This window comes from Xanthomonas euroxanthea, from assembly GCF_900476395.1.
GTDB lineage: Bacteria > Pseudomonadota > Gammaproteobacteria > Xanthomonadales > Xanthomonadaceae > Xanthomonas > Xanthomonas euroxanthea.
This window is the reverse complement of sequence record NZ_UIHB01000001.1, coordinates 1,491,451-1,549,121: the sequence shown is the minus strand read 5'-3', so window position 1 is coordinate 1,549,121 and position 57,671 is coordinate 1,491,451. Positions and strand designations below refer to the sequence as shown.

Annotated in this window: 45 protein-coding genes (1 of these 45 running past the window's edge); 15 read left to right on the top strand and 30 right to left on the bottom strand. The window is 65.9% G+C overall.

Translation table 11 applies throughout. The annotated features are described in order from the left end of the window. The 3 genes from CPBF1521_RS06820 to CPBF1521_RS06810 all read right to left on the bottom strand — a co-directional run. On the bottom strand, positions 1-752 hold the 5' portion of the coding sequence (locus CPBF1521_RS06820) for a TonB-dependent receptor (protein WP_104650558.1). Its footprint begins 2,101 nt before the window's first position; 752 of the gene's 2,853 nt are visible here — the first part of the coding sequence; it begins with the start codon at positions 750-752; the stop codon falls past the left edge of the window. Between the two features lie 386 nt (positions 753-1,138). Beyond that, positions 1,139-2,722, bottom strand: a complete 1,584-nt coding sequence (locus tag CPBF1521_RS06815; RefSeq protein ID WP_115676411.1) for a tetratricopeptide repeat-containing sulfotransferase family protein — start codon at positions 2,720-2,722, stop codon at positions 1,139-1,141. A gap of 40 nt (positions 2,723-2,762) precedes the next feature. Beyond that, entirely contained in the window at positions 2,763-3,221 is a 459-nt protein-coding gene (locus tag CPBF1521_RS06810; protein WP_115676410.1) for a hypothetical protein, read from the bottom strand. 162 nt (positions 3,222-3,383) lie between these two features. On the opposite strand from CPBF1521_RS06810, the gene CPBF1521_RS06805 reads away from it, so the two are divergent. Continuing rightward, a complete protein-coding gene (locus tag CPBF1521_RS06805) occupies positions 3,384-4,886 on the top strand; it encodes a tetratricopeptide repeat-containing sulfotransferase family protein (RefSeq protein ID WP_115676409.1) in 1,503 nt (500 codons plus the stop codon). Between the two features lie 24 nt (positions 4,887-4,910). On the opposite strand, the gene CPBF1521_RS06800 is transcribed toward CPBF1521_RS06805, so the two are convergent. The 7 genes from CPBF1521_RS06800 to CPBF1521_RS06770 form a co-directional block, all read right to left on the bottom strand. Further along, positions 4,911-6,194: an aspartyl/asparaginyl beta-hydroxylase domain-containing protein gene (locus CPBF1521_RS06800; protein WP_115676408.1), complete on the bottom strand. Its 1,284-nt coding sequence runs from the start codon at positions 6,192-6,194 to the stop codon at positions 4,911-4,913. Positions 6,195-6,367: 173 nt separating this feature from the next. Continuing rightward, positions 6,368-7,333 carry a cation diffusion facilitator family transporter gene (locus tag CPBF1521_RS06795; protein WP_115676407.1) on the bottom strand — a complete coding sequence of 322 codons (966 nt, stop codon included), beginning with the start codon at positions 7,331-7,333 and terminating at the stop codon, positions 6,368-6,370. 974 nt (positions 7,334-8,307) lie between these two features. After that, on the bottom strand, positions 8,308-9,195 hold the full coding sequence (gene mmsB, locus CPBF1521_RS06790) for a 3-hydroxyisobutyrate dehydrogenase (RefSeq protein WP_115676406.1): 888 nt from the start codon (positions 9,193-9,195) through the stop codon (positions 8,308-8,310). 173 nt (positions 9,196-9,368) lie between these two features. Further along, the gene (locus CPBF1521_RS06785) at positions 9,369-10,556 is read right to left on the bottom strand and encodes an enoyl-CoA hydratase/isomerase family protein (RefSeq protein ID WP_370659366.1); all 1,188 of its coding nucleotides are present in this window, start codon (positions 10,554-10,556) and stop codon (positions 9,369-9,371) included. Continuing rightward, the gene (locus CPBF1521_RS06780) at positions 10,541-11,338 is read right to left on the bottom strand and encodes an enoyl-CoA hydratase (protein WP_115676405.1); all 798 of its coding nucleotides are present in this window, start codon (positions 11,336-11,338) and stop codon (positions 10,541-10,543) included. Before CPBF1521_RS06780 ends, CPBF1521_RS06785 begins: the two co-directional genes overlap by 16 nt. Further along, on the bottom strand, positions 11,335-12,516 hold the full coding sequence (locus CPBF1521_RS06775; RefSeq protein WP_115676404.1) for an acyl-CoA dehydrogenase family protein: 1,182 nt from the start codon (positions 12,514-12,516) through the stop codon (positions 11,335-11,337). Before CPBF1521_RS06775 ends, CPBF1521_RS06780 begins: the two co-directional genes overlap by 4 nt. Positions 12,517-12,526: 10 nt before the next feature. Beyond that, complete coding sequence (locus tag CPBF1521_RS06770; protein WP_104585518.1) at positions 12,527-14,032, bottom strand: CoA-acylating methylmalonate-semialdehyde dehydrogenase; 1,506 nt, start codon at positions 14,030-14,032, stop codon at positions 12,527-12,529. 123 nt (positions 14,033-14,155) lie between these two features. On the opposite strand from CPBF1521_RS06770, the gene CPBF1521_RS06765 reads away from it, so the two are divergent. The 4 genes from CPBF1521_RS06765 (at position 14,156) to galA (ending at position 22,528) form a co-directional block, all read left to right on the top strand. Beyond that, positions 14,156-15,541 carry a short-chain fatty acyl-CoA regulator family protein gene (locus tag CPBF1521_RS06765; protein ID WP_115676403.1) on the top strand — a complete coding sequence of 462 codons (1,386 nt, stop codon included), beginning with the start codon at positions 14,156-14,158 and terminating at the stop codon, positions 15,539-15,541. Between the two features lie 369 nt (positions 15,542-15,910). Then, a complete protein-coding gene (locus CPBF1521_RS06760) occupies positions 15,911-18,595 on the top strand; it encodes a TonB-dependent receptor (RefSeq protein WP_104650516.1) in 2,685 nt (894 codons plus the stop codon). A gap of 157 nt (positions 18,596-18,752) precedes the next feature. Beyond that, positions 18,753-19,964: a glycoside hydrolase family 53 protein gene (locus CPBF1521_RS06755; protein WP_115676402.1), complete on the top strand. Its 1,212-nt coding sequence runs from the start codon at positions 18,753-18,755 to the stop codon at positions 19,962-19,964. Then, positions 19,961-22,528: a beta-galactosidase GalA gene (gene galA / locus CPBF1521_RS06750; RefSeq protein WP_115676401.1), complete on the top strand. Its 2,568-nt coding sequence runs from the start codon at positions 19,961-19,963 to the stop codon at positions 22,526-22,528. Before CPBF1521_RS06755 ends, galA begins: the two co-directional genes overlap by 4 nt. A gap of 191 nt (positions 22,529-22,719) precedes the next feature. On the opposite strand, the gene CPBF1521_RS06745 is transcribed toward galA, so the two are convergent. The 4 genes from CPBF1521_RS06745 to poxB all read right to left on the bottom strand — a co-directional run bounded on the left by CPBF1521_RS06745 (position 22,720) and on the right by poxB (position 25,624). Further along, positions 22,720-23,025, bottom strand: coding sequence for a hypothetical protein (locus tag CPBF1521_RS06745; RefSeq protein ID WP_016903192.1), 306 nt, complete (start codon positions 23,023-23,025; stop codon positions 22,720-22,722). Positions 23,026-23,154: 129 nt separating this feature from the next. Next, complete coding sequence (locus CPBF1521_RS21465; RefSeq protein WP_181901115.1) at positions 23,155-23,322, bottom strand: hypothetical protein; 168 nt, start codon at positions 23,320-23,322, stop codon at positions 23,155-23,157. Between the two features lie 45 nt (positions 23,323-23,367). Continuing rightward, a complete protein-coding gene (locus CPBF1521_RS06740; RefSeq protein ID WP_181901114.1) occupies positions 23,368-23,904 on the bottom strand; it encodes an FUSC family protein in 537 nt (178 codons plus the stop codon). 7 nt (positions 23,905-23,911) lie between these two features. Further along, positions 23,912-25,624 carry a ubiquinone-dependent pyruvate dehydrogenase gene (gene poxB / locus CPBF1521_RS06735; RefSeq protein ID WP_201798620.1) on the bottom strand — a complete coding sequence of 571 codons (1,713 nt, stop codon included), beginning with the start codon at positions 25,622-25,624 and terminating at the stop codon, positions 23,912-23,914. Positions 25,625-25,720: 96 nt separating this feature from the next. Between poxB and CPBF1521_RS06730 the strand changes: the two genes are divergently transcribed. Continuing rightward, positions 25,721-26,638, top strand: coding sequence for a LysR family transcriptional regulator (locus tag CPBF1521_RS06730; protein WP_208415327.1), 918 nt, complete (start codon positions 25,721-25,723; stop codon positions 26,636-26,638). A gap of 78 nt (positions 26,639-26,716) precedes the next feature. On the opposite strand, the gene CPBF1521_RS06725 is transcribed toward CPBF1521_RS06730, so the two are convergent. The 3 genes from CPBF1521_RS06725 to CPBF1521_RS21630 all read right to left on the bottom strand — a co-directional run bounded on the left by CPBF1521_RS06725 (position 26,717) and on the right by CPBF1521_RS21630 (position 29,936). After that, the gene (locus tag CPBF1521_RS06725) at positions 26,717-28,066 is read right to left on the bottom strand and encodes an acyl-CoA thioesterase/bile acid-CoA:amino acid N-acyltransferase family protein (RefSeq protein WP_126943429.1); all 1,350 of its coding nucleotides are present in this window, start codon (positions 28,064-28,066) and stop codon (positions 26,717-26,719) included. 65 nt (positions 28,067-28,131) lie between these two features. Next, the gene (locus CPBF1521_RS06720) at positions 28,132-28,854 is read right to left on the bottom strand and encodes a LytR/AlgR family response regulator transcription factor (protein ID WP_235858404.1); all 723 of its coding nucleotides are present in this window, start codon (positions 28,852-28,854) and stop codon (positions 28,132-28,134) included. Beyond that, entirely contained in the window at positions 28,851-29,936 is a 1,086-nt protein-coding gene (locus tag CPBF1521_RS21630) for a sensor histidine kinase (protein ID WP_115676397.1), read from the bottom strand. The genes CPBF1521_RS06720 and CPBF1521_RS21630 overlap by 4 nt, the downstream gene beginning before the upstream one ends. 333 nt (positions 29,937-30,269) lie before the next feature. Between CPBF1521_RS21630 and CPBF1521_RS06710 the strand changes: the two genes are divergently transcribed. Then, a complete protein-coding gene (locus CPBF1521_RS06710; RefSeq protein ID WP_115676396.1) occupies positions 30,270-31,226 on the top strand; it encodes a GAF domain-containing protein in 957 nt (318 codons plus the stop codon). A gap of 215 nt (positions 31,227-31,441) precedes the next feature. Here the strand turns inward: CPBF1521_RS06710 and CPBF1521_RS21770 are convergent, their stop codons facing one another. Beyond that, entirely contained in the window at positions 31,442-31,975 is a 534-nt protein-coding gene (locus CPBF1521_RS21770; protein WP_321186582.1) for a hypothetical protein, read from the bottom strand. Between the two features lie 298 nt (positions 31,976-32,273). Between CPBF1521_RS21770 and CPBF1521_RS06700 the strand changes: the two genes are divergently transcribed. After that, on the top strand, positions 32,274-34,529 hold the full coding sequence (locus CPBF1521_RS06700; protein ID WP_115676395.1) for a methyl-accepting chemotaxis protein: 2,256 nt from the start codon (positions 32,274-32,276) through the stop codon (positions 34,527-34,529). A 214-nt stretch (positions 34,530-34,743) separates the two neighbouring features. Here CPBF1521_RS06700 and CPBF1521_RS06695 read toward each other — a convergent pair whose 3' ends face one another. Continuing rightward, positions 34,744-35,676 (bottom strand): oxidoreductase, encoded by a 933-nt coding sequence (locus CPBF1521_RS06695; RefSeq protein ID WP_115676394.1) that lies wholly within the window; start codon positions 35,674-35,676, stop codon positions 34,744-34,746. 48 nt (positions 35,677-35,724) lie between these two features. Next, the gene (locus tag CPBF1521_RS06690; protein WP_115676393.1) at positions 35,725-36,294 is read right to left on the bottom strand and encodes a TetR/AcrR family transcriptional regulator; all 570 of its coding nucleotides are present in this window, start codon (positions 36,292-36,294) and stop codon (positions 35,725-35,727) included. Between the two features lie 739 nt (positions 36,295-37,033). Between CPBF1521_RS06690 and mutS the strand changes: the two genes are divergently transcribed. From mutS to katG, 3 genes are all read left to right on the top strand, one after another. Next, complete coding sequence (mutS, locus tag CPBF1521_RS06685) at positions 37,034-39,589, top strand: DNA mismatch repair protein MutS (RefSeq protein WP_328589279.1); 2,556 nt, start codon at positions 37,034-37,036, stop codon at positions 39,587-39,589. A gap of 238 nt (positions 39,590-39,827) precedes the next feature. After that, positions 39,828-40,442, top strand: a complete 615-nt coding sequence (locus tag CPBF1521_RS06680; protein WP_115676391.1) for a DUF937 domain-containing protein — start codon at positions 39,828-39,830, stop codon at positions 40,440-40,442. 360 nt (positions 40,443-40,802) lie between these two features. Beyond that, positions 40,803-43,049 (top strand): catalase/peroxidase HPI, encoded by a 2,247-nt coding sequence (gene katG / locus CPBF1521_RS06675; RefSeq protein WP_115676390.1) that lies wholly within the window; start codon positions 40,803-40,805, stop codon positions 43,047-43,049. A gap of 567 nt (positions 43,050-43,616) precedes the next feature. Here katG and CPBF1521_RS06665 read toward each other — a convergent pair. Further along, positions 43,617-44,024 (bottom strand): RNA-binding S4 domain-containing protein, encoded by a 408-nt coding sequence (locus CPBF1521_RS06665; protein ID WP_104650531.1) that lies wholly within the window; start codon positions 44,022-44,024, stop codon positions 43,617-43,619. Between the two features lie 289 nt (positions 44,025-44,313). Between CPBF1521_RS06665 and CPBF1521_RS06660 the strand changes: the two genes are divergently transcribed. Then, complete coding sequence (locus CPBF1521_RS06660; protein WP_115676389.1) at positions 44,314-45,798, top strand: MATE family efflux transporter; 1,485 nt, start codon at positions 44,314-44,316, stop codon at positions 45,796-45,798. Between the two features lie 352 nt (positions 45,799-46,150). Here CPBF1521_RS06660 and rplS read toward each other — a convergent pair whose 3' ends face one another. From rplS to ffh, 7 genes are all read right to left on the bottom strand, one after another. Then, positions 46,151-46,558 (bottom strand): 50S ribosomal protein L19, encoded by a 408-nt coding sequence (rplS, locus tag CPBF1521_RS06650; RefSeq protein WP_005989873.1) that lies wholly within the window; start codon positions 46,556-46,558, stop codon positions 46,151-46,153. Positions 46,559-46,702: 144 nt separating this feature from the next. Further along, complete coding sequence (trmD, locus tag CPBF1521_RS06645) at positions 46,703-47,461, bottom strand: tRNA (guanosine(37)-N1)-methyltransferase TrmD (protein ID WP_104650533.1); 759 nt, start codon at positions 47,459-47,461, stop codon at positions 46,703-46,705. Between the two features lie 69 nt (positions 47,462-47,530). Further along, positions 47,531-48,043 carry a ribosome maturation factor RimM gene (rimM, locus tag CPBF1521_RS06640; RefSeq protein WP_104541368.1) on the bottom strand — a complete coding sequence of 171 codons (513 nt, stop codon included), beginning with the start codon at positions 48,041-48,043 and terminating at the stop codon, positions 47,531-47,533. A 43-nt stretch (positions 48,044-48,086) separates the two neighbouring features. After that, positions 48,087-48,347: a 30S ribosomal protein S16 gene (gene rpsP / locus CPBF1521_RS06635; RefSeq protein WP_011036396.1), complete on the bottom strand. Its 261-nt coding sequence runs from the start codon at positions 48,345-48,347 to the stop codon at positions 48,087-48,089. 98 nt (positions 48,348-48,445) lie between these two features. Next, positions 48,446-49,243, bottom strand: coding sequence for an aminotransferase class IV family protein (locus CPBF1521_RS06630; protein ID WP_115676387.1), 798 nt, complete (start codon positions 49,241-49,243; stop codon positions 48,446-48,448). Then, entirely contained in the window at positions 49,234-50,304 is a 1,071-nt protein-coding gene (locus tag CPBF1521_RS06625; RefSeq protein WP_115676386.1) for an NAD(P)H-dependent flavin oxidoreductase, read from the bottom strand. Before CPBF1521_RS06625 ends, CPBF1521_RS06630 begins: the two co-directional genes overlap by 10 nt. Before the next feature lie 170 nt (positions 50,305-50,474). Further along, the gene (gene ffh / locus CPBF1521_RS06620) at positions 50,475-51,851 is read right to left on the bottom strand and encodes a signal recognition particle protein (protein WP_046342053.1); all 1,377 of its coding nucleotides are present in this window, start codon (positions 51,849-51,851) and stop codon (positions 50,475-50,477) included. A 370-nt stretch (positions 51,852-52,221) separates the two neighbouring features. Between ffh and CPBF1521_RS06615 the strand changes: the two genes are divergently transcribed. Then, a complete protein-coding gene (locus CPBF1521_RS06615) occupies positions 52,222-53,013 on the top strand; it encodes a cytochrome C assembly family protein (RefSeq protein WP_104582471.1) in 792 nt (263 codons plus the stop codon). A 52-nt stretch (positions 53,014-53,065) separates the two neighbouring features. Here the strand turns inward: CPBF1521_RS06615 and CPBF1521_RS06610 are convergent, their stop codons facing one another. Then, the gene (locus CPBF1521_RS06610) at positions 53,066-54,115 is read right to left on the bottom strand and encodes an aldose epimerase family protein (protein ID WP_115676385.1); all 1,050 of its coding nucleotides are present in this window, start codon (positions 54,113-54,115) and stop codon (positions 53,066-53,068) included. A gap of 241 nt (positions 54,116-54,356) precedes the next feature. On the opposite strand from CPBF1521_RS06610, the gene CPBF1521_RS06605 reads away from it, so the two are divergent. Further along, complete coding sequence (locus tag CPBF1521_RS06605; RefSeq protein ID WP_181901113.1) at positions 54,357-55,940, top strand: alpha-N-arabinofuranosidase; 1,584 nt, start codon at positions 54,357-54,359, stop codon at positions 55,938-55,940. 170 nt (positions 55,941-56,110) lie between these two features. Here CPBF1521_RS06605 and CPBF1521_RS06600 read toward each other — a convergent pair whose 3' ends face one another. After that, a complete protein-coding gene (locus CPBF1521_RS06600) occupies positions 56,111-57,082 on the bottom strand; it encodes a LysR family transcriptional regulator (RefSeq protein WP_104650253.1) in 972 nt (323 codons plus the stop codon). Between the two features lie 135 nt (positions 57,083-57,217). Between CPBF1521_RS06600 and CPBF1521_RS06595 the strand changes: the two genes are divergently transcribed. Continuing rightward, the gene (locus CPBF1521_RS06595; protein WP_104582468.1) at positions 57,218-57,493 is read left to right on the top strand and encodes a DUF2798 domain-containing protein; all 276 of its coding nucleotides are present in this window, start codon (positions 57,218-57,220) and stop codon (positions 57,491-57,493) included. The last annotated feature ends 178 nt before the right edge of the window (positions 57,494-57,671 follow it).

Below are 57,671 nucleotides of genomic sequence, written 5' to 3'. Positions count from 1 at the left end.
TGGCCCTGCAGCAGGGGATCGTTCTCGCGCCAGGTGGCCCATGCGGTGGCATGCCCCGCTTCGCCGAAGCTGCCGCCGATGGCCAGGTCCACGTTGCGGGAGATGCCGTCGAAACCGGAGTTTCCGGTCGGGTAATCGTAACCGGCATCGTCCATCAGACCGCGCATCAACGTATTGCCGTTGTCATGCTGGTAGGCGTTGTAGCCCATGTCGACGCTGACCCCTTCGAACTCGTCGTCGAGCACGAAATTGACCACGCCGGCAACGGCATCCGAGCCATACACCGCCGAGGCGCCGCCGGTGAGGATGTCCACGCGACGCACCAGCGCGGCCGGGATGATGCTGATATCCGGACTCTCGCCGATGCCCTTGGGAATGCGCCTGCCGTTGACCAAGGTCAAGGTACGCTGCGCGCCCAGTCCGCGCAGGTCGACGGTCGCATACCCTTGCGAGCCATTGTTGGCGAAGTTGTCGAAGCTCGCCGAAAGCTGTGGATACTGATTGATCAGATCTTCGACCTTGGTCGAGCCGGTGTACTGGAATTCTTCCTTGTTGATCTCGGCCACCGGACTGGAGGCAGTCATCGTCTGGCTCTTGATGCGCGTACCGGTGACACTGACCGTGTCCAGGCTCTTGAGTTCGCTCGCGGGCTGCTCCTGCGCCATCACGGTTCCGGACAGGGCCAACGCCGCGGCGCCCGCGGTGAGCGATACCCGGATGGCGTCGCGCAGCTTGGTGGTCTTCAATCTCATCTCTCTCTCCGAGAAGTTCGAACGGGTAAGCGCAACGCACTGCGTCGGCATCTGATGCAATGCCGGCACGTGCTGCGACGTCATTGGCAAGCGCGTCAAACCGCGCTTCCACACTGGCTAACGGCCGGGCGAAAGAGCGCCCGAAAAAACGTTGCCAACCCGATGTTAAGACCACGTTGAAGAGAATTAAAGCGCCATTCAGAAATGCTCCGAATCGGTGCGGCGAAGCCCCAAAAGGGTGCGGGAATCACAAAAAAAAGAGCACTTTTGACGCGCGCCCCCCCTTCCCGAGGCACGATTTCGCCGCGTACGCTCGTTCGGTGTTCGCGCGCCGCCGGCTCATTCCGGTGAAATACCGAAACGCGTGGTCGGCCAGCGGGAAATCCTTACGCCACTTCGACGCCGGGCAAGACCACACCCGCTGCCCGAAGCCGCTTCAACAACGGCATGAGCCCGTCCAGGTGCCGCCGCGAGCTATGCACCGACCGTTGATGGACATCGCCGCGCACCTGCGCCGCACTCGCGGTCACGAATGACACATTCTCCAGCCCGGTGATGGTTTCACTGCTCGTCAGCCCGCACCAGCTCAACACCCGCGAGATCTGATGCTCGGTATCGCGTACCAGCTCTTCGTAATGCACGTCGAGAATGCCGCCGGGCAGTACCGCATGCCAGTGACGCATGGTCTGCTGATAGGCCAGGTAGTAATCAGCGAGCTCATCGAGCGCATACGAGAACGGATAGGCGTTGTAGAACAAGGTCTTGTACATCGCATAGCACGTGTCCAGCGGATCGCGCACCAGATGGATGATGCGTGCGCGTGGCAGCGCAGTGGCAATCATGCCGCAGTAGAGGTAATTGACCGGCATCTTGTCGATGACTACCGGGTGGTCGTGCACCAACTCACGGGCACCGCGCAGATACTCTTCGCCGAGCGCAGCAAAATCGATCTGCAGCGATGCCTGGGCGGCGGTCAATCCGGGATTGGTCGCCAGTACGCCGGATGTCGCACTGCCCAGCAGCGCACCGAAATCCATCAACTCCCCGGCCGAGCGCGCACCGCCGCGCTGGATCAGCAGGCGCTCCAGCAAGGTGGTGCCTGAGCGCGGCAAGCCGACGATGAAGACCGCACCCTCGCCCGCATCACCCGGCTGCAGTGCGCGCAAGGCATCCGGGGCGTACGCCTCCCGTACCTGGGCGATATGCGCACACTCGGCAGCAACGTCGTACTGCAGTGTCTTGCGCTTGCAGGCCGCTGCAGCGGTCAACGTCTCGAACGATTCCGCATGCCGGCCCAGATCCTCCAGCTCCTTGCTCAAGGCGTACAGGCCTGCCGCCCTGGCGGAAGGGTCCGATAGCGTGGTCAAGCGGTGACGCAGGTCGTCCAGATGATTGTGCTGCCCGGTCTGACGCCGGAGCGTGGCGCGCAGGTACAAGGCATCGCCGGTCTCGGGTGCCAGTTGCAGCAGCCGCTCCAGGGTGACCTCAGCGGCATCGAATTCACCGCCAAAGAACTGCATGGTGGCAAGGTCGTACAGCAGGCCCGGCTGTTCTCCCAGCCATGTCATCGCATGCCGATACGCGTCACGGGCGGCCGCCACCTCGTGGCAGCCGCTGTGCAACGCGCCGATCCGCCACCACGCCGCACCGTCGGCGCCGGCCAGTGCCTGCGCCTGACCGGCGACAAGCCGGGCCTCGCGGCGGCGACGCAGCTGCAGCAGCAAGCTGGCGTACTTGATCAAGAGCGGCACCGGTGACGCCGCAACCGCCGCCGCCCGTGCGATGCGGTCGACCGCGGCTTGCGGATCGCCATTGGCCAACCGGGCCTCGCTGGCAAGTTCCAGCAGATGCGCATTGTCAGGCTGGTCGGCGCAGGCGCGGTCGGCCAACACAACTGCCTGGCCATAACGTCCCTGACGCAGCAGGTGATACCCGTCGTGCAGCACTGCGCGCAGCTGTCCTTCAGTCATGCGTTCTCTTCTGTTGGTTGCGATGCCATCGGCGGCCCGGCTAGTCGATGCGGCGGGCGCGTAGCGCCACCCCGGCAGCGGTCACCAGCATGTAACTTCCCATCGCGGCCTTGCGAATCACCACGACTTCGCCTTCGGCCAACGGACCGCGGCTGGTGGCTTCTGTCAGTGCCCAGCGCTGACGACTGTCCAGCGACACGATGCGCGTACCGTCTGGCTGATACGCCACCGCGAGCACCTTGGCCGTGAGTTGCGCAGGCGATGATTGCTGCGCAGCTGCTGCAGCCGAGGCCTGTTGCGCGCTGCGGCCAAACGCTCTTGCTCCCCTGTCCGCCTCCGCCGCCCGTACGGCCTGGGTTGGCGGAAAACTGGCGTCATAACAGGCCAGCCGCGGCAATGGATCGAGGACTGCGGCGCAGCGATGCGTCGGCACGTCCTGCGCCGATGCCGCCCAAGCGCAGCCCAGGACTGCCAGACCCACCACCACCGGTTTGTGCATGTGCGTATCTCACTGCTCGACTGCAGCAGAGCATACAAGCCAACCGGCGGGCGCAGGAAAGGCCGACCCTCATTGTCTCGCCACCGGGCAGATTGAACGCACTGCCGGCGCCGCCTAAGCTGCAGGTCCCCCGACCCGCGGCAAGACTGCCTGGAAAACGCCTTGGACCTGTCCTTGCAGCACGCCGCACGCTTACTGCAACACGGTCATCTGCCGCAGGCGATCGCCGCCTATCGAGCCATCCTGCAGGCCCGGCCCGGCTGCGCCGATGCCTGGTACAACCTGGGATATCTGCTGCGCCGGACCGGCGAAGCATCCGCTGCGCTGGATGCGTATGCGCAGGCACTGCAGCACGGCGCTGCACTGCCGGAACAGATCCACCTCAATCGCGCCGCGCTGCTGAGCGACCATCTCCACCAGGATGCGGCCGCGCTGGAGGAGCTCGACCTGGCATTGCAGTGTCGGCCGGACTACGCCCCGGCCTTGCTCAATCTGGGCAACCTGCACGAAGAGCTGGGCGCACGCGACCAGGCGGTCGCCGCCTATCGCCGACTGCTCGCCAGTCCTCCCGGCGACGCCCGGACACGGACGCTGCAGTTGCAAGCCAGCGCACGTCTGCTGCATCTGGATCCTCCGACGCAGGCGCAGGACCCACGCCTGCTCGAACTCGAGCAGGCCAGCGAGGTCGCGGGGCGGGATCCTGCGCTGGCGGCCACGCTGCTGCATGCAGTGGCCCATGCCTACGATCGCCTCGGCCTGCACAGCCAGGCATTCGATGCGGCCAGTGCCGCCAACCGGCATGGCCACGCCCATGCAAGGCATTACGATCCGATCCGCACGCAACAGCATTTCGACAGCATTGCCGCGGTATTTGCCAACGCAAGGGACGCGCAACAGCCACCCCCCACGGCTGCTGGAGAAAACACGGTGCCGGCCCTGTTTATCTGCGGCATGTTCCGCTCCGGCTCCACCCTGCTCGAACAGGCCTTGTCGCGCCACCCGTGCATTGCCGCCGGCGGTGAACTGGATGCGCTGCCGCGACTGGTTGCGCAGTCGCTGTCGCCGTTCCCGAAGGCCACGCAGCAGCTGTCCCCACATACGCTGGCGCAGCTGGCCGCGGCATATCGTCAACATGTGGCGGCAGCCGTTCCCCAGCATGCGCAACTGCGCTACATCACCGACAAGCGCCCGGACAACTTTCAGCTGATCGGACTGATCAAACAGCTCTTTCCGGCTGCCAGGATCGTGCACACGCGCCGCCATCCGCTGGACAACGGGCTGTCGCTCTTCATGCAGCAGCTCAATCCACAACGGTTTGGCTACGCGGGCCGGCTGGAGGACATCGGGCATTTTCTTGCCGCCTACCAGCGACTGATGGCGCATTGGCTGTCGCTATATCCCGACAGCATCCACACCTTCGACTATGACGCCTTCGTCGCCGCGCCGGAGCCCACCTTGCGCGCATTGCTGGACTTCCTGCAGTTGCCATGGGAACCGGACTGCCTGGAGTTCCACAAGGCGCCTGGCGCCGTCAAGACAGCCAGCTACTGGCAGGTGCGCCAGCCCCTGCATGGCGATGCGTCCGGACGCTGGAAGCCCTACGCCGCTCAGCTCGCTCCCCTGCGCGCCACGCTTGCCCGGTTCGGCATCTCACCTGCGGACTGAACCGGCCGACGACCGGCACCCCCTTCATCCGGCACGGTGGCGGGCAATCGCCGTTTCCATGGCGTTGACCATCTGCCGCTCCTCCTGGCTCAGCAGCGGGTTCCAGACATCGAAGATCAGCACCGCGCGCAGCTGCGCGCTCTGGTTGCGCGCCTCGTGTTCGATCGAGTCGTCGAACACCAGCACCTTGCCGACCTCCCACTGCCGCCAGTCGTAACCGACCCGGAAGCTGCATCCGTCGGGCACGATCAACGGCAGATGTGCCACCAGACGAGCGTTGGTCTCGCCGTGGTGCGGTGGAATGACCGTCTGCGGCGCCAGCACCGAGAACATCGCGTTCGGGCATACGCCATCGATCCGTGCCGCATCGACCAATGCCAACGCGGCGGCGGTCGCCGGGCACTGCCGCAGATGTTCCTCCACCGGCTGGCCATGCGCCCACAGCGGATAGGAACTCCAGGCCGGCGAATGGTTGAGGTCCTTCCACTGATTGACCGGCTGGTCCGGCGCGTAGGCGATATACGGCGCAAAGCCGCCCTTGTCCGCGTCCATGACGGCGCGCAGTTCCTGCGCAATCGCCTCGGTCTGACGCTGTACTGCAGCGATCCACGGAAACGCCTCCGGCGGATGAAACGGCAAGGCGGGCAGTCGCGGTACGTACAGGCGGTTGGATTGGGAGTGGAACGGGCGGCTGCGTCCACATGCGATCGCGGCCGCTTCCGCCCAGCGTCCCGCGAGCGCGGCGTCCACAGCGACGCCGGGCGTGTCCAGGACGGCGCGCAATTGCGCCTCGAGCTCAAGCGTGTCCTGCTCCACCGCCTGCGTGGCCAGGGCAAGCTTGCGACGCAGCACCGCAGGCCATTGCGGCTCGGGTGGCGCAACCTTCAGCGCGTCGCGATAGACGGCGGCGGCGGCACGCGGGCGGCCGCGCGCCTGCAGAAACGCGGCCTTTGCCAGCAACCCCGGCAGGAAATACGCATCCAGCGCCAAGGCCGCGCTGATGGCCTGCCATTCGCCATCCACATCGCCTTGCGACTGCTTCACCACCGCAATGGTCAGCACGATCATCGGATCGCCCGGGCTGCTTGCGCGCGCGCCGGCCAGGTAGTCCAGCGCCGCTGTTGCATCGCCGCGCTGGTAAGCGTGCACGCCCAGGCTGTACAAGGCCTGCGGATGCGCCGGCGCCAACTGGCGCACCTGTGCCCACAGCTGCTCGGCCTGCTGCCAGTGCCCGGCCGAAGCCGCAGCGCCCGCCTCGGCGATCAGCGCGGCGATGCGTTGGTTGCGTTGTTCGATCTGTACCGCCATCGCGCCGCCGGCCTCTCAATCTTCCCGGCTCGATCATACGGCCTGGGCGGCGGCGCGATGGCGCGATTGGCCTGCCCACGACCGGACAGGGTGGCCCGGCTACGTGCTGTTCCAGGCAACGTCACGCCACGCCAGCGCCAACCAGGCGACAGCCCACTGGCGTGCGGTCCGTGTCAGTGCGCGTGGCCGCCATGCGAATGCGCGTGACCATGATGATCGTCGTGCGCAGGGCCTTGCGTAGCCGGTGGCGTGCCACACGGCTCGGTGCCGCAGTCGCCGCTCTCCACCTGCAAGGTGACATGGGAGATCTCGAAGCGCGCGTGCAGCAGCTCGGCGAGGGCGTCGCGCAGGCGGTCGCGGTCGATGGTTTCGCCAACCACCACGTGTGCGGTGAGCGCAGGCGTGCTGGAGGCCAGTGCCCAGACGTGCAGGTCGTGCACGTCCTCGACGCCGGGGTAGCTGGTCAGCGCCTGCTGCACCTGCGGCAGATCGATGCCTTTGGGCACGCCTTCCAGCAGCACGTTGATCGCCTCGCGCAGCAGCACCCAGGTGCGCGGCAGCACCCACAGGCCGATTAGCACGGCCAGCACCGGGTCGATCCACTGCCAGCCGGTCCAGCGGATCAGCAGCGCGCCGATGATCACCGCCACCGAGCCGAGCATGTCGCTCCAGACTTCCAGGTAGGCGCCCTTGACGTTCAGGCTCTCGCCGCTGCCGGCGTGCAGCAGCTTCATGGCGATCAGATTGATCACCAGGCCGAAGCCGGCGATCAGCAGCATGCCGCTGGAGGAAATATCCTGCGGTGCGCGAAAGCGCTGCGCAGCCTCCCACAGGATGTAAGCGCCGACCGCGAACAGCAGTGCACCGTTCGCCAGCGCGCCGAGCGCTTCCAGCCGCACATAGCCATAGGTGCGGCGCGCATCGGCAGGGCGACGGCTCAGGCGCACGGCAAGCAGGGCGATCATCAGGCCCACGGTGTCGGTGGCCATATGTGCAGCGTCAGACAACAGCGCCAGGCTGTTGGTGATGAACGCACCGATGACTTCCGCCAACAGGAACGTGGCGGTGAGCCCCAGCGCCCACCATAGCGGTGTCTCGTGGCGGATTTCGCTGGGTGCGTGGTTGTGGTCGTGTCCCATGGATGCGGTAGCCTCGTGCGATGCGCGCACCTTAGGCGCACGCGATGGCGGAGACTATTACACCCGGGCGTGATGACATCACATCACGTGGGCGTGGTGCTGCGCCTTGTTGCCCAGGCCGGGCAGCAATTTGGAGCGGCCAACAGAACCTCTCGAACGCCGCAGCGATGGCGGCAACGCGTCGGCCACCCTCGCTTTCGTTAGCGTGTGGAGTGATGTCGTATTGGCAGTGAGATTGCTCGGATAGAAAGAGGCTGATCAGACCGCACCTCATCGGACGGCTGCGCTGCATGCACTGCCTGCCCCTACTTGCAACCATGCGTACCGACCACCGTGACTGGTCCTTGCCCGCCCACCGTCGCGGGACCTTACGCGGCATGGATGCCGCGTAAGAGCCTACAAGGACGTACTTGCGGCGTGTCCCGCGATGGTGGGCGGGCAAGGGCCCTGCGGCAAAACCACAGCGTCGAGGGCGCGGCGCCCTCACCGCTCGCGGGACACGCCGTGAACCCATCCCGGGGGCTCGGTGGCGGCATCCATGCCGTCACACGGTCCCGCAACCGGCAAGGACACCGCACCAGACAGTTGGTCGACGCTCATCTGAAAAGCTGCTTGTCGTGCGGTGCGCATCAGACCCGGAGCCGATGCTTCATGATCGAGCAAGGCGCATCCAGCGCTGCTCTTGCCATGCACACCGACCCTCTCCACTGGCCCTTGCCCGCCTACCGTCGCGGGACCCTGAGCGGCATGGATGCCGCGCCGGAGCCTACAGGGACGTACTTGCGGCGTGTCCCGCGAGGGTGGGCGGGCAAGGGCCGTGCAGCCAGCTCGCAGCGTCGAGGGCGCGGCGCCCTCATCGCTCGCGGGACACGCCGTAAACCCATCCCTGGGGCTCGGTGGCGGCATCCATGCCACCACACGGTCCCGCAACCGGCAAGGACACCGCACCAGCGTAGACGCTTTGTTAGCCGCTCTCAAACCTTGGCCACCAGCTTGATCACGCTGGAAAAATCCAGCGCGCCGTTGCCGGCCTGGCTGTTCATCGCATACAGATTGCGCGCCAGCTCGCCGAGCGGAATCGACACGCCCGCCTGCACTGCGGATTCGGCGACCAGCCCCAGGTCCTTGAGCATCAGATCGTTGCCGAATCCGCCGCTGTAACCGCGCGATGCCGGCGCGTTGGGCAGCACGCCCGGCCACGGATTGCAGACTTCGGTGGCCCAGCTGCGCCCGGTGCTGACCGCCATCATCTGCGACAGCACCGCGGGGTCCAGGCCCTGTGCAACGCCGAGCGCCAGCGCCTCGCCGGTGGCGGCCATGATCACGCCCAGTGCCATGTTGTTGCACAGTTTGGCGACCTGGCCGGCGCCGTTGTCGCCGACGTGGAAGATGTTTTTGCCCATCGCCTGCAACACCGGCCGCGCACGCTCCAGCACCTCTGCAGCGCCACCGACGATAAACGTCAGGCTGCCGGCCGCCGCGCCAGCGGTACCGCCGGACACCGGCGCATCCAGCATCGCCAGGCCACGCGCCTGCGCCTCGGCGGCCAGCTTGCGTGCGCTGGCCGGTGCGATGGTGCTGCAGTCGATCACCAGGGCAGCGGCAGGAATCTGCGCCAGGATGCCGGCCTCGCCCAGGTACAGCGCTTCGACATGGCGGCTGGCCGGCAACATCGAGATCACGATCTCGGCGTCGGCCAGGGTGTCGTGTGCGGAGCTGGCGGCATGCGCGCCGGCGGCGACCGCGGCGTCCAGCGCGGCGGGCACCAGATCGAACACCCGCAGTTGGTGCCCGGCCTTGCTCAGGTTGGCGGCCATCGGCCCGCCCATGTTGCCCAGGCCGATAAAAGCGATCTTGCTCATGGTGTGGTTTCCAGAGTTGGGTGGCCATCACCGATTGGCGCGGCCGTTGAATGGTGTGCCCGGCCGCAGCGCAGCGCGGCAAACGGGCGCAATGGCATCCCTCGGTCCTGCAGTGCGGATGCGGCTCATTGTCCGCATCCGCCAAAGACCGTTCGCAGCGGCGTGTCAGCGACTCAACGTGCACCAAGATCGGCAAGCGGATGCCGTGCAGCCGGCCAGGGCGATTGCAAGAATGCAGCCGCCCATTGCGCATCGGCCTGTTCCAGTTCGGCAGGCTGCCACTGTGGCGTGCGGTCCTTGTCGATCAACAGCGCGCGAATGCCTTCGGCAAAATCGCCGTGGGCGGCCGCATGCAGCGCCACCACGTACTCGGTGCGAAAGGTGTCCGCCAACGTGCTGGTTTCCGGATGATGGTGCAGCTCCCAGGCCAGGCGCGCCGAGCCGGGGGCACCGGCTGCCAGCGTTGCGCGCGCGGCCTGCAGCCAGGCGTCCTCGCTTTGCAGTGCCAGGATTGCAGCGACCACCTCCTGTAGCGTCCGGCCTGCCACCAATTGCGCGATCAAGGCCGCATGCACCTGCAGTGGGCCCGGCTCCAGCGGTTGCGCAATCCCGTGCAGGAACGCGCCGAGCTGGGCGCGATCCTCATCTGCATCGCCTGTCCAGGCATGCGCGCTCAAGGCTTCCAGCACTGGCGCGTGCTGCGCATGCTCCAGGCGAACATCCGCAAGCCCGGCGTAGATGGCATCGCTGGCATCCAGCGGCGCACCGGTCAGTGCCAGAAACAACCCGGCAGCGTGCGGCACCCGGCGCAGCAACCAGCTGCCACCGACATCGGGAAACAGGCCGACACTGATCTCCGGCATCGCCAGCCGCGAGCGCTCGGTGACCACGCGATGGCTGGCACCGGACATCAAGCCGATGCCGCCGCCCATCACGATGCCATGGCCCCAGCACAGCAGCGGCTTGGGATAGGTGTGGATGCGATGGTCGAGCCGATATTCCTCTTCGAAGAACGCAGCGGCATGCGCATTGGCTTGCGGCTGCGCACGGCGCTGCTGCGCATCCGGCACCGCCTCGCGATGCGCACGCATGCTCTGGTACAGACCATGCAGGTCGCCGCCCGCGCAGAACGCTTTCTCGCCTGCGCCACGCAATACCACGCAGGCAACTTGCGCATCGTCGGCCCAGGCGCGCAGCTGTGCATCCAGCAGGCGCGTCATCTGCAACGACAGGCCGTTGAGCGTCCTGGGCGAATTCAAGGTGGCGATGCCGATGCGGTGCCCGTCGGCGCAATGACGTTGCTCGAACAGCACCGGCGCGTCTTCGGTTGGGCGCACATCCAGCATCAGCCATTGCTCCACTGCGGTGCGCGCTTCTCCAGAAAGGCTGCCACTCCCTCGGCCTGATCGGGCTGCTCGAACAGGTCGACGAAGGCCTCGCGCTCTGCCACCAGCGCGGCGGCATGGGTGCCATGGCGGGTGGACTGCACCAGGCGCTTGCACGCTGCGACACTGGCCGGACTTTGCTTGCCGGCGCGCTGTGCCCAGGCGATGGCCTGCGCACGTGACTCGCCCTTGCCGACCACCTCTTCCACCAGGCCGATCCGCTGTGCAGTGGCGGCATCCAGACGTTCGCCGAGCAGGATCATGCGCTTGGCCCAGCCCTCGCCAACCAGGCGCGGCAGGTTCTGGGTACCGCCGGCGCACGGCAGCAACCCGACGCTGGCTTCCGGCAAGGCCAGTTGCGCGTGTTGCTCGGCAATGCGCAGGTCGCAGGCCAGTGCGCACTCCAGGCCACCGCCCATCGCATAGCCGTTGATGGCCGCGATCGACACGCCGCGAAACGCGCTCAGCGCTTCGAAGGCTTCGCCGAAGCGCCGCGCCGCGGCGCGCGCATTGGCCTTGTCGCCATCGGCAAACTGCTTGAGATCGGCGCCGGCGCTGAAGAACTTCTCGCCGTCGCCGGTGATCACCAGCGCGTAGATGCTGCGGTCCGCATCCAGCGCGTGCACCAGATCGCGCAGGGCTGCAAGGCTGTGCACGGTCCAGGTATTGGCCGGCGGATTGCACAAGGTGACGATGGCGACATGGCCATCGCGTTCGACCTGCAAGCCGGTATGCGCGCGTGTTTCCCAATCGCTCATCGCAGTTCCTCCTCGCCATTGAGCAGGTGGCGCGCAATGATCATGCGCATCACCTCGTTGGTGCCTTCCAGGATACGGTGCACGCGGCTGTCGCGCAGCAGGCGCTCGATCGGATACTCGCGGATATAGCCGTAGCCGCCGTGGATCTGCAGGGCATCGTCGCAGATCGCAAAACCGGCATCGGTGGCGAAGCGCTTGGCCATCGCGCACCACACGGTGGCATCGTGGCTGCCGGCATCGAGCTTGCGCGCAGCGGTGTGCACCATCTGCCGGGCGGCAACCAACTGCGTGGCCATGTCGGCCAGCTTGAACTGCAGGGCCTGGAAATCGGCCAGCTTCTTGCCGAACTGACGGCGCTCGCCCATGTAGCGACGCGCGGCATCCAGCGCGCCTTGCGCCGCGCCCAACGAACAGGCCGCGATATTGATGCGGCCACCGTCCAGCGCCTTCATCGCCATCTTGAAGCCCTCGCCTTCCCTGCCGAGCAGGTGGCCGGCCGGAATGCGCACGTTCTCGAAGCTCACCCCGCGCGTGGGCTGGCTGTTCCAACCCATCTTCTCTTCCTTGCGGCCGTAGCTGATGCCGGGCGCATCGGCAGGCACCACGAAGGCGCTGATGCCACGGGCGCCGTCGTCGCCGGTGCGGGCCATTACCACCAGCACATCGGTGGCGCCCGCGCCGGAAATGAAGGCCTTGCTGCCGTTGAGCACGTAGCTGTCGCCATCGCGCTGTGCGCGGGTCTTGAGCGAGGCCGCGTCCGAGCCGGCGCCCGGCTCGGTCAGGCAGTACGAGCCCAGCTTGACGCCGCTGGTCATCGCCTCGCCCCATTGCGCGCGCACCGCGTCATTACCGTAGCTGGCGATCAACCAGGTGGCCATGTTGTGGATGCTGATGAACGCCGACGTGGATGGATCGACCGTGGCCAGTTCCTCGAACACCACCGCAGCATCGAGACGGCGCATGCCCAGGCCGCCCACGCCTTCATCGGTATACAGCCCGCAAAAGCCCAGCTCGGCCGCCTTGGCGATGGCCTCGCGCGGGAAGTGGCTTTCCGCATCCCAGCGCGCGGCGTGCGGGGCGAGTTCCTTGTCGGCGAAGTCGCGCGCGGCGGCGCGGAACGCTTCCTGCTCGTCATTCAAATCGGCCGTATTGGCGTGTAGCTGGATGGCTGCATTCATGGCGATCAGGTCACTTGAGGGAGATGGTGGTGTTGACGCCGTGGCCCAGCGTCTCGTCGTCGAACCAGCGCGCGGTCACGGTCTTGGTCTGGGTGTAGAACATCACCACCTGCTTGCCGTACGGGCCCAGGTCGCCGAGCTTGGAGGCGCGCGAGCCGGTGAAGGAAAACAGCGGCACCGGCACCGGAATCGGCACGTTGATGCCGACCTGGCCCACATCGATGTCCTCCTGGAAACGCCGCGCCGCCGCGCCGGACTGGGTGAACAACGCGGTGCCATTGCCGTTGGGATTGGCATTGACCAGGGCGATGGCGTCATCCAGCGTGGCGGCCTCCAGGATCACCAGCACCGGGCCGAAGATTTCCTCGTCGTAGATGCGCATGCCGGGTCTGACCCCGGAAAAGATCGTCGGGCCGACGAAGTTGCCTTGCTCGAACCCCGGCACGCTGGGCGCGCGACCATCCAGTTCCAGCGTGGCGCCCTGCTCCACGCCGGAGGCGATCAGGCCTTCCACGCGTGCGCGCGCGGCGCAGGAGATCAGCGGCCCGACCTCCGTGCCCGGCGCATTGCCCGCGCCCAGCTTCAGGCCCTTGGCCTTGGCCACCAGCGCCGGAATCCACTGCCGTGCCTCGCCTACCAGCACCAGCGTGGAGGCCGCCATGCAGCGCTGGCCGGCAGCACCGAAGGCCGCGCCGACCATCGCGTTGAGCGTCTGTTCCTGGTTGGCGTCCGGCAGCACCACGGCATGATTCTTCGCACCCATCATGCATTGCACGCGCTTGCCTGCCAGCGCGGCGCGTTGATAGACGTGCGTGCCCACCTTGGTGGAGCCCACGAACGACAGCGCCTTGATGTCCGGGTGGTCGCACAACGCGTTGACCACGTCTTCGCCGCCATGCACGACATTGAGCACGCCCTTGGGAATGCCTGCCTCCAGCGCCAGTTCCACCAGCCGCATCGTCACCATCGGGTCCTGCTCGGATGGCTTGAGCACGAAGGTGTTGCCGGTGGCAATGGCCATCGGAAACATCCACAACGGAATCATGGCCGGGAAGTTGAACGGGGTGATGCCCGCGCACACGCCCAGCGGCTGCAGCAGGCTATAGGTGTCCACGCCGTTGGCGACGTTGTTGGCCAGCTCGCCCAGCTGCAGGTTGCCGATCGCCGCAGCGTGTTCCACCACTTCCAGCCCACGGAACACATCGCCCTCGGCATCGGCCAGGGTCTTGCCCTGCTCGGCACTCAGCAACGCGGCCAGCTCGGGCAGGTGCTCGCGGATCAACTGCTGGTACTTCAGAAAGATGCGCGCACGCGTGCCGATCGGGGTCTTGCGCCAGCTCACGAACGCCTGGCTGGCCGCAGCCACCGCCGCGTCCACTTCGCCGGTGGTGGCGAACGGCACCTGCGCCAGCACGGATTGATCGGCCGGGTTGACCACCTCCTGCCACTGGGTGCTGGCGGAGGTGACGAACTGGCCGTCGATCAACAGGGACACGCGCGGGACGGAATCACTCATTGCAGGTTCGCTCGCAGAAGATCAGTGCAGATGCTTCGCATTGTTCGCACCACGACCTGGCTTTCCCAGCCCGAGACTGCTTAATCGCGCTAAGCTGCCGCCACTCTTTTGCGAATCTTGCGAATGCCCCAGTCGCAGCTCCCGCTCCGTCACCAGCTCGGCCTGCGCCTGCAGCGGCTGCGCCAGCGCCACGGCCTGACCCAGGCCGAGCTGGCGCGCCGGCTCGGCCTGTCGCCGAGCTACCTCAACCAGATCGAACGCAACCAGCGCCCCTTGACCCTGGCGATCCAGCAACGGCTCAAGGCCACCCTGGGCGATCTCGACGGCCTGCTCGACCTGGACGACCCGGCCGCGCTGGTCGAGCCGCTGGACGAATCGCTGCGCAGCCTGGGCCACAGCCTGTCGGCCGCCGAGCTGCGTGTGCTCACCGGCAATCTGCCGCAGGTGGCCCAGGCCCTGCTGGACCTGCACCGCGCCCACCAGCACCTGCTCGAGCGCAACGCCGCGCTGGAAATACAGATCGGCGCCGACCACGCCGCGCTGCCCTCGCTGTCGCCGGGCGAGCAGGTGCGTGACTACTTCAATCGCGCGCACAACTATCTGCCGGAACTGGATGAGCGCGCCGAGGCGCTGTACGCCGAACTCGGCCTGACCTCGGACAACCTGCCGCTGCGGCTGCGCCAACGCCTGGCCGACCGCCACGGCCTGCTGGTGCAGGACGCGCCCGATCTGCACAGCGACAAGCGCAGCGTGGATACGCAGGCGCGCGTGCTGTGGCTGCCGGCGCATCTGCGCCCCGGCCAGCAGGCCTTCCAGATGGCCGCGCAACTGGCCTTGCTGGAATGCGCACCGCTGCTGGACGCACGCATCGCCGATGCCGGCTTCGAGGATGCCGAGCGCATTGCACTCTCGCGCATTGGCTTGTCGAACTATTTCGCCGGCGCCCTGGTGATGCCGTACGGCGAATTCCTGCGCAGCGCCCAGCGCTCGCGCTACGACATCGAATGGCTGGCCGACCGCTTCGGCGTCGGCTTCGAGGCGGTCTGCCACCGGCTCAGCACCTTGCAGCGCCGCGGCGCGGCCGGGCTGCCGATCTTCTTCATGCGGGTCGATCGTGCCGGCAATGTGTCCAAGCGCCATTCGGCCACCGACTTCCATTTCTCGCATGTCGGCGGCGCCTGCCCGCTGTGGATCGTCTACGAGGCCTTCAACCAGCCCGACCGCATCCTCACCCAGATCGCGCGCATGCCCGATGGCCGGCGCTATTTCTGGCTGGCGCGCCAGGTCAGCAGCGGCGCGCCGGGCTATGGCCGCCCGCGCAAGACCTTTGCGCTGGCGATGGGGTGCGACCTGCGCCATGCCGATCAGCTGGTGTATGCGCGCGGCTGGGACCTGGATGCGGTGGACGATGCGGTACCGATCGGCCCCGGCTGCCTGACCTGCGAACGCAACGACTGCGTGCAGCGCGCATTTCCGGCATTGCCGCGGTTGTCTGCCAGCGCACGCTGACCGGGGAGCAGGGCCCGTCGCATCGACCAGGCACGTCATTGCCCGGCACCTGCAACTCACGCCGCAACGGTGACGAACCAGACGCTACCGCTGCAGTGCAGCATTCCAACGCGAGATAGCTCACGCAAAATGCTTCATTGGAATGGAATGACTTGCGCTTCTACCCTGAAGCGGACACATGCAGGACAGGGGGACGCCAGGGCGATCGACGATCGTCACAGCGTCACGCAAACGACCAATCGGCTCCACACCGCAATACCGCAGCAACCGCCATGCCCGCGCCGGACGCACCCGCGCGCAGCCGCGCCAGAGCGCCGCACCAGCGGCCACTATTTCATTCGGTAACTTTGTCCTGGGAGGGATCAAACGATGCCCGTTCACCACACCGGCCACCCGGCCAGCCGGCGCCTGCGCCGCACACCCGTGCGCGACGTCCTCTGCACCACCATCGCCTGCGTGCTGGCCACCGCCTTCAGTGCGCACGCGCAGGACAGCGCGCCTGCCGCAGCGCCGGCCACCGACACCAGCACCGCGGCTGCGCCGCCGGTCACGCTCGACAACGTCACCGTGATCGGCCAGCGCGCCAGCCTGAATCAGGCGGTGCAGGCCAAGCAGATGTCCGATCACGTCATGGAAGTGATCTCCGCAGACAACATGGGGCAGATGCCCAACGTCACCGTGGCCGAAGCGCTGGTGCGCCTGCCCGGCGTCAACGGCACCCGCGACCGCGGCAACGAGAGCCTGGCCACCGTGCGCGGCCTTGGCCCGCGCATGACCATGGGCACCGTCAACGGACGCGAGATCGCCTCCTCCGAGCCCAATCGCGCGGTGCGCTGGGAAGTGTTTCCCACCGAGATCGTCTCCACCGTCAAGGTCTACAAGACCCAGTCGGCGGACCTGGTCGCCGGCGGTCTCGCGGCAACGGTGGACATCTCCACCATCAGCCCGCTGGACTACACCGGCCCGGGCTTTGTCGGCACCGCCGGCCCGGTGTTCTACGACCACGCCAAGGACGTGGATGGCTACACCCCGTGGGGCAGCCGCTTCGGCGCCAGCTGGGTGCACCAGATCAACGACAACCTGGCCGTTGCGCTGGGCGCCACCTACCAGAAGCAGAAGAATTCCAACTCCTCGATCGGCAGCTGGGGTTATACCGATGCCACCACCTCACGCGATGTGGATGGCGACGGGACCGTGGACCCGACTCCGTTCGGCGCGGCCGACCAGCTCAAGCTGACCGACCAGACCCGCACCGGTGCGATGGGCACCGTGCAATGGCGCTCGGGCAACTTCGAATTGAAGTTCGACGGCCTGTACTCGCGCATCGAGATCGACGAAGACCAGTTGCAGAACTGGTTCAACGGCCTGGCTTACAGCACCTTCTCGACCGGCGCCAATCCGTACACCACGCCGGGCTCGTCCTACACCATCGTCGATGGCGACGTGGTGGCCGGCACGCTGGCCAATTCGAACCTGCAGGTCGACCATGTGGTCAGCCACTACAACGAGGTCAAGACGCTCACCGCCGGCGGCCTGAACGCCAAGTGGAGCGGCGATGTGTGGACGCTGGGCAGCGACCTGTCGTTCTCTCAGGCCAAGCGCGACAACACCTGGCAGGCGGTGCGCTTCGGCAGCAACCCGGACACCGTCTCGTTCGATTTCCGCCGCAGCGTCACCCCCACCATCCGCACCAGCTCGGATACGCCCGAATGGGGCATCGCCGGCCAGACCGAGCCGCAGGGGCTGCGCGACAAGATCGCCGCGCTGGCGCTCAACGCCAGCCGCTCGATCGATGCAGCCGCCTTCACTTCGCTGGAGTTCGGCGCACGTGCCGCGCGCCGCGAGAAGCAGAACCGCCGCTTCATCAGCAACCAGTCCGGCTATGACCAGCCGATCTCGGCCTATCAAGGCCTGATCTACCCGGTCACCATGCCGGACTTGAACGTGCCCACGCTGACCGGCGGCAACATGGATGCCATCGCCGAGATCGGCTTCGGCGGTTTCGACCCGGCCACGCTCAACGAGCAGTTGCTGGACCACTGGAACGTCAAGGAAGACGTGCGCGAAGCCTTCGCCAAGGCGGTCTTCAGCTCGCAGCTGTTCGGCACCGATGTCACCGGCAATATCGGCGTGCGCCTGGTCAATACCAAGACCACCAGCGATGGCTTCGATTCGGTCGGCACCACCGTGCAGGCCAGCAGCGACCGCAAGGAATACACCGACGTGTTGCCCAGTGCCACCGTCAACTTCCTGATCGACGATCAACGCATCCTGCGCTTTGCGGTGGCCAAGGTCATCGCGCGTCCGCCGCTGGACGAGTTACGCACCGGCCGGCGCCTGGACGACCCCAACGTCACCATCGGCCAGCTCACCGGCAGCGGCGGCAACCCGCAGCTGGATCCGTTCAAGGCCACCCAGGTCGACCTGTCCTACGAGTGGTACTTCCACAAGGAAGCGCTCGCCGCACTGGCCGTGTACCGCAAGGAAGTGGATTCCAGCATCGGCTACCGTACCGACCGCGAAATCATCAACGGCCTGGACTACCTGGTCAGCGCCCCGTTCAATGGCGGCGGTGGGCATATCAACGGCGTGGAACTCACCTTCCAGACGCCGTTCTACTTCATTCCGCACATGGAAAACTTCGGCGTCTACTCCAACTTCTCGCTGGTCGATTCCAACCTCAAGGAGTTCTCGCCAGAGAACAACCCGCTGCCGTTGAGCGGGCTGGCACGCAAGACCGGCACCTTCGACCTGTGGTACAGCAACGGCAGCTTCGAAGCCCGCGTGGGTTACAAGTACCACAGCCCCTACACCGTGGTGTATGGCTGGAATGCGGCGCGCCTGGCACGGCTGCAGAGCGAAGGCACGGTGGATCTGAGCCTGAACTGGCAGTACAGCAAGCAGCTCGGCTTCCGCTTCCAGGCCGGCAACCTCACCAACGAACCGCTGCGCGCCTATACCGACAACAAGCCCAACCGCCTGGCCAACCAGGACGACGGCGGCTACCAGGTGTTTGGCCGTCGCTACTCGCTGGAAGCGACCTACAAGTTCTAGGCGCCACCGACACCGCTGCTTTACGACCGCTCCACAGCTGCGGTCGGTGCGCAACCGTCTCCGTCAGCAGCGGTGCGATTGCGCACCGACCGCACGACGGCACCGCCGCCTGCGGCAGGCTGTCACCCGCTCCGCGCTCTATCTGTCGAGGAATTGCATGCGCTCCACACGTCGCCTCTGGACACCCGCGCTGCTCGCGCTGGCCATCTCCACCTTCGCACACGCCGCCCCGGCCCCCGCCACGCTGTATCTGGGCGCGGACCTGTCCTACGTCAACGAGATGGAGGAATGCGGCGTGCAATACCGCGAGAACGGCGTGGTCAAGGACCCATTCGAACTCTTCCATGCGCATGGCGCCAACCTGGTGCGCGTGCGGTTGTGGAACGACGCCCGCTGGACCCGCTACAGCGACCTGTCCGACGTCAAGAAGACCATCGCGCGCGCACGTGCGCAGGGTATGCAGGTGCTGCTGGACCTGCACTATTCCGACGACTGGGCCGATGGCGAAAAACAGCTGATTCCCAAGGCCTGGGCCAGCATCACCGATACCGATGAACTGGCGCGCACGCTGTACGGTTTCACCTATGACACGCTCAGCGCGCTCGACCGTGCCGGCCTGATGCCGGAGCTGGTGCAGGTGGGCAACGAAAGCAATTCCGATCTGATGGACAGCCAGCCGTGGGACAAGCAGCGCCCCATCGACTGGCAGCGCAACGCCAAGCTGTTCAACGCCGGCATCAAGGCAGTGCGCGACATCGGCGCACGCTCGGCCATCAAGCCGCGGGTGATGCTGCATATCGCCCAGCCGGAAAATGTGGAGCCGTGGTTTGCCGCCGCCACCGAGGCCGGCGTCACCGACTACGACCTGATCGGCATCAGCTACTACCGCAAATGGTCGACCCAGTCGATGGCCGAGCTGGGCAAGACCATCAAGCGCCTGCGCGGCCGATACGACGCCGACGTGGTGGTGGTGGAAACCGCCTATCCGTGGACGCTGGAGTCCGGCGACACCTCGCACAACCTGCTCGGCGAGGATTCGCTGATTGCCGGCTACCCGGCCACCCCGCAGGGCCAGTTCCACTATATGGTCGACCTCACCCAGCTGGTGATCGACACCGGCGGCGCCGGCGTCGTGTACTGGGAGCCGGCATGGACCAGCAGCAGCTGCAAGACGCGCTGGGGCACCGGCTCGTCGTGGGAAAACGCCAGCTTCTTCGACTTCAAGCATGGCAACGACGTGCTGCCGGCGATCGACTTCATGCGCCACCCGTATACCGGCGTGCCGGCGTCCGGTCAGCCCGCAGCAGCCAAGCCTGCGCCGATCACCCCAGGCAAGCCCACCGACGCCGGCAGGAGGACCCAGCCATGACCGGCATCAATCGCCGCGAGCTGCTGCGCGGCATGCTCGCCAGCGGCGTAAGCGCCGCACTTCCGGTCGGTACGGCCGGTGCGTTGCTGCCCAGCATTGCCGCTGCAGCACCAGCTGCAGGTAACCCCGCCACGCCGCCTGCCGCGTTCGGCGATGCAGCCCTGGCACCGCGCAAACGGCTGCTGTTCGACTTCGGCTGGCGCTTCCATCTGGGCCATGCCAGCGACCCAGCGCGCGACTTCGAGTTCGGCACCTTCCAGCGCAGCTTCGCCAAGGCGGGCAAGGACACCGCCACCGCCGCGCAACTCGGCTTCGACGACAGTGGCTGGGAACTGCTGGATCTGCCGCACGACTGGGCGGTCACCCTGCCCTTCCGGCAGGAACCGATCTCGGCCACCATCACCGAGGAAGATCCAGCCGCCGCGCACGGCTACAAGCCGCTGGGCACCAGCTTTCCGGAAACCAGCGTGGGCTGGTATCGCCGCGTGCTGCAGATTCCCGCAGACGATCTGGGCAAGCGCATCAGCCTAGTGTTCGACGGTGTGTTCCGCGACTGCATCGTGTTCTGCAATGGCCACATCGTCGGGCGCAACGCCAGCGGCTATTGCGGCTTCGAGGTCGACCTCAGCGAGGTGCTCGACTACGGCAAGCCCAACCTGATTGCGGTGCGCGTGGATGCCACGCTGGGCGAAGGCTGGTTCTACGAAGGCGCCGGCATCTATCGCCATCTGTGGTTGCACAAGACCGACCCGCTGCATCTGCCGCAGGACGGCGTGTTCGTGCGCAGCACGCTGCAAGGCACCACCGCCATCGCGCAACTGTCCACCGAGGTGCGCAACGACGGCAGCGCCCCGCGCCAGTGCACGGTGCAGGCGCGCGTGACCGCGCCGGATGGACGCGTCGTCGCACAGGCAGCCAGTACCGCGGTCACCGTTGCACCCGGCCAGGTGCACCTCGTCGAACAGACCCTGCCGCTCGGCGAAGCGGCGCTATGGTCGATCGACACCCCGCAGCTCTACCGCCTGACCACCAGCGTGCACAGCGATGGCAAGGCGGTGGATGCGCTGGTCACCCCGTTCGGCGTGCGCACGGCCGTCTTCGATGCACAACGCGGCTTCCTGTTGAACGGTGCGCCACTCAAGCTGCACGGCACCAACAATCACCAGGACCACGCCGGCGTCGGCACCGCCATCCCCGACAGCCTGCACGAATGGCGCCTGCGCCAGCTCAAGTCGATGGGCTGCAACGCCTACCGCAGCTCGCACAATCCGGCCACACCCGAACTGCTCGCCCTCTGCGATCGGCTCGGCATGTTGGTGATCGAAGAGACCCGCCGCATGTCCACCGACCCCGAAGCCATGGGCGAGCTGGAGACAATGGTGCGGCGCGGGCGCAATCATCCCAGCGTGATCCTGTGGTCGCTCGGCAACGAAGAGCCGCAGCAGGTCACCGAGCGCGGCGCGCGCATCGTCAGCCGCATGCAGCAACGCGTGCGCCAGCTCGATCCCACCCGCCCCACCACCTTCGCCATGGACAAGGGCTTTGGCGATGGCGTTGGCCAGGTCGTCGATGTGGTCGGCTTCAACTACCGCACCAGTCAGATGGATGGCTTCCACGCGCAATATCCGCACATTCCGATCTACGGCAGCGAAACCGGCAGCACCGTGTCGGTGCGCGGTAACTACCAGCGCGACGACGCGCGCGGCTACACCCGCGCCTACGACACCGACCACCCATGGTGGGCCAGCACCGCCGAAGCCTGGTGGAGCTATGTCGCGCAGCGCCCGTATATCGCTGGCGGCTTCATCTGGACCGGCTTCGATTACCGCGGCGAACCCACGCCCTATAACCGCTGGCCGAATGTCGCCTCGCAGTTCGGCGTGCTCGACAGCTGCGGGTTTCCCAAGGACAACTACTGGTACTACCGCGCGCAATGGACCAGCGAACCGGTGCTGCATCTGTTCCCGCACTGGAACTGGGACGGCCTGTTGCAGCCCGATGACAAGGGCCGCGTCCAGGTCTGGTGCCACAGCAATCTAGAAGCGGTGGAACTTCTGGTCAACGGCGTCAGCCAGGGCCTGCAGCAGGTGCCGGCCTATGGCCATGTCGAATGGCGCGTGGCCTACGCACCGGGCGTGATCGAGGCACGCGGCTATCGCGGCGGCAACTTGGTGCTCAGCGAACGCCGCGAGACGGCCGGCAAGCCGGCAGCGATCCGCCTGAGCTGCGACCGCAATGCAGTGCGCGCCGATGCCGAAGACGTGGCGGTGGTCAAGGTGGAGATCGTCGATGCGCAGGGCCGCCTGGTGCCGACCGCCGACAACCTGGTGCAGTTCGCGCTGCGCGGGCCTGCGCGGTTGATCGGCGTGGGCAACGGCGACCCCGCCAGCCATGAGGATGATAAGGCGCCGCAACGCAAGGCCTTCAATGGACTGTGTGCGGCCCTGCTGCAGAGCACGCGCAGCGCCGGCAGCATCGTCTTGCAGGCCACCGCACCCGGCCTTGCCGCTGCCACCCTGCGCCTGGATGCCGACAAGGCCAAACTGCGCGCATCGGTGGCCTGACGCAGGCCGCAGCAGCGGCTGCAGTGATTATCAGGAACCATGTCAGCACCAACCGACCGCAGGGCCGGGAGCCATGACCGGCTCCCGGCACAGTCAGTCGTCTGCGCCCGCGTGCGCAAGCGACATGCAGTGGTCACACCCGCCCGGCCCATCGCCGCTAGATCGCGCGACTGGACCACTGGCGGGCGGGTTCACGCATCCGTGCTCCCTGCATCCGGCGCACGCGGAAAGTAGCGGCTGAGCTTTTCTTCCCACGCCTGGAACTGCTCAAGCGTGTAGGCATCCATCGGCCGTGGATCGGCGGCGACCGCCTTTTTCTGCGCCACATACGCGATGCGCTGGGACGACAGCTCGTCCCACGCCTTGCGCAGCATCACCGGATCGGGATGCGAGACCATCATCGCCTCCAGCAGCGTGGCCTGCGCCACGCGTGCGGCCAGCAGGTCGCTGAGCGCCTCGGTCACGGCCTGCATCCACTCTTGCTGTTTCTGTTCCATACCCGACCGGACCGCCTGCGTGATGTGCCCCACACGGTAGCGCCTCCGCTGGCACGGCCATGTGCAGCCATCATCGGCCCGGTGCCGGCGAACACGCCTCCCCGGTGTCGCGGCGCGCGCGGGCCCGCCTCACGCAGGTCTTGCATATCGCGACGAACGCGCAAGCAGGACCCAACGCGACAACGTCACGCTCACTTCCGCCAGCAGCGACGATAAACGCAATCCCTCGGTCTCCAGGCAGCGCCCGACGTCCGCATCATAGGTGCGGCCATTGTCGGAGGCGATGCCGCTCGACATCCCGCGCTCATTCACCGGACCATGGGGGGCGCTGCGCGCACGCCGTCATTGCCGACCATGATCGAAGATCCGGCGGATAACGGCCTCGGCCATGACATGCAGCAGCGCACCGGTGATGCCCCCGAGAAGAACCTCGGTGCCGCGATAGACACCGACCAGAAAATAGGAGCGTTCCGGGTCTTCAGTCAGAAACACGATGGGGCACGTCCACATGCACACCCGCAGAGGCGGATAAAGACGCGCGACCGCTGCCGCAAGCCCGACGGACATGGCGACTTTGGCGGCGATGTCGATCTCCAATGATGTGGTCAACGTCCCGACCGTCACCGCGATGGCCACGCCAACCAGCGTGCCGAGCAGACGGCTCACTGTTGCGTCGCGTGTTTCACCCAGCCTCTCCTGGGAGACGATGATGCCGGACATTGCCGCCCAAACCGGATGGGGGAGCCCGACAGCCTGCCCGAGCATGAAGGACACGGTCGCCGCCCCCGAGCAGCGCAGCACGAACGCGACATCGCGGGCGTGCTTCTCGGCCCGCGACTGGACGATTTCGGCTCGGTCGTCTGGATCTGCCAGGCCCATCATCCGATCAGAACCTCAGGTTGGTGCGGGCAAGATCGACCACCTCGTCACCACGTCCGTTGATGAGCGCTTTCAGCATGAAGAGGCTGAAGCCTTTGGCCTGCTCGAGCTGGATCTTTGGCGGCATCACGAGTTCCTGCTTGGCAGTCACCACGTCCACCAGCACCGGCCCGGGGTGGGCAAAGGCCGTGCGCAGCGCATCGTCGACATCGTCCGATTGCTCCACCCGTATGCCCTTGACACCCATCGCCGTCGCCATGGCGGCGAAATCGGGATTCTTCAGGTCTGTGCCCGTGTCCAGATACCCGCCGGCCTTCATTTCCATTGCCACAAAGCCCAGCGAGCCGTTATTGATGACGATCACTTTCACCGGCAGCCCGAGCTGAGACAGGGAAATGAAGTCGCCCATCATCATGGAAAATCCGCCGTCGCCTGAGAGCGACACCACCTGCCGCTCCGGCGCGGCCGCCTGTGCTCCGATGGCCTGGAGCAACGCATTGGCCATTGATCCATGGTTGAATGAACCGAGCAGGCGGCGCTTGCCGTTCATGGCCAGATAGCGTGCCGCCCAAACCGTCGGCGTGCCGACGTCCGCGGTGAAGATGGCATCTTGCGCTGCGAGCTCGCTGATACGGCGAACAAGATACTGGGGATGGATCGGCCTTCCTGGCGGCGATGCAACGGCAAGATCGTCCAGTCCCTTGCGCGCCTGCGCGTAGTGCTGGCGCGCCGACTCCAGGAAGGCACGATCCGTGCGCTGGTTCAACAGCGGCAGGAGGGCTGCGAGCGTCTCCCCCACATCGCCGACCAGCCCTTGCGTCAGCGCAACGCGCTTACCGAGGGCGCCGGGGTCACGATCGATCTGAAGCACCTGCGTGCCGTTGGGATAAAAGGCGCGATAGGGAAAGTCCGTGCCCAGCATCAACAGCGTGTCGCTCGACAGCATCGCGTGATAGCCGGAGGAGAAGCCGATCAGCCCCGTCATGCCGACATCGTAGGGATTGTCCCACTCGACATGTTCCTTGCCGCGGAGCGCATGCACGATTGGCGCGTTCAGCTTGGCCGCCAGCGCAACCAGGGCATCGTGACTGCCCGCGCATCCGCTGCCGGCGAGAATGGTGACGGTCCTGGCGGCATTCAATCGCTCCGCCAGTGTTTCGATTTCGCTGACGGCGGGAAGTGTGCGCGCGGGTTTGGGCAGTGCGGCATTCAAGGGGGCGATCGCCGGGGCGGGCAGCAGCGCCACATCGCCGGGGATGACGAGCACTGAGACACCGTGACGGCCGATGGCGGTGTTTAGCGCCCGATGCAGCAGTCCGGGCATCTGCGCGGGGTTGGAGACCAGCTCGATGAAGTCGGCACACTCGCGAAACAGTTCCTGCGGATGGGTTTCCTGGAAATAGCCCGATCCGACCTCCGACGATGGAATGTGCGCGGCGATCGCCAGCACGGGAACATGATTGCGCTTGCAGTCAAACAGGCCGTTGATCAGATGCAGGTTGCCCGGCCCGCAACTGCCGGCGCAGACCGCGAGTTGTCCGGTGATCGCCGCTTCCGCGCCAGCGGCAAATGCAGCGGTTTCCTCATGGCGCACATGCATCCAGTCGATCTTGCCGAGCCGGCGCAGGCTGTCGTTGAGGCCGTTGAGGCTGTCACCTGTGACGCCCCAGATCCGTTTCACGCCCGCGTCGGCGAGGGTATTGGCGATCAGGTCGGCGATTGTGAGGGACATGGCGGCGTGGTTCCTTGCATTTCGAAGTGCACGCATCGTAGCTAAGCTTTCAATATATTAAAATCGCGTTTTTGATATCCAGATATGAATAACATCGACCTCCGGCATCTGCGCTACTTCCTCGTTCTCGCGCACGAACTCCACTTCACGCGTGCGGCCCAGAAGATTGGAATCCGGCAACCGCCGCTGAGCATGCAGATCCAACAGTTGGAAGACATTGTCGGTGCGCGGCTTTTTCGTCGCCGGTCACGCGGCGTGGAGCTCACGGCTGCGGGGCGCAGTCTGCAACTGTCGGCAACCGAAATCTTTGCGCGGCTGGACGCTGCCCTGGCCGACGCGCGGCGTCATGGCGAGGGGCAAGCCGGGCAGTTGCGTGTCGGCTTTGCTGGCGCAACCTATTTCAACCCCGCCATTCCTGCAGCGATCCAGGCCTTTCGCACCCGGCACCCCGATGTCGTGCTGTCGCCCGAACAGAGCAATACGCCCGCGCTGCTGGCGGGCTTGCGTGACAACAGACTGGATGTGGCATTCATCCGCCCGCCGGTTGACCAGGATGATCGCGTGACGGTGCGCCCCTTCGTGGACGAGGAGATGGTCATCGCCGTTCCAAGCGGCCATCCGCTCGACGGTGAAACGCCGCTCCCCCTGTCTGCCACAGCGGGCGAAACCTTGATCCTGTTTCCTCGCACCATCGGCACGGGGCTTTACGACACCGTGATGGCCGCCTGCCGCGATGCGGGGTTCACCCCTCGCCTGGGACAGGCGGCGTCCCAGATCGCGTCCATCATTCCCATGGTGGCGGCGGGGTTCGGCGTGTCGGTCATTCCGCAATCGGTCAGCCGCATTCAAAACGAAGGCGTCACCTACCGAAGGATCGCTGGCCAGACACTACACGCGCCTATCGCACTGGCCACCCGTGCAGACGACCTTTCTCCACTGGTGTCCGGTTTCGTGGCCGCAGTGCAATTGATCCAGCAGGCCGGAATCCGGACGACAGCGTGAGGCAAGCCTGGACGCTGCGCTGGTTTGTCAGATCGCATGGCCTGATTTGCGATTGCATCGCACACGTGTGCCCATCACTCATCGCTGCAGGGCAGCGCGTAGGAAACGAATGACAGCCGCGCCGCTTTCCCGGTCGGCTCTTGCATACCCCTGAGGGCTGCCTCCGACCTGAAGATGAGGACCCAACTCATGCCGGTAGGTTGTTGGCTGCCACAGCGGCGAGATCAGATGCCCCGCATCGCTGAAATAGAGGATCTGATCGGGCTGCTTGCGCGCGTGCTGGGCCAGGTAACGCTTTGCCACCGCCGCCATCTGGCCGGAAAGACCCAGTTGGTCGTCCCCTGCCGCGACAAGCATCAGCGGGCCGTTGATCCTTTCAAGGGGCAACATTGCGGCCTTCAATGCCGCCTGGGCCTGCAAATCCGTGTCGTCCAGCCAGGAGGCGCCCGCACGGTAGGGCAGGAATGGCAGGTCCTTCCCTGCAAGGGTCAAGCCGGGCTTGTCGACGGCATGGAAGTCAGCCGGCTCGACGTCTCGCTGGATGCCCCGAAAGGGCGCCGGGCTTCCCACCAGCGAAACCACGGCGTGGAGTCGCTGATCATGCGATGCCGCCGCCATCGCAATGGTTCCGCCCCATGAGCCGCCCAGCACTCCAATCCCGGATGGGTCGACGTAGCGTTGCTTCTGTAGCCAATCCACGGCCACCGAGACAGGATCGATCGGCACCCGCACGAGATCCTTGGGCAATCCAGGCAAGCGATAGTAGCCAACGGACATCGCCACAAACCCATGCGATGCCAGCCAGGCGGCATACATGTCTGCACTGTCGATCCCCCCCTCGGAACCACCCAGGGTAATGACGGCGGGATGGCGGCGTCCGTCCACCAACGCACTTCTGGGCGCGTAAACGTGGGCAACGAGTCCGGGGGAATGCACCGCGAATGCCGAGACGCCTTCACCATCGATCCATCGTCGCATCTCGACGGTATCAACTACCCGCCGGGCCAGCACCATCTCCACCGTGAACTGAGCCGGTGCAAACCTGAGATCCGCTTCCCTCCTCCTGATGGGAAAGGGCGAAGGCCTGGCGGGCCCCTCCGGCCGCATCGACCAAAACAATCCCGCCTCATCGACTCCGACGTAGGTTCCCGCTTCCGACGCCGTGCTCGATGGATCCACCCTGCCGTCCAGATCCGCACGGTACAGCGCGCTCGAGCGCCAGAGGTTGCCCTTGGCATCCCTCATGGAGAGCCTGAGTTCCACAGGCTCGGTGGGCCGCATGCCTGAGACGTGCACACCCAGGGGCGCATCTGCGCCGCTGTCCAATGACCAGACGCGAAGATCTGCCGCAGAGGCGGTGTTGCAGCCCAGCAATGCAACAAGGGCGATGGCGAGTCGGTGCATGACGGAAAAATCGGGAAAGGACACCGGGACGATGCGCCCCCCGCACCTGGCTTTGGCTGCGTGTGGCGCGACTCGTGCGTCCGACGACCTCAGTCGTGCAACAGCGGCTGAGACACGGTGGGCAGGCGCGCTTGGAGTTGTCCTCGAAACTGTCGGCTCACCCGCAGTGTTGCGCCGCCTAGAAGCTCCAGTTGAGCATCCTGGTTCCGCGCCGGACGGAGCGCCACGACACGCGTCACATTCACCAGGGACGATCGATGGATACGGACAAATCCATGTGGCTCAAGGCAATCGGCCAGGTTTGCCAGGCTATCGCGGCGCAGATACGTGTCCTTTCCGGCGTGGATACAGACGTAATGGCCCGCCACCTCGACATAGTCAATCTGCGCCGGTTCCAGGTAGACGGTGCGATCCCCCACGTCGACGGCCAGGCGGGCCGTCTGCGCACCCTTGCCGTCGATGCGCTGCCGCACGCGGCGTATCGCAAGCTGCAGGCGTTTGGGATCCACCGGCTTGAGAAGGTAATCCAGTGCCCCGGCGTCGAACGCGCGCACTGCGTGCACGCTGTAGGCGGTGACGAAGACGACATGTGGCACGAGCGTTTCCAGGTGACGCACCAGGTCCAGGCCACTGCCATCGGGCAGGCCGATGTCCAGCAGGACCAGGTCGACATCTCCAAGCCTGGCCCGCACAAGCGCGGCTTCGAGGGTGGCCGCTTCACCGACCACGAGGACATCGGGCTCGGACGCAAGAAAACGCACAAGCCGGTCGCGCGCAAGCGCCACGTCATCGACGACCAGGGTACGAATCACGCTGCCTCCGTCACTACCGGGAGACGGAGCGTTGCGACAAAGCAGGTCGCCTGCCGCTCGGTGGACAACGATGCCGCTGCGCCATGGGTGAGAGCCAATCGCCTCCTCAGGTGATCCAACCCTATGCCCAGCCCCCTGGGCTGATCGCCACCGATCGAGTTCACCACAGTGATCATGAGCTCGGCGTTTTCGACAATGGCCTTCACTTCGATACGAACAAAGCCACCCACCCGTGCTCCGTGCTGGATGGCGTTTTCGAGCAACGGCTGCAATGCCATCGAGGACACCGGGGCATTCCATGCCCGCGGCTCTACATCGATATTGAACGTGATGTCACCAGACAGCACCTGGTGCAACTCGATGAACTCCGCGCTTGCGCCTATCTCTTCCCTTAGCGATACCACGGGCGCGCTTTCCAGCATCGCGCGAAGAAGGTTCGCTACATGGCCAAGCGCAAGGTCCGCCCGAGCAGCGTCACGATAGCCAAGCTCTCCGATCGCATTGAGCGCATTGAAGATGAAGTGCTGATGCAGCCTGGACCGCAGCGCCTGTTCGTTCACTCGGGCCAGCAGCAGCTCTCGCTCACTTCTCAAGACCAGGTGGCCCCAGAGCTGCCCTGCCCCCATGACGACCAAATAAAGGGGAATAGCGAACAGGGTCGTCGCGGTGAGGGCGCCCTGGCCGCCTTGGAGATCACGCCACCCCATGCCCTCGAACCCTGCCAGGTGCAAGAGACCATGGCCAAGCACCCAGCCCAGCACCGTCAACACCGGTATGGCCACCAGGCCGGTCAAGGCGATCAATGCCAGATGACGCGCGCTTCGCCCTGTTCCAATGATCCATCGTCTGGACAGCCAGAGAAGCGTCGGCGTGAGCGCTGCCCAAGGCACGTAGCTTCCCACCAGAAACAGGAAGGCACCGAGCAGGCCCAGAGCACCGCGCGGCTTGTCGGCCAGCGATGTCAGGGCCACCGCGGGAGCGTAGGCCAGCGCGAGCACGAGCCATGGCACGGCGATGCCCGCCCAGTGGAGGCCTACCGGAACCAATGGACGCTTGGCAATCGAAGAAGTGTGTGTCCGCATGGACGGTCATGCTCGGGACGGCGCAGATTACCCCACATCACCGATATCCACGACATGGCGCACCTGGCGCCTTCGCCTGCCCGGCGCCTCTACCGTCGGCGTCGATGTTCCCTGCCACGCCTCGCTTGCGCCCTTGCGGCAGCGGCCTGGCTCGCCCGCTCGCCTCCGCAGTTCACCATCTCGTGGTGGGCAGCGGTCCTGCCGAATGTCGACTTCAGGCCGACCTACGCCAGCCCTGTGGCGGCCTTCCGCCGTTCAGAAAATGGCGCGAGGCCTCGCTATAGCTGGATCCTTTACTGCCGATATCAGATGCATCCCAAACGCTGCCGCTCCATGTCGACCGAACTCAGAACCCAAGTCCCCTTCTCCGGCATGGCAGACACCGCGAGCGAGCTGCTTGAGCGGCTTGCCGAGCTGACGCCGCTGAAAACCTGGGTGCTTGCCGAGGTCAAAAACGATCATTGGATCATCCGTGGCTGCACCGACGCCTCCTTCGGGTTGAAGGTCGACCAGTCCTTGAGCTGGCCCGAGTCGGTGTGCCGCAGCATGATCGTCATGGGCGGCCCCCAGTTCGCCCCAGACCTGCAGAAAGTCGAACACCTGGCCCAATCCGCCGTGGCGACACGGCTGGGTATCGCAAGCTACCTGGGCGTGCCGATTCGAATCCCTGGCAAGGTCGAGGGGATGCTCTGCGGGCTGGACAACCGGGTCGTCGACGACAAACTCGAGCACCTCCTGCCGCTGGTTGAAACCTTTGGACGGGTCCTGGCCGGATCGTGGGCCCAGCACCTGGCCGAGGTGCAACGGCTGCCGGCTGATCCGCAGGTCATGGAAAATGCACAACCGTTGGCCGGCCTCCACGATCTCGGGACGTTCCGTGATGTCCTGCAGGCAGCGGCGGATCATCGCCATCGCAACGAGCAAGGCGGCGTATTGCGCTTTGACGTGGACGCCAACAGCTCGGTAGGCGGCGTCGGGCCAGAGCAGAACGTAGCGAAGGCCATTGCCCTGCTGAAGCAGGCCACCCGCCCCCAGGACAGCCTGGCGCAGCTGGCGCGCGGAGAGTTCGCCCTGTTCCTGCCTGGCAGCAGCGAAGCCGGGTTGGTGTCGGTCGCCCGGCGTATCCAGTCGTCCTTGAACGCAGAGGGGCTCAGCGCGCGATGGGGAGCCAGCTGGTTCAAGGAAATGCAGCAGCTCGACAATATCGATCAGCTCATCAAGGTGGGTCCCCTGCCACGCGCAAATCCGGCCGAAGGCAATGCGCATCCGATCCCGTCGGCCGCCCTGTAGGACCGGGCCAAGCCTTACAGGCCGCGGGCACGGAGCGTTGGCAGCGGCACCGCCATTGGCGGGTCAGGAAAATACTTACAGTCACGTTCGTCTATTGCCGATAGTGGATTGCGCTGTTTTCTTCAATGATGGCGTGTCACCCGGCGAGCATCGACAGCCAATCGTCTGACACTGATGTTGGACGAAGGTAGGTGCCTGCCCATCAAGGAGGATTGCTATTGGGCGTCACCGCAATTCGGCACGTGGGCGATTATCTGCTCACTGCCCACAGCGTTCCGTGCGATGGAAAGTTCCTGCCGGAGCTTCTGATTTCCAGGCCCGGCGGCATCACCTTGCACCGCTGCCAACCTGGAAGCATCGCCTTTGCCGATCAACGCGCCGCGTATGACTACGCCAAACGCTGGATGGCGACCTGCCAGGTGTCGAGCACGGGCTCGGTCAGCGCAGCCTAGCAACGAGCAGGCCTGCGACTGCGTCCTCGCCTGCGGGACGCAGCGCTCGATGCGATCGTTCCATGCCGCCAACTGTTCGAGCGTGTAAACCTCGACCGGCTTCGCCGCTGCCGACAAGGCTTTGCGTTGGGCAACCGTCGCCATCAGGGATGACGACAGGCGGTCCTGGCAGCCAGTCAGCGATGCGGGGGCCGGATGCGAGGCGCGCACCGCCTCGAGCACCGCGCCTTGAGCCGCTCTTGCCGCCTGCAGGTCACTCAGTGCATCCGCCACTGCTGCCATCCATTGCGCGTTCACTGCTCCACCTCTTCCACAGTGCCTAGTCGGAAGTGGATAGCCCTGCCATTGGTGTTATCGCGCATCAGCCATCGACAACCGCCGAACCCTCAACTGCATTGCCTTCCCACGCGCGCAACCGCTCCGCCTGACATGCGTCAGGCGTACCCCGACAGCGCGGACGTTTTCTGAAGGGTTAGATTATCGTTTAGTGACAGATATTCCAGTTTTTGAGCAGAGCGCCGTTATTGGGAAACCGATGCCAGGCTCGCTAACCGCGTGAGCATCGATGCCTCTACTGATCTCTTCTGGGACGTCCATGATCGCTTTTCTCCAACGCTTCAACGTCGGCCACCGCCTGGCCGTTGCATTTGGAATCTTGATTCTCCTCTCAGGCCTGCTCGTGGCCACCGGCCTGGGCACCATGGCGAACGCGCGAGCGCAGCTGGACTTCATCGTCCTCGACCGCACCGCCAAGATCCAGGTCGGCAACGGCATGCTGGATGCCAACTCCTCGCTGCTGATCGCATTGGGCACGTATGCCATGGCGACAAGCGAAGAGCTCAACACCGAAGCACTCACCACGATCAACGCGCAGCGCCAGCGCTACCAGGAGCTGCGCACCAAGCTGGACGCGCTGTCCAGCTCGGAGGAAGGGCGGAAGATTCGTGCCGAGATGGACGAGCGTCGGGCGACCTCCGTGAAGTTCAACGACGAAGTCATCGCACTGGCAGCCAGGAACGAGAACGCGCAGGCCCAGGACATCCTCAGCGAGCAAGGGCGGCCCGCCACCCTCGCCTGGCAGGACAAGATCCGCGAACTGGTCACCCGCCAGGAAGGACAGAGCAGGCAGGCCTACGCAGAAGCAGTCAAGTCGATGGACCGGGGCAAGCTCCTGCTCATCCTTGGCGGTGCCGCGGTCGTGCTGGTCAGCAGCCTGCTGGCGTGGCTCATCACCCGAAGCCTGACCCAGCCGCTGGCACGCGCCACGAAAGCGGCTGAAGCCATTGCCAATGGTCAGCTCGGCAACGACGTGCACACGCAGGCCAAGGACGAAACCGGCCGGCTGCTACGCGCCATGCAAGGCATGCAAACGCAGCTCCAGGCCCTGTTGACCGCACAGGGCGACATGGCAAAGCGCCACGATGAAGGCCAGACCAGCTTTCGCATGGATGCCCAGGCCTTCCCGGGTGACTACGGCCGCATGGCCGAGGACACCAATGCCCTGGTGGCCTCGCACCTGGCCGTGCAGTCGAACCTTGCACGGATCATGGGGCATTACGCCATCGGCGACCTGAGCGAGAGCATGGAGCGCTTGCCTGGTGAAAAAGCCGTGCTGACGCAGACCATGGACGAGGTCAAGGCGAACCTGTCTGCCATGAATATCGAGATCAAGCAGATGGCGCAGTCCGCGGCCAACGGTGACTTCACCGCGCGCGGCGATGCCGATCGCTTCCAATATGATTTCCGCGTCATGGTGGAGAGCTTGAACCTGCTCATGGCCACCGCGGACGGCAACCTGCAATCGCTGTCGTCGCTGCTGCAATCCATCGCTGCAGGCGACCTCACCGCGCGCATGACGGGCGAGTTCAAGGGGGTCTTCGCGCAGATGCGCGACGACGCCAACGCCACCGCCGCGCAGCTTGCAGAGATCGTCGGACGCATCCAGCAATCGGCGGTGTCGATCAACTCGGCGGCCAGCGAGATTGCTGCCGGCAACCAGGACCTGTCGCAGCGCACCGAACAACAGGCCGCCAACCTGGAGGAGACGGCTGCCTCCATGGAAGAGCTGACCTCCACCGTTCGCCAGAATGCGGAGCACGCACGCCAGGCCAATCAGTTGGCCATCGGTGCCGCAGGCGTCGCCTCCCAGGGCGGGGAAATCGTCAGCAAGGTGGTGGGGACCATGGCCGGCATCGAGGCCTCGTCCAAGAAAATTGCCGACATCATCTCCGTGATTGACGGCATCTCGTTCCAGACCAATATCCTGGCCTTGAATGCCGCCGTGGAAGCGGCGCGGGCTGGTGAGCAAGGCCGTGGGTTTGCGGTGGTCGCATCGGAAGTGCGGACGCTGGCACAGCGTTCCACCGCTGCGGCCAAGGAAATCAAGACCCTGATCGACGACTCTGTCGAGCGCGTCACCGAAGGCTCCACGCTGGTGCATACGGCGGGCACCACGATGGCCGAGATCGTCTCCAGCGTGCAGCGCGTCACCGACATCATGGGTGAAATCTCTGCGGCCTCGCAGGAACAGTCGGCCGGCATCGAGCAGGTCAACATCACGGTAACGCAGATGGATGAAACCACGCAGCAGAACGCGGCCCTGGTGGAGGAAGCCACTGCCGCTGCACGCTCCATGGAAGAACAGGCCGTCCAGCTCACCGAGGCCGTTGCGGTGTTCAAGATTGACACCACCGCGATGTCGCCAATTGTTCAAACCGCTGCACTCGTCTCCAGCAGGAAGCCGGCGGGACCCAGGTCGCTGCCTTCGGTTGCACGTGCGAAGGCGAACATCATTGCCCCGCAACAGGCTGTTTCCTCGACAGCTGTCGCCACGGATTGGCAGGAATTCTAGCCACCGTCTCAGGAGGCCCGGCACTGCCGGGCCTCTGCCGCCCAGAAACATGCTCCTTTGCGATTCCTTTTTTCCACCGAAAATGCAGCGCAAGCGTTCCCGGCACCAGCCTTCAATGATGGATGTCTTGCGCCGAATCGCGCATCCGCATCATCCGGCCTTATCGAGTTTCCGGCGCGCTTGCGGGCAAAAAGCATCCCGTTGACTCCATTGGTTAATAGCGTTCGCCGATCGCAGGCAGGCCAGGGTTGATTCCGGTCATGGCGACAGAGATGTCCCACAACCGCCTGGCAAGCGCCGGGTCTTCAGCTTGCGGGGCGCGTCTGGCCTCTCCGGCCACACCCCTGATCCCGCGGAAGCCGGTGGGGCCGTAATAGCCGCCGGGCTTCACGGGCCCGGTCGCTGCCAGCAGGGCCGGCCACGCGCCCTTCGCAGCACTGTTGAGCAGCAGGCCGACAAGTGGGCCCATCACCTGGATGGGGCCCATGTGCCGTCCCAGGCTGGTGCTGGCCACGCCGGGGTGGGCACCGACAGCCATGATGGGCGACCGGGTCGCGCGTAGGCGCCGGTCCAGTTCGAAAAAGAACAACGCATTCGCCAGTTTGCTCGCTCCATAGCGATCGCCCTTGGAGTAGCTCCGCTCGGCGTTGAGATCATCCCAATCGAGGGTTGCCTTCAAATGCGCGATGCTGGACGTGACCACGACGCGCGAGCCGGGCGTCTCGGCCAGCTTGGGCAGCAGCAATGAGGTCAGCGCAAACACCCCGAGATGGTTGACGCCGAACTGCGATTCGAAGCCCTGCTTGGTACGCATCAGCGGCGGATTCATGATGCCGGCGTTGTTGATGAGCACATCGATGCGTGGCTCCTTCAAAACATGTGCGGCGGCTGCACGGACGCTATCGAGATCGCCCAGATCCAGTGGCAACCATGCAAGATCGGCACCGGGTGTCAGCCGCTTGATGCGCGCAATCGCCGCATCGGCCCTGCCCTGCTCGCGACAGCCCAGCAACACCCGCGCGCCCCGCGCGGCGAGCACCCGGGAGATCTCACAGCCCACGCCTGCGTTGGCGCCGGTGACGACGAAGCATTTTCCCGCCTGGTTCGGCACATCTGTTTCGGTAAAGCCGCTGTGATCAAACAACATGGGTCGCTCCTATTTGAGTGAGTGCTTACGCATTTAACTGGCAAAAAATTAGGCGGCAGACCCCTTCCAGAAAAGGTCGAATCCGGCCCGTTGAATCGCCTCGCGCCCGGCGGGGTTTGCCACGATGGCGTTCATGGTGATGTCGGCAAGCTCGAACAACACGGTGTCGATGTAGAACGTGAGCCTGTCAGGCGCCGAATGCTCCGCAAGACACCGCTCCACGAGTGAGCGCGCGTCCAGAAAAATCGAGTGGCAGCGCAGGCGGCTTTCGGTCGTTACACGGTCCGAGACCTTCAACTGCCGTAAGGCGTTGCGTGCCGCCGCATGCTTCAGCCCCCAATCGATCAGCCGACTCCACACCACGAAAAGCCGGTCGTGGGCGGATGCGTCCGCCGGGTACGGCCCCGCCATCGATTCGGCAAGTTCGCCTTCCAATGCCAGAAACAGCGCATTGAGAAGGTCATCCTTCGTGGGAAAGTAGGTAAACAGGGTTCCTTCGGACACACCTGCGGCCTTGGCAATCTTCGAGGTGGGCGCCCCAACGCCGAGCTGCGCGATGAGCGCACATGCGGCTCGAAGAAGCGCATCGCGCTTCTCTTCGCTCAAAGGACGCGCCATGATCTGCCACCGTATAATGAGTGATCACTCAATCATCTTAGAAGGAGACATTTCTGTCAAGGCTTACCTCGACCAGTGCCCGTTCACGATCACGTCTGCGCTCACCGAAGTGATGCGCGTCGTACAAAACTCAGGAGGTTCTCACCGCCGTCATCCAGAGGCGATACGTCATTCTCCGCATGCACCTGATCCTCGGACACCCCATCGCTGATGGGATCCCATGTCGGCAGATGGGTGGTTCTCCCCGGTGCTTCTCAACACCGCCAACTCATCCCTGGCGACGGCACAGGCACCCCTCCAGGCCGATGTCAGTAACGTGATCCAGCAAGAAGCGACGCACGCCCTGCGGGCCACGCCGAACCACTTCACAGGTCGTGGTCCGCTTTCCTGCATAGAACCCGAATCCAGTCAGCGCCCACTGGAACCGATGGGCGGCCCCTCTCGATCGACAGCTCAAGGATTTGTCGATGGCTGAGCTTAAACTTGAGCCATGCCGACTTGAGGCGGCCCCTGGTTCCATAGCAACATCCGGCGCCACTCCAAGGCCTCGTCCGTTTCGTCGCATATCGATCCGATCTCGTTGGGAGGGTCGCCGCAACGGCGTCGCGACAAAACTCACCGTCACTCGCCGCTACCGACCCTGATTGACCGCCACATCCCGGAAGAACATTTCTTGCAAAGCACTGACACAAAAGAAAAAACCAAGAACACCGGCGGGGCTGCAGAGCACACCCCGCTCATGAAGCAATTCTTCGCCGCCAAGTCGGACTACCCCGACCTGCTGCTGTTCTTCCGCATGGGCGATTTCTACGAGCTGTTCTACGACGATGCGCGCAAGGCGGCGCGGCTGCTCGACATCACCCTGACCCAGCGCGGCAGTTCCGGTGGCGCGCCGATCCCGATGGCCGGCGTGCCGGTGCATGCCTACGAGGGTTATCTGGCGCGGTTGGTGGCGTTGGGCGAGTCGGTGGCGATCTGCGAGCAGATCGGCGACCCGGCGCTGGCCAAGGGCCTGGTCGAGCGCAAGGTGGTGCGCATCGTCACCCCGGGCACGGTCACCGACGAGGCGCTGCTGGACGAGCGCCGCGACACGCTGCTGATGGCGATCGCGCGCAGCAAGCAAGGCTACGGCCTAGCCTGGGCCGATCTGGCCGGCGGGCGTTTTCTGGTCAACGAAGTGGACAGCGTGGATGCGCTGGAAGCGGAGATCGCGCGCCTGGAACCGGCCGAGCTGTTGGTGCCCGACGAAGACAACTGGCCGGAGTTCCTGCGTGGCCGCGCCGGCGTGCGGCGGCGGCCACCGTGGTTGTTCGACGCCGACAGCGGCCGGCGCCAGTTGCTGGCCTTCTTCAAGTTGCACGACCTGTCCGGCTTCGGCATCGACGACAAGCCCTGCGCCACCGCGGCCGCCGGCGCGCTGCTGGGTTATGTCGAGGAGACCCAGAAACAGCGCCTGCCGCATCTGACCTCCATCGCGATGGAAGTGGCCAGCGAGGCGATCTCGATGAACGCGGCCACGCGCCGGCATCTGGAACTGGATACGCGCGTGGATGGCGACACCCGCAACACCTTGCTCGGGGTGCTCGACAGCACGGTTACGCCGATGGGCGGGCGCCTGCTGCGGCGCTGGCTGCACCGTCCGCTGCGCCTGCGCGAGGTGCTGGTACAGCGCCACCACGCAGTCGGCACGCTGATCGACAGCGGCGCCGACGCCGACGTGCGCGAGGCCTTCCGCGCGCTTGGCGATCTGGAACGCATCCTGACCCGCGTGGCGCTGCGCTCGGCACGCCCGCGCGATTTTTCCACCTTGCGCGATGGTCTGGCGCTGCTGCCGAAGGTCCGCACGATCCTGGCGCCGCTGGATTCGCCGCGCCTGCAGGCGCTGCATGCCGAACTCGGCGAACACGATGCCACCGCGCATCTGCTGCTCAGCGCGGTGGCCGAACAACCGCCGCTCAAGCTCAGCGACGGTGGCGTGATCGCCACCGGGTACGACGCCGATCTGGATGAGTTGCGCCGCCTGTCCACCAACGCCGATCAATTCCTGATCGACCTGGAACAACGCGAACGCGCCAGCAGCGGCATCGCCACGCTCAAGGTCGGCTACAACCGCGTGCACGGCTACTACATCGAGATCAGCAAGGGCCAGGCCGACAAAGCCCCGCTGCACTACAGCCGCCGGCAGACGCTGACCAACGCCGAGCGCTACATCACCGAAGAACTCAAGAGCTTCGAGGACAAGGTGCTGTCGGCGCGCGAGCGCGCGTTGTCGCGCGAAAAGCTGCTGTATGAAGGCCTGCTCGATGCACTCGGCGGCGAGCTGGAAGGCCTCAAGCGCTGCGCGAGCGCATTGAGCGAACTTGATGTGCTGGCCGGCTTCGCAGAACGCGCGCAGGCACTGGATTGGTCGCGGCCGGAACTGGACAGCGCACCGTGCCTGCGCATCGAACGCGGCCGCCACCCGGTGGTGGAAGCGGTGCGCGATCAGCCGTTCGAACCCAACGATCTGGAGCTGCATACCGACCGCCGCATGCTGGTCATCACCGGCCCGAACATGGGCGGTAAATCGACCTACATGCGCCAGAACGCGCTGATCGTGTTGCTGGCGCATATCGGCAGCTATGTGCCGGCCAGCCGCGCGGTGATCGGGCCGATCGACCGCATCCTCACCCGCATCGGCGCCGGCGATGACCTTGCGCGCGGGCAATCCACCTTCATGGTGGAAATGGCCGAGACCAGCTACATCCTGCACCACGCCACGCCGCAATCGCTGGTACTGATGGACGAGATCGGCCGCGGCACCTCCACCTACGATGGCCTGGCATTGGCCGATGCGGTTGCACGCCATCTGGCGCATAGCAATCGCTGCTACACGCTGTTCGCCACGCATTATTTCGAGCTCACCGCACTGGCCGACGAATCGCATGCCGGCGGGACCAGCGGCATCGCCAACGTGCATCTGGACGCGGTCGAACACGGCGAGCGCCTGGTGTTCATGCATGCGGTCAAGGACGGCCCGGCCAATCGCAGCTTCGGCCTGCAGGTGGCCGCGCTCGCCGGCTTGCCCAAGGCCGCCGTGACCCAGGCGCGTCATCGCCTGGCCGAACTGGAGCAACGCGGCGGCGAAAGCCATGTCGCACAGATGGCACCGGCGGCACTGGATGCGCCGCAACAGTTCGGTTTGTTCACTGCGCCCTCTTCCGCTGCGCAGGAAGCACTGCAGGCGCTGGACCCGGACGAACTCACGCCCAAGCAGGCACTGGAAGCCTTGTATCGGTTGAAGGCGTTGCTTTGAGTGCGGGGATTGGGGAGTCGGGAATCGGGAATCGGGAATCGGGAATCGTAAAAGCGTAGTTGCCTGGCTCTACGCTTTGCGGGGTTGGTCAACCTTGCCGTGTTGTTGTCGATTGAAGTGGCTTGATTGCCACTGTGCGGTATCGCTGCCCTCGCCCTGCATCGCGGCGCGTGCCGTGTTGCCCTGATGGCGCAACGGGCGCACGCTGCCGCAACGTTTTGTCCAACCGGAGACACCGATGACCACGTCCGCCTCGTTGACCGATCAACTTGCCGCGCAGTTGCAGGGCCCGCAGTTGCAGCAGCTCGCCAGCCGGCTCGGCATCGCGCCCGAGCAGGCGCAATCGGCGGTGCAGACCGCGCTGCCGCTATTGATGGGCGCGCTGGGCCGTAACAGCCAGCAGGCCGGTGGCACCGATGCGCTGCTGGGCGCATTGCAGCGCGATCATGCCGGCAGCCCGGACATCGGCAGTCTGCTCGGTGCGTTGCTGGGCGGCTCGGCCAGCGGTGCGCAAGGCAATGGCGCCGGCATCGTGGGGCATCTGTTCGGCGACAAGGCACCGCAGGCTGCCGCAGGCCTGGGCCAGGCCACCGGGCTGGAAACCGGCAAGGCCAATCAGCTGCTGCAATTGCTGGCACCCATCGTGATGGCGTATCTGGCCAAGCGCTTCCTCGGCGGCACTGCCGCGGCCAGCAGCCAGCTCGGCCCGGCCCTGGCGCAGGAACAGCAGCGCGCTGGCAGCAATACCGGGGTCAACGGCCTGCTGGGCAGCGTGCTGGATCAGGACGGCGACGGGAAGCTTGGGCTGGGCGATGTCATGAAGCTGGGTGGCAGCCTGTTCGGCAAGCGCTGACATCGCGCGCGCAGGTTGGGGACATCGGCGCGCCATCCATAGCGCCTCGCTATCGATATGGTTGAATAATTCGAATTCCCCAACCGATCGATGCTGCTTATCGTGTGCACACCCCGCCACGATGAGCCCGCCTGACGCGCATGTCTGCCAGTCACACTCTGCACATCGCCCCATACCGGCCCCTGCAGGCAGGCGCTAGCATCGCCATACGCGGCGACGCTTCTCGATGCCCCCACGGCCGCATGTGCGCCGTCGATGGATGACCACCGCTGACGCATTGCCCGCCTTTTCGATTCCACCAGCACGTGTCCGCAGTTTCGGCACACAGCTCCCCAGGTGCTCACGCACACAGGTATTGCCATGACAACCGAAGCAAAGTGCCCGTTCAACCACGCCGTCGTCGGTACCGGAACCACCAACCGCGATTGGTGGCCCAAGCAGTTGCGCGTGGACCTGCTCAGCCAGCATTCGAGCAAGTCCAATCCGCTGGGCCAGACCTTCAACTACGCCGAGGCGTTCAAGCGCATCGATCTGGCCGCGCTCAAGCAGGAACTGCGTGCGCTGATGACTGACTCGCAGGACTGGTGGCCGGCCGACTTCGGCCATTACGGCCCGCTGTTCGTGCGCATGGCCTGGCATAGCGCCGGCACCTATCGCATCGGCGACGGGCGTGGCGGCGGCGGTCGTGGCCAGCAGCGCTTCGCACCGCTCAACAGCTGGCCGGACAACGTCAGCCTGGACAAGGCGCGCCGGCTGCTGTGGCCGATCAAGCAGAAGTACGGCCAGGCGATCTCCTGGGCCGACCTGATGATCCTCACCGGCAACGTCGCGCTGGAAAGCATGGGCTTTACGACCTTCGGCTTTGCCGGTGGCCGCGAGGACACCTGGGAGCCGGATCAGGATCTGTACTGGGGCCGGGAAACCAAGTGGCTGGGTGGCGACGAGCGCTACTCGCGCGGCTCGCCCGGCGTGGACGAGGCGCACGGCGTGTTGGTGAAGGACGACGACAGCGAAGTGCCGCATACCCGCGACCTGGAAAACCCGCTGGCCGCCGTGCAGATGGGCCTGATCTACGTCAACCCGGAAGGCCCGGACGGCAAGCCCGACCCGGTTGCCGCCGCGCGCGACATCCGCGACACCTTCGCGCGCATGGCCATGAACGACGAAGAGACCGTGGCGCTGATCGCCGGCGGCCATACCTTCGGCAAGACCCATGGCGCCGGCCCGGCCGACAACGTCGGTGCCGAGCCGGAAGCCGGCGAGCTGGAAAGCCAGGGCCTGGGCTGGCACAACCACTACGGCAGCGGCAAGGGTGCCGACACCATCACCAGCGGCCTGGAAGTCACCTGGACCACCACCCCGGCGCAGTGGAGCAACGACTTCTTCGACCACCTGTTCAAGTTCGAGTGGGAGCTGAGCAAGAGCCCGGCCGGTGCGCACCAGTGGGTGGCCAAGAATGCCGACGCCATCATCCCCGATGCGCACGATGCAGCGAAGAAGCATCGGCCGACCATGCTCACCACCGATCTGGCGCTGCGTTTCGACCCCGCTTACGAGGCCATCTCGCGTCGCTTCCACGAACACCCCGACCAGTTCGCCGATGCCTTCGCCCGCGCCTGGTTCAAGCTCACCCACCGCGACATGGGGCCGCGCTCGCGTTACCTGGGGGCGGAGGTGCCGAGCGAAGAACTGCTGTGGCAGGACCCGGTGCCGGCCGTCGACCACCCGCTGGTCGATGCGCAGGACGCCGCCGCCCTCAAGCAGGCCATCCTCGACTCCGGCCTGAGCGTGGCGCAGCTGGTGTCCACGGCGTGGGCATCGGCGTCGACCTTCCGCGGCTCGGACAAGCGCGGCGGCGCCAACGGCGCACGCATCCGGCTGGCACCGCAGAAGGACTGGCAGGCCAACCAGCCCGAGCAGCTGGCGCAGGTGCTGGGCACGCTGGAGCGCATCCAGGCCGACTTCAACGGCGCACAGTCGGGTGGCAAGCAGATCTCGCTCGCCGACCTGATCGTGCTGGCCGGTAATGCCGCGGTCGAACATGCCGCACAGGCCGCGGGCCACAGCGTCACCGTGCCGTTCGCACCCGGCCGCACCGATGCCTCGCAGGAGCAGACCGATGTCGAGTCCTTCGCGGTGCTGGAGCCGGTGGCCGATGGCTTCCGCAACTACGCCAAGCAGCGCTACGCAGTGCCGGCAGAGGCACTGCTGATCGACAAGGCACAGCTGCTGACGCTGACCGCGCCCGAGTTGACCGTGCTGGTCGGCGGCCTGCGCGTGCTCGGCGCCAATGTCGGCGACTCCAGGCACGGCGTGTTCACCACCCGCCCCGGCGTGCTGAGCAACGACTTCTTCGCCAACCTGCTCGACATGCGCACCGAATGGAAAGCCACCTCCGAAGCGAAAGAGGTGTACGAAGGCCGCGACCGCAGCACCGGCGAACAGAAGTGGACCGGCACGCGCGTGGACCTGGTGTTCGGTTCCAACTCGATCCTGCGTGCGGTGGCCGAGGTCTACGCCAGTGCCGATGCGCAGGAGAAGTTCGTGCACGACTTCGTTGCCGCCTGGACCAAGGTGATGCAGCTGGATCGTTTCGATCTGGCCTGAGGCGCAAGGCGCACGCACGCCTTCGTGCGTGCGCCTGCAGCGGTGCTGAAATACACGCAAGAGCTCGACTCGGCACACTGAAGGCATCCGTGGAGCGGCTGTTCTGCGGCTTGGCTGCAAGGCCCTTGCCCGCCCACCCTCGCGGGACACGCCGCAAGTACGTCCTTGTAGGCTCTTACGCGGCCTCCATGCCGCGTAAGGTCCCGCGACGGTGAGCGGGCAAGGGCCAGGCGGGATGGTCTGTGTGCTTGGTGAGAGCAGGCACGGTGCCCTGGTGTTCTGACAAAGAAACGCCAGCTGATTTCCTAACGCAAGCCGATCAACGACAAGCGTTTAAGCAAACAACCGATCAGCTATCTGGTGTGGTGTCCTCGCCAATTGCGGGACCGTGGGGCGGCATGGATGCCGCCACCGAGCCTACAGGGACGGATTCACCGCGTGTCCCGCGATTGGTGAGGGCGCCGCACACTCGACTCAGCTGGGAAGCGCCCTCTCCTCTTGCGTGAACAGCAACGCTCTGGGTGTTTTATGTCCATCACCCAATTCGCAGCGGACAACCACGCACTGCTACAACGCGTCGATATCGCCCAGTGCGTTGATCAGCCGGCGTGCACGCTTGTCCGGCTTGCCCTCGGGTGCGCGGTAGCCGGTGCGTTCGGCGGCACGCTGCAGCCGCCATTGTGCACGCGCCTCGCGTGAGGCATCGCTTTCCAGGTACAGCGTCTGTGCGACCGGTGCCGGGCCACGCACATCGCTCAGCGCGGCAACGGTGATCTCGAAGATTTCGCCACCGCGGTCGATGCGCAGTTGCTCGCCGGTGCGCAGCGTGCGCGAGGGCTTGGGCCGCTGGCCGGCCACATCCACCTTGCCGTTGTCCACCGCCGTCTTGGCCAGGCTGCGCGTCTTGAAGAAGCGCGCCGCCCACAGCCAGACATCCAGCCTGACCGTCGTCGCTTGTTCCACCAGTTGAGTCATCGCGCTGTGCTTGCCGTCGGGTCCAATGGGGCCGCAGGCCGCTGTCGTGATCGCCGCTGCTGCGGCGCCTCGCAACGGGCTGCGTTGAACGAAAAACATTTGGGCACCTTCGCCGGAACTCAAGCATGGCGAGCTGCAGGACCTGGCACGCCGACCACGCCGTGGCTGACCGATACAGGCAGAACCGCAGAACGGGTGCCTGCCCCGCGTCCTCGAAACGCCGGGCAACCGCATGCCTCACACAAGCCAATGCTAGTGTTCGCAGCTTCCGTCCCACGGCGCGTCTGCGATGCCCAAATCCGCTGTCCTGACCGAAGGCCCGATCGGCAAGAATCTGCTGCTGTTCGCGATGCCGATCCTTGCGGGGAATATCGCGCAATCGCTCAATGGCTCGATCAACGCGATCTGGGTAGGTCGCTACCTCGGCGAGGCGGCGCTGACTGCGGCAGCCAATGCCAACAGCATCATGTTCTTCCTGATCGGCTCGGTGTTCGGCATCGGCATGGCTTCGACCATCCTGATCGGCCAGGCGATGGGCGCGCGCGACATTGCGCAGGCGCGCAAGGTCATGGGCACCAGCGCCAGTTTCTTCGGCGGGCTGTCGGCGCTGATCGCGGTGCTGGGCTGGTTTCTGGCGCCGCATCTGTTGACCGCAATGGGCACGCCGCCGACATCGCAGACGCTGGCCGAGCAGTACCTGCGGGTGATCTTCCTGGCCATGCCGCTGATCTATGTGTTCGCGTTCCTGTCGGCGGCACTGCGCGGCACCGGCGATGCCCGCACGCCGTTCCGCTTTCTGCTGGTGTCGGTGGTGCTGGACATCGTGTTCAACCCGTTGCTGATCTTCGGTCTGGGGCCGTTTCCGGCATTGGGCATCGCCGGCGCGGCCTGGGCCACGTTGCTGGCGCAGGCAGTGGCACTGGGCGGTTTGCTGCTGTACCTGCGCAGTCAGCGTCATGTGTTGTGGCTGGGACGCGGCGACCTGCACCTGTTCCGCATCGCGCCCACGATCCTGCGCGCGCTCATCGTCAAGGGCGTGCCGATGGGCCTGCAGATGGTGCTGATTTCGCTGGCCATGATCGCGATGATGACGTTGGTCAACGGCTTCGGCACCGACACCGCCGCCGCCTACGGCGCTGCGTTGCAGCTATGGACCTATGTCCAGATGCCGGCGATGGCGCTGGGCGCGGCATGTTCGACGATGGCGGCGCAGAACGTGGGCGCCGGATTGTGGACGCGTGTGGATGCAACCGCACGCACCGGCATCGTCGCCAACTTCCTGATGACCGGCGTGTTGATCGGGCTGCTGATCGTGTTCGACCGCTGGACGCTGGCGCTGTTCCTGCCGAGCGACAGCCCGACACTGGAGGTTGCGCGGCATCTCAATCACATCGGTATCTGGTCGTTCCTGCTGTTTGGCGTGAGCTTTGTGATTTCCGGCGTGGTGCGGGCCACTGGCGCGGTGATCCCGCCGCTGCTGATCCTGGCCTTCGGTCTGTGGGGCGTGCGCGTGCCCCTGGCGAACGCCTTGATTCCGCACCTGGGAGCCGATGGCATCTGGTGGAGCCTTCCGATCAGCTCGGTGTGTTCAATGCTGCTGTCGCTGGCGTATTACCGCTGGGGCGGCTGGCGCAAGGCACGCATGCTGACCACGCCAGCGCATCCGGCGAATCCTGCGGAGCTGGCCGCCGCCGCCGAAGTGCCGGCGCATCCGGCCTCGCCGGTTGCCGATACCGCGCCGATCGCAGCATTGCCGCAGCACCGCCAGCGCTGATGTCGGCCGGCATCACCGGGCGGCGGGCGGCAACAGCGACTGAAATCAAGCCAGGTCGAACCCAGCAGCCGGATGCCCTGTTGGGATGATCGATCCAGCGCACGGCCGCCTGGTGAGTGATCCGCTCGACCAAATCCACGGAGCAGCTGGCGGGCAGCTGCCAGGAGGTCGTTCCCTCGACCAACGCAGCACGCGCTCGCCTACCCCGCGAACCTCAACGCATGCCCTACCGCCCAATCCCCAATCCCGATTCCCTAATCTCGATTCCCGATTCCCGATTCCCGATTCCCACAACGCAAACGGCCGCCCAAAGGCGGCCGTCTGGCATCAGCAGGACAAGCCTGCCGGTGACTTACTCAGCCTTGGCAGCAGCCTGGCGAGCAGCCTTGGCCTGTGCAGCGGCGGCCAGATCTTCCTTGATGCGGGCGGCCTTGCCTTCCAGACCACGCAGGTAGTACAGCTTGCCGGCGCGAACCTTACCGCGACGCTTCACTTCGACCGAGTCGATGATGGCGCTGTGGGTCTGGAACACGCGCTCGACGCCGAAGCCGTGCGAGATCTTGCGCACGGTGAAGGCGGAATTCAGGCCGGCGTTCTTGGTACCGATCACGACGCCCTCATAGGCCTGCACGCGCTCGCGGTTGCCTTCCTTCACCTTGACGTTCACCACGACGGTGTCGCCCTGGTTGAACTCGGGAAGCTTGCGCTGAATCTGGGCGGCTTCGAAGTCAGCCAGGATGGTCTTGTTGAGTTTGCTCATGATGGGCACCGCGTGTCTGGTGATATTGGACCGGCAGTCGCCGCACGGCGATTGCTCGAGGTTCGTAGGAGGGCCAGACGCAAGGCTGGCCAGCAAGCCGCATATTGTACCCCAATCGATATTGCAAGAGCTAGGGGTGAGCCCTTATTTCTCGTCGCCTTGGGCGAGTTCGCGGCGAAACTCGTCCAGCAGACGGCGATCGTTCTTGTCCAACCCGGCCTCGTCGAGCAGGTCCGGGCGCCGCAACCAGGTCCGGCCCAGCGACTGCTGCCGACGCCAGCGCGCGATCGCAGCGTGATTGCCCGAGCGCAGCACATCCGGCACATCGCCCCAGTCATGGGTCGATGGATGGCTGTAGTGCGGGCAGTCGAGCAGGCCTTGCGGGCCTTCGAAACTGTCCTGGGCTGCGGATTCGGCGTCGTTCAACACCCCTTCCTGCAACCGCGTCACCACATCCACCAGCACCGCCGCGCCAAGCTCGCCACCGGACAACACGTAGTCGCCGATGGAGATTTCCATATCCACCGCCTGCGCCAGAAAACGCTCGTCCACGCCTTCGTAGCGCCCGCACAACAACACCATGCGTGGCAACTGCGCCAGCTCGCGGGCAAGCGGCTGGGTGAGCGGCCGCCCCTGCGGGCTGAGATAGATCACCGGCGCCGGACGCGGGTCTGCCGCTTGCACCGCGTCCAGACAGGCCCGCAACGGCTCGATCAACATCACCATGCCGGGCCCACCACCGAACGGACGGTCGTCCACGCGGCGGTAATTGCCCTGCGCATGCTCGCGCGGATTCCAGCCCTGCAATTCCAGCAGGCCACGCTCCTGCGCCCGCCCGACCACGCCGAACGCTGCGCATTGCGCAATGAACTCGGGGAACAGGCTGATGACGTCGATGCGCACTGGAGAATCGGGAATCGGAAGTGGGGAATGGGTAAAGCAAGAGCGGAGCGGCACGATGCGCCATTCCGGTCAGAAATCCGGATCCCAGTCCACCACGATCAGGTTGGCGTCGAAGTCGACCGACTTGACGAAATCCGGCAGCACGAACGGCACCAGCCGCTCGCGATCGCCGCGCACCACCATCACGTCGTTGGAGCCGGTGGAGAACAGGTGCGACACCGTGCCGAGCTTGACGCCCTCGACGGTTTCCACCTGCAGCTCTTCCAGATCCACCCAATAGTATTCATCGGGCTTGGGTGGCGGCAGCACGCTGCGCGAGACATAGATCTCGGTCCCGTGCATGGCTTCGACGGTGTCACGGTCGCTGACGTCCGGGAACACTGCGATCAGATTCTTGCCCTGATCGCGTCCACGGACGCCACTCACGACCGACTCCTGCCCCGAGGGCGTCCGCACGATCCACGGTTGATACCGGAAGATCGCACTGCGCGGCTCGGTCCAGGATTCGAGCTTGAGCTCGCCCTTGACACCAAAAGCACCGACAATCCTGCCTAACAGGATGCGGCGCTCGGTCGGCTTCATCTGCGTCGACTCTGGGCCGGGCGGTGACGCCCGGCCCTCAAGATCAGGCCGCAGCGGCCTGGGACTTGGAGGCTTCGCGATACAGGTTACGCACCTTATCGGTCAGCTGTGCGCCCTGGCCGACCCAATGGTCGACGCGTGCGACATCCAGCACGACGCGCGGTTCTGCGCCCTGTGCAACCGGGTTGTAGTAACCCAGACGCTCGATATTGCGGCCATCGCGCGCGCTGCGCACGTCGGTCACGATGATGTGGTAGAACGGACGCTTCTTGGCGCCGCCGCGGGTCAGTCGAATCTTGACCATGGTGTCGTTTTCCTAAAGTTGCCCAGTCGCCAGAATGGCGCGGTAAGCCGGCGATTATAGCGGGCTCCGGCGGCGAAGCCAAGTCACCCCCAATTCGCTCAGATCCCTTGCCAGGCCTGGGTCTGCAGGGCCTGCTCCAGCAATGGCAGTTGCGCGGCCTGCGCCGGCCACGACGCCGCTCCGGCTTTCACGATCGCCTGCTGACCACGCGCATTGCAGCTGAACACCCCATCGAACCCGTCCAGTTCGCCCAGCGTGACCGGGCGCGACTCCTGCGGGATCCCGAGCATTTGCAGGCCTGCCTGCAGCAGACGCTGCTGGGTGCCTAGCAGCGCCGGTCCTTGCGGCCACACCACCCTGCCCTGCTGCCACAGGCCCAGATTCCAGAAGGCACCTTCCAGCAGATGCTCCTGGGCGTCGACCAGCAGGGCATCGTCGTAGCCGGCCACCAGGGCCTGGCGACGCAGGTGCAGCAGCGCGAAGGTGCCGACATGCTTGTGCCGGGGTTGCTCGCGCACGTGGCAGACCGGCTGCACGCGTAGTGCGGTGGCTGGCATCCGGGCGGCGGGCGCGATGGAGATCAGCACATCGAGCGCAAGCTGCCGCGATGGATCGCGCAGGTCGAAATCCTGCGCAAACACAGTGATGCGCACGCTGGCATCGGCGCAGTCCGCAGCCGACAACGCAGCGCGCAACTGGGCGTGCAGGGATGCCTCATCGATCGCTGCACCGAACAAGGCAGCGCCGTCGTGCTGCAGCCGCTGCAGATGCAGGTCCAGCCCGCGTACCGCACCGGCGCGCACCTGCAACGTGGTGAAGTGGCCGTAGTTGATCAGTGCGGCGGCGCCCAGTTGCTGCGCTGTCGCCACTGCACCGTTGCAGAAGATCAGCGGCACACCAGCGCCTGCGCCTGCTCCCACCACTGGGTCACCAGTTGCGCGGCAGGTTGGGCCGATGCCATCCAGGCCGATTGGCCGGCCCAGGCCTGCATGGCGTCCAGGCGGTTGTCGCGCGCGGCGGCCTGACGCATCGGCGCGGTCAGCGCGCGCTGCACCGGATACGGCGCCGGCACCGGTGCCTCTGCGGCGGCGGAGGCATGCACATACGGCGTAGCGAGCGCACGCCCCAGCCGGCCGGAAAATGCGCGGGTCGGCTGGGTCTGTTCCGGTTCGGCCAGGGCCAAGGCATCGGCCCAGGCGCTTGGCAGCGCCGCCTCGGGGGTACGCAGCAGGCCGGTACCGATCTGCACCGCGCTTGCGCCCAGCGTCAGCGCCGCGGCAATGCCGCGCGCGTCGGCGATGCCGCCTGCGGCGATCACCGGGAGATCGAGGTGATCGACCAGTCGCGGCAACAAGGCGAACAGCCCGGTCATCTGCCGCTCGGCACGCCCGGCGTCGAACGCACCGCGATGCCCACCGGCCTCGGCCCCCTGGGCAACCACCGCATCGGCACCGGCCGCCTGGGCCGCACGCGCTTCGTCCAGCGTGGTGGCGCAGGCGAACCAGGCGATGCCGGCGTGCTTCAGGCGTGCAACCTGATCAGGCCGAAACACGCCCATGATCGACGAGGCCACCGCAGGCCGCGCGGTGAGCAAGGCCTCGAACTGGGCATCGAGGTCGGCAGGCGCCGCATCGCCCGCATCCTCGGGAACTGGCGGCCCCCAGTGCGACAGAAACTTACGTACGCGCGCCTCCGCAGCGGCGTCGCGCACCGGTGCCGGATCGGGAATCCATAGATTGACCTGTGCAGGCCCGGCGCTTGCGTCACGGAAGGCCGCCATCCACGCCACGATGTCCTGCGGCTGCGACAACACCGCGCCCATCGCACCCATGCCGCCGGCCGCAGCGACCGCCGCCGACAACGGCACCGGGCAGGCGCCGGCCATGGGGCTGAGCAGGATCGGCAGTCCTAAACCAAAACGCTGCTGGAAGGCGTCGACATGCGAAAACGAACCCATCGTGCGTGGCCTGAAATCATGAGACTTCATGGTAACCGCCCGTGCATCCGAACGCCCCTCACCGCCTACAGGCGGCGCGCGTGCGCAGTGGGGCGATCAACGTCGGCCCGACATTTTCGACCCAACGCATGCGTGTTGCGGCACGCACTGCGCGTGTTGCTGCTAGAAACTCAGCGGAACGGCATGCCGCCGCGGCCGCCCATGGCGCCCATCATGCCCTTCATGTTGCGCATCAGGCCCTTCATGCCGCCGCCGGCCAGCTTGCCCATCATCTTTTCCATCTGCTGGTACTGCTTCATCAGCTTGTTGACGTCGGCCGGCTGCATGCCGGAGCCGCGGGCGATGCGGGCGCGGCGCGAGCCGTTGAGCAGGGCCGGGTTGCGGCGCTCCTTCTTGGTCATCGAGTTGATGATCGCGATCATGCGCGGCACTTCCTTGCCGGTGACCTGCTGCTTGACGTTGTCCGGGATCTGGCCCATGCCCGGCAGCTTGTCCATCAGCCCATGGATGCCGCCCATGTTCTGCATCTGCTCGAGCTGTTCCTTCATGTCGTTGAGGTCGAATTTCTTGCCCTTGGCGACCTTGGCGGCGAGCTTGGCGGCCTTTTCCTGGTCGACGCTGTGCTCGACCTGCTCCACCAGCGAGAGCACGTCGCCCATGTCCAGGATGCGGCTGGCGACGCGGTCGGGGTGGAACACGTCCAGGCCGTCGGTCTTTTCGCCGGTACCGACGAACTTGATCGGCTTGCCGGTGATGTAGCGCACGCTCAGTGCGGCACCGCCACGGGCGTCGCCGTCGGTCTTGGTCAGCACCACGCCGGTCAGCGGCAGCGCCTCGCCGAAGGCCTTGGCGGTGTTGGCCGCGTCCTGGCCGGTCATCGCATCGACCACGAACAGGGTTTCGGTGGGGTTGACCGCGGCATGCAGCGCCTTGATCTCGTCCATCATCGCCGCATCGATCGCCAGGCGGCCGGCGGTATCGACCAGCAGCACGTCGGCGAACGACTTGCGCGCGTCGCTGATGGCGGCGCGCACGATGTCGACCGGCTTCTGCGAGGCGTCGGATGGGAAGAACAGCACGCCGACCTGCTCGGCCAGGGTCTTGAGCTGCTCGATCGCGGCCGGGCGATAGACGTCGGCCGAGACCACCATGACCTTCTTCTTGCGCTTTTCCTTCAGGTGCTTGGCGAGCTTGCCGACCGTGGTGGTCTTGCCCGCGCCCTGCAGGCCCGCCATCAGGATGATCGCCGGCGCCGGCACGTTGAGGTTGAGGTCGGTGGCGGCCGCGCCCATCACCGCGGTCAGCTCGTCGCGGACGATCTTGATCAGCGCCTGGCCCGGGGTCAGCGACTTGAGCACTTCCTGGCCGACCGCGCGCACCTTGATGCGCTCGATCAGCGCCTGCACCACCGGCAGCGCCACGTCGGCTTCGAGCAAGGCAATGCGCACTTCACGGGTGGCTTCGCGGATGTTCTCCTCGGTCAGGCGGCCGCGGCCGCGCAGGCGCTCCATGGTGCCGGAGAGACGTTGGGTAAGGGACTCGAACATGCGCAAGGGACCGCGTGAGGGGAAACGGGCGTCGATTATAGCGGCACCGGCCAATGCGCCGCCCCGGCGGCCCCGCTGCCCGGCCGGTCAAGCCAGCCCCGGGACGCCGCCGCACCACCGCCCGTCCATGCGCACGGCCAGCCAGCACCGGCGCCGCAATGGACAGAAACCGCGGCCGCCGGACCAGCGGCCGCCCCATCCCAAGCCCGCCCCACCCACTCGCGGCCCGCCCCCGCAAGCCGCCCAGCGCCAGCCCGCAGCTCGCAACCCGCTTTTCCCGATTCCCGATTCCCGATTCCCGATTCCCGATTCCCGATTCCCGATTCCCGATACCCGATACCCCGCCCCACCAATATGCGAAACTGACACGATGACAATCGTTCTCATCGCGTTCGCCTTGTATCTGCTGGCCACGGCGCTGCTCACCCGGTCGGTGCTGCGTGATGGCAACCAGGCGCCTGCACGCTGGCTGATCCCGGCGCTGGCGGCCGTGGCGGTGCACGCCGGGTATCACGTGCTGGTGGCACTGCGCACCGCCGGCGGGCCGGACATGCATTTCTTCGCAGCGCTCTCGCTGAGCGGCCTGGGCATGGCCGCGCTGACGGCGGTATTCGGCGCGCGCGGGCGCATGGCGGCGGTGGGCGTGGTGGTGTTCCCGCTGTCGGCGATCCTGCTGGCCTGCTACCACGCCTACGGCCACGAACCGAGCTCGGACCTGGGCTGGCGGCTGGAACTGCATGCGTGGATGGCGCTGCTGGCCTATGCCACGCTGGGTATCGCCGCGTTGCTGGCGATCATGCTGTGGCTGCAGGAGCGGGCCCTGCGCCGGCGCGATTTCCACACCTGGCTGCGCGCGCTGCCGCCGTTGACCGAGCTGGAGACACTGCTGTTCCGCACCATCACGGTGGGCTTCGTGCTGTTGAGCCTGACCCTGCTGACCGGCCTGCTGTTCGTGCAGGACTTCCTGGCGCAGCGGCTGCTGCACAAGACCGTGCTCAGCATCCTGTCGTGGATCGTGTTCGGTGCGCTGCTGATCGGCCGCTGGCGCAACGGCTGGCGCGGCACCAAGGCGGTGCACTGGACGCTGACCGCGATGGCACTGCTGGTGTTGTCGTTCTTCGGCAGCAAGTTCGTGATCGAACTGGTGCTGGGGCCGCGCTGATCGCGTTGGCTGCAGGCCCGTCCCGGCCCCGCCGTCGCTGCAACACCCGTACTCAGGCGTCCAGCGCAGCGCTCACCGCCGCCCACGGCTGATCCGGCCCCGGGCTGGCGAAGTGATAGGCGATGCGGCGGCGGTAGACCTGCCCGGGCCGCAGGATCGTCGACGGGAAGTTGGGGTGGTTGGGCGCATCCGGGTAGTCCTGCGGCTCCAGGCAGACGCCGCGGCCGAGTCCGGGATGGTGGTCGTCCAGATGCTGGCCTTCGTAGAGTTGCACCGCCGGTGCGTCGCTGCTGATGCGCAGCGCCACGCCACTGTGCGGCGAGTACAACTCGGCAACGCAATCGGCCCCGGCGGCCAGCACCAGGCATTGGTCGTAGCCCTTGCCGAGCACCACCTGCGGATGTGACGGATCGCTTTTGTCGGCCAACGCGGCAGCATGGCGGAAATCGAACGGCGTACCGGCGACGGAGGCGATTTCGCCGGTCGGGATCGATTCGGCATCCACCGGCAGATAGCGATCGGCCGGCACCCGCAGCACCTGCAGCGCGGCGCGCCGATGCGGGTCGCCGGATAGATTGAAGTACGGGTGATGGGTGAGGTTCAACGCGGTGGCGGCATCGCATTGCGCCTCGAAGTCCAGCTGCAGGCGGCGCCCTTGCAGCTGCAGCCGCGCGCGCACCTGCAGATTGCCGGGATAGCCTTCTTCGCCGTCGGGCGAGTGGTAACCGAGCAGCACCTGGTCCGGCGCCTGCTCCAGCACGCTCCACACGCGCCGCCCGAAGCCGCGCAGGCCGCCGTGCAGCTGGTTGCGCCCTTCGTTGGCGGCCAGCGTGTGGGTGACACCGTCCAGCGTGTAGCGCGCACCGGCGATGCGGTTGCCGAAGCGGCCGACGAGGATGTTGAGGCTGTCGCCATCGGCGGCGTACGCCGGCAGATCCGGCAATGCCAGCAGCAGCGGCACCACCCCGCGCGCGGTGGTCAGCCGCAGCGCATGCAGGATGCCGCCGTAGGTGAGCACTTCCACCTCCAGTCCGGCATCGCTGCGCAGCGTGAGCGCATGGACTTCGACACCGCCTGGCAACTGCCCGAACACTCGCTGCATGGATCGTCCCGCCGATACTGGAAGCTGGCGAGCATAGCGGGGGAGCGCGGTCGACGACCATGCCCCGGCGCACATCCCGGCGCGCGGCGATGGCGAGGTCGGCAAGGCATGCACCAGCGTTCGGCGGCTTGATCGCGATGCAGCAATACAAGCCGAGGCTGCAGCCACTAGGCTAGCGGCGCGCCCGCCGACGCTGCGGCGTGCGACCACCTCGATCGATCAGCACAGGAGCGCCAAGCCGATGCAGTGGATTCTTCCCGCCTTGCGGATATCGCCCAGACGGCTGTTGCAGGCTGTCGTTGGCGCGGCCTTGGTCGCCAGCCCGCTCGCCGCCTCTGCTGCCGAGGTCGAGGTGACCGGCACGCTGCGCGCGGACCAGCCCGGTGCGCAGGTGTCGCGGCAGCTGTTCGGCCAGTTTGCCGAACATCTGGGCACCGGCATCTACGGCGGGGTGTGGGTCGGCGAGGACTCGGCGATTGCCAATACGCGCGGCTATCGCAACGATGTGCTGGCCGCGCTGAAGGCGATTGCCGTGCCCAACATCCGCTGGCCCGGCGGCTGCTTCGCCGACGAATACCATTGGCGCGATGGCGTCGGCGCGCCGGCCAGGCGCCCGGTCAGCGTCAACACGCACTGGGGCGGCGTGGAAGAATCCAACCGCTTCGGCACGCACGAGTTCATGGACTTCACCGAACTGCTGGGCACCCAGGCCTATATCGCCGGCAACGTGGGCAATGCGGCGCCGGACGAAATCGCGCAGTGGGCCGAATACATGACCGCACCCACCCGCTCCAGCCTGGCCAACGAGCGCCGCGCCAATGGCCGTGACGCGCCGTGGCAGGTGCCCTACTTCGGCGTGGGCAACGAGTTGTGGGGCTGCGGCGGCAACATGCGCGTGGAATACGCGGCCGACGTCTATCGGCGCTACCAGACCTTCGTCAAGGCACCGGCCAACCAGAAGATCCTCAAGATCGCGCCCGGCCCCAACAACGACGACTACCACTGGACCGAAGTGATGATGCGCGAGGCCGGCACGCTGATGGACGGCCTGAGCCTGCACTACTACACCGTGCCCGGTGGCTGGCCGCCGCGCGCCTCCTCCACCCACTTCGACGAAGCCGCCTGGATCGACACGCTGTCGCGCACGCTGGTGATGGACGAGCTGATCAGCAAACACAGCGCGATCATGGACCGCTACGACCCGGGCAAGAAGGTCGCGCTGGTGGTGGACGAATGGGGCACCTGGTACGCCGGGCTGCCGGATGCGAACCCGGGCTTTCTGCATCAGCAAAACAGCCTGCGCGATGCATTGGTGGCCGCGTTGAACATCGACATCTTCAGCGCACATGCCGAACGCGTGCGCATGGCCAACATCGCGCAGATGGTCAATGTGCTGCAGGCGATGATCCTCACCGACGGCGACAAGATGGTGCTGACGCCGACCTACCACGTGTTCGCGCTGTACAAGCCCTACCAGGACGCCACCCAGCTGCCGCTGCAACTACGCACACCCGAGTATCGCCACGGCGATGTCCACGTGCCCGCGGTGCACGGCTCGGCGGTCGAGGCCAAGGACGGACACGTCTACATCGCGCTGACCAATCTGGCGGCCAACGCAGCGGCGAGCGTGAGCGTGCAGGTAGAAGGCCTGTCACCGAGCAGCGTGGACGGGCAGATCCTCACTGCGCCGGCGATCACCACGCACAACACCTTTGCCCAGCCGCATGCGGTGGAGCCGAAGGCATTTAAGGGCGCACGGGTACGAGGCAAGACCTTGACGGTGGCCTTGCCGGCGCGTTCGATCGTGATGCTCAAGCTGGAGTGAGTGATGGCGGCGGCACCAGCTGCCGTCGCCGCAGTGGCTGGCGAGCGATGACTGCGCAAACGGTGTTGCAAGGCGATGTTCTCGACGCATCGCGCGCCCGCGCATGACGCCTGCGTGCGCCTGGTGGACCAGGGCACGCAACCGGGCGGTCTCCAGATGTCGAATGCCGGCTATACCCCGGTTGCCGCTTGGGCGGGCGCAGGCGCCAGCGTGGGTTCGGCGATACGCCATTGCACGGGCAGGCGTTCGAGTACGTGCTGCATGAAGGCACGCACCTTGGGGGTGAAGTCGCGGCGGTCGGCGACGCAGAGGTAGATACGCAGCGGTTCCGGCAATGCCTGGGCGGTGCTGCCGAGAGCTGAGACAAACAGCGGCTGCAGCTGGCCGCGCTGCAGATAAGGCTGCACCACATAAGCGGCCAGGCGCGCGATGCCGCCGCCGGCGGTGGCCATGGTGGCGAGCGCATCGATATCGTCGCTGACCATCGCCTTGCCCAGCTCCGGCTGGAAGCGCACGCCATTGCGCACGAAATTCCATGGCAGGCAGCGTCCGTCGACCGGGTAACGCAGCAGCAGGCAATCGTGATACTTCAAGTCGTCCGCGGTCTGCGGCGTCCCGCAGCGCGCCAGATACTCGGGCGCTGCGCAGACCACCAGCGGCACCTGGGCGATGCAGCGCGCCACCAGGCCGTCTTCCAGCTGCGCTTCGATGCGCAGGCTGACATCCACGCTTTCCTGAGCGTGCTGCACAGCCCGGTCGGTACACAGCAGCTCGATCTCCAGCTGCGGATACTGCTGACGCAGGGCCGGCAGCATCGGGGCGAGTACGTGCCGCGCGAAGGCCGCGGTGCTGGCCACCCGCAATCGTCCCGCCGGCGCCTGCTGCGGCCCGGCCACCGATTGCCGCGCGCGCTCCAGATCGCGCTCCAGCTGCCGCACCTGTTCGAAGTACAGCGTGCCGCGCTCGGTCAGCGCCAGGCTGCGCGTGGTCCGGTGCAGCAGACGCACGCCCAGATGCTGTTCCAGACGCGCGATGTTCTGGCTGACTGCGGCGGCACTGATCCCCAGCAACTTGGCGCCTCCGGCAATGCTGCCGGCATCGACAGTGCTGACAAAGCTGCGGATGGACTGAAGAATATTCATTGAATAGGCAAGTATTACCAAACGATTCGTAAGTTTTTCTTACGTAAGCCGCAAGGCTACGCGATCTACCCCGGCCGCGGTGGCGTCCCTACAGTGCTGCCCATCGTGCCGATCCGCGGCAACCGAGGCCATTGCATGTCGACATCTCCCCCTTCCTCCCCGTTGATGCGCCCGCGCTGGAAACTCGGCGTGCGCACCACCCCGTTCGTGTTCGCGTTCTACATGGCCGCGATCATGGCCCTGCTGATGTGCCTGGTGATCACGGGCGCCAATACCGGCCTGGCCCCCGGCTACCTGTGGCGCGTGCTGGACGCCTACCGCATTGCGATGCCTACCGCATTCTGCTGCGTGCTGGTGGTGCGCCCGCTGGTGATACGACTGGTGGCGTGGACGGTGCACGCCGGGCATTGAGTCGGGCGTGCGCGAGCATGCCCGGAAACGGCCGTACGGCAAGCGTACCGATGCGCAGCAGCATGCGCCTTGCCTGCCGCAGTGGCGTTCAAGACGAGGCATTGCTGCAGAGGCTGCACGCGCTCGCATGCATCGTCGACCCGCCATCTCCCCCGCTTGAATGTTCCGACCTGGACGC

Bases quoted from the DNA above. Each gene is read 5' to 3' on its own strand.
- CPBF1521_RS06740 (WP_181901114.1), bottom strand. From the start codon at position 23,904: ATGGGCCTGGCAGATCCAGACGACCGAGCCGAAATCGTCCAGTCGCGG.
- CPBF1521_RS06700 (WP_115676395.1), top strand. From the start codon at position 32,274: ATGATCGCTTTTCTCCAACGCTTCAACGTCGGCCACCGCCTGGCCGTT.
- CPBF1521_RS06765 (WP_115676403.1), top strand. From the start codon at position 14,156: ATGCCCCAGTCGCAGCTCCCGCTCCGTCACCAGCTCGGCCTGCGCCTG.
- CPBF1521_RS06745 (WP_016903192.1), bottom strand. From the start codon at position 23,025: ATGGAACAGAAACAGCAAGAGTGGATGCAGGCCGTGACCGAGGCGCTC.
- CPBF1521_RS06780 (WP_115676405.1), bottom strand. From the start codon at position 11,338: ATGAGCGATTGGGAAACACGCGCGCATACCGGCTTGCAGGTCGAACGC.
- CPBF1521_RS06610 (WP_115676385.1), bottom strand. From the start codon at position 54,115: ATGCAGCGAGTGTTCGGGCAGTTGCCAGGCGGTGTCGAAGTCCATGCG.
- CPBF1521_RS06605 (WP_181901113.1), top strand. From the start codon at position 54,357: ATGCAGTGGATTCTTCCCGCCTTGCGGATATCGCCCAGACGGCTGTTG.
- CPBF1521_RS06770 (WP_104585518.1), bottom strand. From the start codon at position 14,032: ATGAGTGATTCCGTCCCGCGCGTGTCCCTGTTGATCGACGGCCAGTTC.
- CPBF1521_RS06615 (WP_104582471.1), top strand. From the start codon at position 52,222: ATGACAATCGTTCTCATCGCGTTCGCCTTGTATCTGCTGGCCACGGCG.
- CPBF1521_RS06695 (WP_115676394.1), bottom strand. From the start codon at position 35,676: ATGTTGTTTGATCACAGCGGCTTTACCGAAACAGATGTGCCGAACCAG.
- CPBF1521_RS06730 (WP_208415327.1), top strand. From the start codon at position 25,721: ATGAATAACATCGACCTCCGGCATCTGCGCTACTTCCTCGTTCTCGCG.
- CPBF1521_RS06660 (WP_115676389.1), top strand. From the start codon at position 44,314: ATGCCCAAATCCGCTGTCCTGACCGAAGGCCCGATCGGCAAGAATCTG.
- mutS (WP_328589279.1), top strand. From the start codon at position 37,034: ATGAAGCAATTCTTCGCCGCCAAGTCGGACTACCCCGACCTGCTGCTG.
- mmsB (WP_115676406.1), bottom strand. From the start codon at position 9,195: ATGAGCAAGATCGCTTTTATCGGCCTGGGCAACATGGGCGGGCCGATG.
- CPBF1521_RS21630 (WP_115676397.1), bottom strand. From the start codon at position 29,936: ATGCGGACACACACTTCTTCGATTGCCAAGCGTCCATTGGTTCCGGTA.
- CPBF1521_RS06710 (WP_115676396.1), top strand. From the start codon at position 30,270: ATGTCGACCGAACTCAGAACCCAAGTCCCCTTCTCCGGCATGGCAGAC.
- CPBF1521_RS06680 (WP_115676391.1), top strand. From the start codon at position 39,828: ATGACCACGTCCGCCTCGTTGACCGATCAACTTGCCGCGCAGTTGCAG.
- CPBF1521_RS06815 (WP_115676411.1), bottom strand. From the start codon at position 2,722: ATGACTGAAGGACAGCTGCGCGCAGTGCTGCACGACGGGTATCACCTG.
- CPBF1521_RS06690 (WP_115676393.1), bottom strand. From the start codon at position 36,294: ATGGCGCGTCCTTTGAGCGAAGAGAAGCGCGATGCGCTTCTTCGAGCC.
- CPBF1521_RS06760 (WP_104650516.1), top strand. From the start codon at position 15,911: ATGCCCGTTCACCACACCGGCCACCCGGCCAGCCGGCGCCTGCGCCGC.
- CPBF1521_RS06810 (WP_115676410.1), bottom strand. From the start codon at position 3,221: ATGCACAAACCGGTGGTGGTGGGTCTGGCAGTCCTGGGCTGCGCTTGG.
- CPBF1521_RS06625 (WP_115676386.1), bottom strand. From the start codon at position 50,304: ATGGGTTCGTTTTCGCATGTCGACGCCTTCCAGCAGCGTTTTGGTTTA.
- rpsP (WP_011036396.1), bottom strand. From the start codon at position 48,347: ATGGTCAAGATTCGACTGACCCGCGGCGGCGCCAAGAAGCGTCCGTTC.
- CPBF1521_RS06795 (WP_115676407.1), bottom strand. From the start codon at position 7,333: ATGGGACACGACCACAACCACGCACCCAGCGAAATCCGCCACGAGACA.
- CPBF1521_RS06800 (WP_115676408.1), bottom strand. From the start codon at position 6,194: ATGGCGGTACAGATCGAACAACGCAACCAACGCATCGCCGCGCTGATC.
- CPBF1521_RS21465 (WP_181901115.1), bottom strand. From the start codon at position 23,322: ATGTCGAGCGGCATCGCCTCCGACAATGGCCGCACCTATGATGCGGAC.
- rplS (WP_005989873.1), bottom strand. From the start codon at position 46,558: ATGAGCAAACTCAACAAGACCATCCTGGCTGACTTCGAAGCCGCCCAG.
- ffh (WP_046342053.1), bottom strand. From the start codon at position 51,851: ATGTTCGAGTCCCTTACCCAACGTCTCTCCGGCACCATGGAGCGCCTG.
- CPBF1521_RS06665 (WP_104650531.1), bottom strand. From the start codon at position 44,024: ATGACTCAACTGGTGGAACAAGCGACGACGGTCAGGCTGGATGTCTGG.
- CPBF1521_RS06755 (WP_115676402.1), top strand. From the start codon at position 18,753: ATGCGCTCCACACGTCGCCTCTGGACACCCGCGCTGCTCGCGCTGGCC.
- CPBF1521_RS06775 (WP_115676404.1), bottom strand. From the start codon at position 12,516: ATGAATGCAGCCATCCAGCTACACGCCAATACGGCCGATTTGAATGAC.
- galA (WP_115676401.1), top strand. From the start codon at position 19,961: ATGACCGGCATCAATCGCCGCGAGCTGCTGCGCGGCATGCTCGCCAGC.
- rimM (WP_104541368.1), bottom strand. From the start codon at position 48,043: ATGAAGCCGACCGAGCGCCGCATCCTGTTAGGCAGGATTGTCGGTGCT.
- katG (WP_115676390.1), top strand. From the start codon at position 40,803: ATGACAACCGAAGCAAAGTGCCCGTTCAACCACGCCGTCGTCGGTACC.
- CPBF1521_RS06600 (WP_104650253.1), bottom strand. From the start codon at position 57,082: ATGAATATTCTTCAGTCCATCCGCAGCTTTGTCAGCACTGTCGATGCC.
- CPBF1521_RS06595 (WP_104582468.1), top strand. From the start codon at position 57,218: ATGTCGACATCTCCCCCTTCCTCCCCGTTGATGCGCCCGCGCTGGAAA.